A 49,658-nucleotide genomic window follows, 5' to 3' on the forward strand; every position below is an offset into this window, starting at 1 on the left:
AATCTCTCAGGCCCCGTACCGCGCGGGCGAGGCAGATCTGAAAAGTGGGGCGTCTTTGTGACGTGACGCCCCCACCCAAGGTGCAAGCCCCTCGGGGCGAACCTCTCAGGTTCCGATGACAGATGGGGAGGACGTCTCGTACGCGATACGGGACTCCGCCATCGCCGTCATGCCCGGGAGCACCCTGATGACCCGTACGACATCTCTCGACGCCCTGCATCGTTCGCTCGGCGCCACGATGACCGACTTCGCCGGCTGGGACATGCCGCTGCGCTACGGCAGCGAGCGTGACGAGCACAACGCCGTGCGCACGCGGGCCGGTCTCTTCGACCTCTCCCACATGGGCGAGATCACGGTGTCCGGGCCCCAGGCCGTGGACCTGCTCAACCACGCCCTCGTCGGCAACATCGGCTCCGTCGGCCTCGGCCGCGCCCGCTACACCATGATCTGCCGCGCGGACGGCGGGATCCTCGACGACCTGATCGTGTACCGGCTCGGCGAGACCGAATACATGGTGGTCGCCAACGCGGGCAACGCGCAGGTCGTGCTCGACGCCCTCACCGAGCGCGCCGCCGGCTTCGACGCCGAGGTCCGCGACGACCACGACGCGTACGCGCTGCTCGCGGTGCAGGGTCCGGCCTCCGCGGCGATCGTGAAGTCCGTCACTGACGCGGACCTGGACGGCCTGAAGTACTACGCGGGGCTGCCCGGCACCGTCGCCGGTGTGCAGGCGCTCATCGCGCGCACCGGATACACCGGCGAGGACGGCTTCGAGCTGTTCGTCTCCCCCGCCGACGCCGAGAAGCTGTGGCAGGCACTGACCAAGGCGGGCGCCGAGTACGGCCTCATCCCCTGCGGCCTGTCCTGCCGTGACACGCTGCGCCTTGAGGCGGGCATGCCGCTGTACGGGCACGAGCTGACCACCGACCTCACCCCCTTCGACGCCGGTCTCGGCCGCGTCGTGAAGTTCGAAAAGACCTCCCACGGGGGCGACTTCGTGGGCCACGACGCGCTGGTCGCCGCCGCCGAGCGCGCCGAGGCCAACCCGCCCCGCAAGCTCGTCGGCCTCATCGCCGAGGGCCGCCGCGTCCCGCGCGCCGGGATGTCCGTCGTCGTGGACGGACAGGTCATCGGCGAGGTCACCTCCGGCGCCCCGTCCCCGACGCTGGGCAAGCCGATCGCGATGGCGTACGTGGACCCCGCGCACGCGGAGCCGGGTACGGCGGGTGTCGGCGTCGACATCCGCGGCAAGCACGAGCCGTACGAGGTCGTGGCCCTGCCGTTCTACAAGCGCCAGAAGTAGGCGCCCCAGCACCCCCTTGTAGCCCCGCCGTCACCAGCACCTTCCCGCGTACAGGAGAATTCGCATCATGAGCAACCCCCAGCAGCTGCGTTACAGCAAGGAGCACGAGTGGCTCTCGGCCGTCGAGGACGGCGTCGCCACGATCGGCATCACGGAGCACGCCGCGAACGCGCTCGGTGACATCGTGTTCGTCCAGCTCCCCGAGGTCGGTGACACCGTGACCGCGGGCGAGACCTGCGGCGAGCTCGAGTCGACCAAGTCCGTCTCCGACCTGTACTCCCCCGTGGGCGGCGAGGTCACCGAGATCAACCAGGACGTCGTCGACGACCCGGCCCTCGTGAACTCGGCCCCGTTCGAGGGCGGCTGGCTGTTCAAGGTCCGCCTTGCCGAGGAGCCGAAGGACCTGCTCACCGCCGACGAGTACACCGCATTCTCCGGGAGCTGACTCCACCGATGTCCGTACTGAACGAATCCCTGCACGAGCTCGACCCCGAGGTCGCCGTCGCGGTCGACGCCGAGCTGAAGCGCCAGCAGTCGACCCTCGAAATGATCGCGTCGGAGAACTTCGCCCCGGCCGCCGTCATGGAGGCCCAGGGCTCGGTCCTCACCAACAAGTACGCGGAGGGCTACCCCGGCCGCCGCTACTACGGCGGCTGCGAGCACGTCGACGTCACCGAGCAGATCGCCATCGACCGTGTGAAGGCGCTCTTCGGCGCCGAGTACGCGAACGTGCAGCCGCACTCGGGCGCCTCCGCGAACCAGGCCGCCCTCTTCGCCATCGCCAAGCCGGGCGACACGATCCTCGGCCTGGACCTGGCGCACGGCGGCCACCTCACGCACGGCATGCGCCTGAACTTCTCCGGCAAGCAGTTCAACGTGGTCCCGTACCACGTGGACGACGCGGGCCTGGTCGACATGGCCGAGGTCGAGCGGCTCGCCAAGGAGCACCGCCCCAAGGTGATCATCGCCGGCTGGTCCGCGTACCCGCGCCAGCTGGACTTCGCCGAGTTCCGTCGCATCGCCGACGAGGTCGAGGCGCTGCTCTGGGTCGACATGGCGCACTTCGCGGGCCTCGTGGCCGCGGGCCTGCACCCCAACCCGGTCCCGCACGCCGACGTCGTCACGTCCACGACGCACAAGACGCTCGGCGGCCCGCGCGGCGGCATCATCCTCGCCCGCAACAAGGACTTCGCGAAGAAGCTGAACTCGGCGGTCTTCCCGGGCTTCCAGGGCGGCCCCCTTGAGCACGTGATCGCGGCCAAGGCGGTCTCCTTCAAGGTCGCGGCCTCCGAGGACTTCAAGGAGCGCCAGGCCCGCACGATCGAGGGCGCCCAGATCCTCGCCGAGCGCCTGACGACCCCGGAGTCGCGCGCGGCGGGCGTCAACGTCCTCTCCGGCGGCACGGACGTGCACCTGGTCCTCGTCGACCTGCGCGAGTCCGAGCTCGACGGCCAGCAGGCCGAGGACCGGCTCCACGAGGTCGGCATCACGGTCAACCGCAACGCGGTCCCGAACGACCCGCGCCCGCCGATGGTCACCTCCGGCCTGCGGATCGGCACGCCGGCCCTCGCCACCCGCGGCTTCACCGCCGAGGACTTCCGCGAGGTCGCCGACGTGATCGCGCTCGCGCTTCAGCCGTCGTACGACGCCGAGGCGCTCAAGGCCCGGGTGACCGCTCTGGCCGATAAGCACCCGCTGTACCCCGGCCTGAAGTAATTCGGCCCGGATTACGTACCCTTTCGTAGGTACGTCCCGTCGGGGCACCGCGCACACTGGAATCAGCAGATGTCAGTGAGCACGGTGCCCCGGCCGCTTCCACCGCACTCTCGCTTGTCCGGCAGACAACGGCGTCTACCACCACCTTTGGAGTCCCACCGTGGCCATCTCGGTCTTCGACCTGTTCTCGATCGGCATCGGCCCGTCCAGCTCGCACACGGTCGGCCCGATGCGCGCGGCCCGCATGTTCGCGCGGCGCCTGAAGAACGAGGGCCTGCTGGCCCACACCTCCTCGGTCCGCGCCGAGCTGTACGGCTCCCTGGGCGCGACCGGGCACGGACACGGCACCCCGAAGGCGGTGCTGCTCGGCCTGGAGGGCGACTCCCCGCGCACCGTCGACGTGGAGAAGGCCGACGAGCACGTCGAGACGATCAAGGAAAAGGGCCGCCTCAACCTGCTCGGCGCCCACGAGATCGCGTTCTCGTACGACGACGATCTCGTCCTGCACCGCCGCAAGGCCCTCCCGTACCACGCGAACGGCATGACGCTGTGGGCGTACGACGCCGACGGCGGCGAGCTGCTCACCAAGACGTACTACTCGGTGGGCGGCGGCTTCGTCGTCGACGAGGACGCCGTGGCGGGCGAGAACCCGATCGTCCCCGACGACACCTCCCTCAAGTACCCCTTCCGCACCGGCGACGAGCTGCTCCGCCTCGCGCAGGAGACCGGCCTGTCGATCCCGGCCATGATGCTGGAGAACGAGAAGGCCTGGCGCACGGAGGACGAGATCCGCTCCGGCCTCCTCGACATCTGGCGCGTCATGCAGGCGTGCGTCTCCCGCGGCATGTCCCACGAGGGCATCCTGCCCGGCGGCCTCAAGGTCCGCCGCCGCGCGGCGAGTTCGGCCCGCAAGCTGCGCGCCGAGGGTGATCCGCTGGCCCACGCCATGGAGTGGATCACGCTGTACGCGATGGCCGTGAACGAGGAGAACGCGGCGGGCGGACGAGTCGTCACCGCCCCCACGAACGGCGCCGCGGGCATCATCCCCGCCGTCCTGCACTACTACGTGAACTTCGTGCCCGGAGCCGACGAGGACGGCGTGATCCGCCTCCTTCTCACCGCCGGCGCGATCGGCATGCTCTTCAAGGAGAACGCCTCCATCTCCGGCGCCGAGGTCGGCTGCCAGGGCGAGGTCGGCTCCGCCTGCTCGATGGCGGCGGGCGCCCTCGCCGAGGCGCTCGGCGGCTCCCCGGAGCAGGTGGAGAACGCGGCCGAGATCGGCATGGAACACAACCTCGGCCTGACCTGCGACCCGGTCGGCGGCCTCGTCCAGATCCCGTGCATCGAGCGCAACGGCATGGCGGCGGTCAAGGCCGTCACGGCCGCCAAGATGGCCCTGCGCGGCGACGGCTCGCACAAGGTGTCCCTCGACAAGGTCATCAAGACGATGCGGGACACCGGCGCGGACATGAGCGTGAAGTACAAGGAGACGGCGCGGGGCGGGCTCGCGGTGAACATCATCGAGTGCTGACGGCGTAGGCCCTGACCAGCGCGTTCGTACCTTTCAGCGCTGTCGGGGCCTTCCCTGCTCACACGGCGGAAAGTCCCGGGGAATCCCCGGGAAATCCCATGGTGTATCGAATCGATCCCCTGAAGTCGCTCAAGGGGTACCATTCGATACATGAGTGCTGCGGAAAACTCGCGCCTGGCGAAGCGGATGGCCGGCCTCTCCCCCACTTTCACGACGGCGCAGGCACGTCAGTCCCTGCTCTCCCCCCGCGATCTGGCGTACTTGGTCACGGAAGGCGAGATAGACGAGCTTTCCCGTGGGGTCTATCGGCGAGCAGACGCACCGGAGACCGCGCACGTGGATCTACTGGCTGTGTGCGCACGGGCTCCTCGCGCCGTCGTGTGCGGCGAGTCCGCCCTGGCCCTGCATGAGCTGATCGACGACATCCCCACAGCGGTGCACATCGCCGTGCCGCGCGGTACACGGCGCCCCACGATTCCCTACCCGCCGACCGTGGTGGCGCAGTACGCCTCGAAGACCTTCGCCCTCGGCGTCGAACGGTTCGAAGCAGCCCCGGGAGAGACCGTTCCCGTGTACAACGCAGCCCGCAGCGTCGTCGACGCGATGCGCCACCGAAGCCGCATCGGCGAGACCCTCGCCCTGTCCGCACTCGGCCGCTACCTTCGCCGAGACGGACGCAACGGGGTCAGTGAACTCCAGGACATAGCACGCCAGTTGGGCGCCCTCTCCGTCATCCGCCCTGCCGTAGAAGCGGTGCTCGCCTGATGACCAACCCCACACGCGACACCACCGCCGGCCGCGTCTACAACGACCTGCGCAACCTGGCCCGCCGCACCAGCCGGTCCACCGACGAGATCATGGTCGAGTACGTCCTCGAACGGTTCCTCTATCGCCTGGCCGGCGGAACGGCTGGACCCGCTCCCGGTGGGCTGAGCGGCCGGCTCACAGCGTCGCGGCGGTGCCCTCCCCCGACCCGCTCCCCGCGAGCCAGTCGTCCCAGCTCAGATTGAAGGCCGCGTATCCGTTGTCGGCCGGGGCCTTGGCGCGCGGCGAGCCGGTGATGGTGACCGGGTCGCCCTGCTTGACCTGGCCGTAGAACCACTTGGCGTCGGACATCGACAGGTGCACGCAGCCGTGCGAGCCGCGGGCGCTGCCGCTGCCCGGGTTCGGGTCGCCGGTCGAGTAGTGGACGTACGTGCCGGACTGGGTGAGGTGGACGTCCCAGGGCAGCGTCAGGTCGTAATAGTTGGGGCTGCCCTTGTCGCAGCTGATGCCGACGCTGCAGGAGGTCATGTGGACCTTCTTCTGCTTGTCGATGACGGCCATCGTGCCGTTCCAGGTCGGGTACTCCGCGCTGCCCGCGTTGATCGACAGCGTGCGCAGGGCCTTGCCGTTCTTCGTCACCTTCAGTGTGTGGCCGCTGACGGAGACATCGGCGCGCACATCGTCGCCGACCGTGAACGTGTGGGTGTAGCCGTGCACGCCGTAGCGCCCGTTGCCGTTGCTGACGCCCTTCATGTCGGCGTCGACCTTCACCTTCGTACCGGAGGGCCAGTACGTCTTGGGGCGCCAGTCGGCGCGCTTGTCGCCGAACCAGTGCCAGGCGCCCTTCACCGGCTGCGAGGCGCTCACCTTCATGTGCTTCTCGACGGAGGCCCGCGCCTTCGCCGCCACGGGGTTGGTGAAGACCACTGAGACCGGCATGGCGACGCCGACCTTGGTGCCGGACTGCGGAGTGATCGTGTCCAGGAGCATCGGCGGCCCCTTGGGCTTCGTCGGCGACGGCGAGGCGCTCGCGGTCGCCTTCTTCGACGCCCCACCGCCGGCCTTGTCCGCGCCGCCACCGCCACAGGCGCTCGCGCCCACCAGCACCGCGGCCGTCACCAGCGCGATTCCTATGCCACTGCTCCTGCGCCGTCCCACGACCTGCCCCACTCTCCGAGTCCGCCCTGCGCGCCCCGAAACGGGGCTCAGCTCCCTGTCAGACAGGCACAGGGGCTCCGTCAGTTGCGTCTGCGCGCGTAAAGCGCGTTCCAAGACTTCGGTGACCGAAACATCGGACACTCACTCAATAGTCGCATTAACGGCCAAAGCGAATCTGGTTACTCCATGCGAGTTCCGCCCGTGCCCCCGATCAGGAAGGATGAAGGTTCGACCTAGTCGCCCCACCGGCCGGGAGGACCCGCATGCTGCGCGGAATCGATGTGAGCTCGCACCAGTCCACGTTCGACACGGACGGCCTGTCGTTCGTCTTCATCAAGGCGACGGAGGGGCGCTCGTACGTCAATCCGCGCCTGACCGCCCAGACGAAGCGGGCCCGCGACGCAGGCTGTGTGGTCGGCTTCTACCACTTCCTGTGGCCGGGGAACATCACGGCGCAGGCCGAGTACTTCGTCAGCAAGGCCCCCGAGAAGGTCGGGGACCTGCTGGCGGCGGACTGGGAGACGACCGGCGAGGGCACGCACGCGAGCAACGCGGAGAAGGACAAGTTCATCCGCGAGGTGAAGCGGCTGCGGCCGAACCACAGGGTCCTGTTGTACGCCAACAAAAACTATTGGCAGAACGTCGATACGACGTCCTACGCCGGCGACGGCCTCTGGATCGCCGACTACGTCAGCGCCGGCAAGCCCCGCATCCAGGCGGACTGGACGATCCACCAGTACACCGACAGCCCGCTCGACAAGAACGTCGCCGACTTCGAGAGCAAAGCCGCCATGAAGGAGTGGGCGGGCGACGTGTGACGGGCGTCGGCGGTCAGGCGCGCCACTCCGGCGTGCGCTGGGGGGACGCCGAGTCCAGCGCCTTGCGGACGGTGGCCGCGTCGGCGGCCATGCCGTAGACGGGGGTGCCGGGCTGCTGGCGCCACGAGTCGTCCTGGCCGCCGGTGTCCACGGTGTCGAAGCCGATCTCGTCGAGGAGCGCCGCGACGGCCTGCTTGGCGGCCGCGTCGTCGCCCGCGATCGGGAGGGCGACGCGGGCCGGGTCGCCGGACGGGCGGGGCTTGTCGAGGATGTCGTGGGCGTAGGTGCCGTTGAAGGCCTTGACCACCTGGTGGCCGATCTGGCGTTCCGTCCAGCGGCTCTCCGTCAGCCCCTCGTCCTCGATCCCGGCGATCTTCCCGTCGCGCTGCTGCGGGTAGTAGTTGCCGGTGTCGATGACGGCGACGTCGGGAGCCGCCGCGTCGAGAAAGCCCTTCGGCAGGTTCGGGACGGCCTTGAGCGGGATCGTGACGACCACGACCCGCGCTTCACGCACCGCGTCCTCGATCGTGGCGGGGGTGGCGCCGGTCTCCTCGGCCAGTGCGGTCAGGGTGTGGGGACCGCGGGAGTTCGCGACGTGGACGTCGTGTCCGACGGCGGTGAGGCGCCGGGTGAGGTTGCCACCGATGTTGCCCGCGCCGATGATGCCGATCTTCATGTCGTGCCCTTGCCCTTCGGGGTCAGCGGATTCACGCACGTACGTACGTGGACTGCGAACCGGGAGGCCCCACGGGCTATTCCCGCGGGGCCAACCTCCCCTGCATCGGCGCGAACAGGTCGCCTACTGGCTCACTTGTTCAGGTTGGCCCAGAACTCGTCGAACGACAGCAGCTTGTCCCCGTTGGCGTCCTGTCGGGCGATGAGCGCCTCGGCCACGGAGTCCGTGACGTTGAAGTCGCCCATCTGCGCCATGGCGCTCTTGTACTCGGCCGCCGTGATGAAGCCGTCGCCGTCCGCGTCGAACCGCTCGAACGCCTTGCGTGCTTCCTCTATGTCCGCCACCGGAAACCCCTCGATTTTTCGCACTGCCGTGTTGACGGGGGTCAGATTACTTGGCGACCCGCGCGCGCAGTGCGGCGAGTACCCACGCGAACTCCTCACGGTGCGGGTGATCGGGGGTGCCGCCCTTGAGGACGCCGAGCAACTCCCGGTAGCGGGCCACCTTGTCGTTCATGGTGGCGAGCAGCCGGTCGAGGACGGCGGACCGGTCGGCGTCGCCGAGCAGCTCCCGCAGCACCGGCTCGGCGGCGGGCGACTCCGGGTCGGTCCCGTCGCGCACCGCGTCGCCGGCGAGCGCGACCAGCTTGCGCAGGAACAGCATGGACGAGCCGGCCGTGTCCTCGGGGGTGCGGTCCGCCGCGTTGTACTCGGTGGCCTGTCGCATGCGCGCCTTGAACGCCGGGTCCTGGAGCAGTTCGGCCAGCTCCACCCAGGCGTCGACCTGCTCGGGCGTCGGGTCGTCCGGCAGACCCGCGCTCATGCCCCGCATCCGCTCCTGGACCGCGGGGTCGACGGTGTCCAGGCCGTGCAGCATCTCCTCGGCGAAGTCGTCCATGATCCGCTTGCGCTCGGCGGCGGACTGTCGTGCCAGCTTGTTCATCAGGGCCATCTCCTCGGCGCTCGAATTGCGTTTCGCGACGGTCGACAGCACGGCCCGGTTGAGCCGCAGCACCTGGATCTGCGCGTCGAGCGCCGCCACGTGTGCGGCGGCGACGGACGCGATGTCCCGCTCCCCGGAGAGGATCTTCCGTACGTCGTCCAGGCCGAGGCCCAGCTCGCGCAGGGTGCGGATCAGCTCCAGGCGGGCCACGGATTCGGCGTCGTAGAGCCGGTAGCCGCCCTCGCTGCGGGTCACGGGATGCAGGACGCCCTCGTCGGACCAGAACCGGATGGTGCGCACCGTGAGTCCGGTGCGGCGGGCCAGCTGTCCGATCGTGAGCAGCTGTGGGCCGTCGTCGATCATGTCGAGGAGTCTGGGCCTTCCAGTGGGTGGAGACTCAAGAAGCCCAGCGTACGTAGGTGAGCGCGCGGCGGCTCAGCGGTCGGCGACGCGCATTTCGAACCAGGTCGTCTTGCCGCGCGGCAGCAGGTCGACGCCCCAGCGGTCGGAGAGCTTGTCGACGAGGAAGAGGCCGCGTCCGGAGATGTCGTACTCGTGCACCGGCATCAGGCAGGGCAGTCCGCGGGACGGGTCGCGCACCTCGATGCGGATCCAGCCGCGGCGGCGCAGCATGCGCAGGCCGAAGTGGCGGGCCCCGGTGTGCCGCACCGCGTTGCCGACGAGCTCGGAGACGAGCAGGACGCTGTCCTCGGTCATTTTCGGGGAGAGGCCCCAGTGGCGCAGGACGACGACCTGCGCGAGTCGCCGCGCGGTCGCGGCCGACTCGGGGCGCGACGGCAGCGACACCTCCGCCTCGGCCGGGTTCCCGAACAACTCCATTGCCCTCAGGGCGTGTTCGTCCTCGACCGCGGGCGACCAGCGCGCCGCAGTCGCACTTGCGTGCCGCCGCGGTTGTTCCACACCCTCAAGCCCCGCCATGCCCCCCATGATGGGGCCACGGGGCGCCTCGTGGGGTCGTTCCGACGGAATAGGCCCCCCGGAACGCTTCATTCCGGAGGGCCGTTTGGGCATATGCCATGGGCAGTACAGGGGTGTTCAAACCCGGACTGACCTGGGGCAACTCCCCGCGCACACCTCGCCGTTGATCGTTTTCGGCCGGACGCGCTTAAGGTTTGCTTAAGGTTCGGATAATGCTCCCCGAACGAGCGAACTGATCAACTCGGCTTGTCCGCAGGGCAATTGACGGGTCGTTCGAGGAGTGACCGGGACGTCCGGAGCACCCGTCAGGCGAACTTCGCCTTCCCCGGCCCTTCCTCCACGAAGCTGCGCATCCCGGTCTCCCGGTCCTGCGTGGCGAACAGGCCTGCGAACCAGTTGCGTTCGATCGCCAGGCCCGTGTCGAGGTCCGTCTCCAGGCCCGTGTCGATCGACTCCTTCGCCGCCCGCAGCGCGATCGCGGGCCCCTTGGCGAGCTGCCCGGCCCAGGCGTTCGCGGCGTCGAAGACCTCGGCCGCGGGGACCACCCGGTCGACGAGCCCGAGGCTGAGCGCCTCCTCGGCCCGCACCTGGCGGCCCGTGAAGATCAGGTCCTTGGCCTTGGACGGGCCGACCAGCCGGGACAGGCGCTGGGTGCCGCCCGCGCCGGGGATCAGGCCGAGCAGGATCTCCGGCTGCCCGAGCTTGGCGTTGTCGGCGGCGATCCGGAAGTCGGCGCAGAGCGCCAGCTCGCAGCCGCCGCCCAGCGCGTAGCCGGTGACGGCGGCGACGACCGGCTTCGGGATGCGGGCGACGGCGGTGAACGAGTCCTGGAGCCCGCGGGAGCGCGCGACCATCGCCGCGTGGTCCATCTCCCGCATCTCCTTGATGTCCGCGCCGGCCGCGAACACCTTCTCGCTGCCGCGGACGACCACGGCCCGTACGTCGTCGCGGGCCGTGGCCTCCTCGGCGAGTTCCTTGATGCGGTCCTGGACGGCGACGTCCAGGGCGTTCATCGGGGGGCGGTCCAGGCGGATGGTCCCGACGCCGTCGGCTACTTCAAGGTGAACGGTCATGCCCGCAGGTTAGCGGGCGTTCACCGAACCGGACGCGGTGCGCTTCGTCACTTCTTCCAGTCCGCCCAGGACATGTTCCAGCCGCTCAGGCCGTTGCCCGCGTCCACCGTCTTGTCGTGGGTGTTCTTGACCACGACCACGTCGCCGGTCATCGAGTGGTCGAAGAACCAGGCCGCCGGGACCTTCTTGTCGTAGCCGCCGCGGACGTCGCGCAGGCCGATGCAGCCGTGGCTGGAGTTGACGTTGCCGAAGGTGCCGCCGCCCCAGTAGTTGCCGTGGATGAACGTGCCGGAGTCGGTCAGGCGCTGGGCGTGCGGGACGTCCTTGATGTCGTACTCGCCGCCGTAGCCGACCGTCTCGCCGTTCATGCGGGTCACGCGCAGCCGCTCGCTGATCACCATCGTGCCGTTCCACGTCTCGTAGCCCGGCTTGCCCGTGGTGATCGGGATCTTCTTGACGGTCTTGCCGTCCCGCTTGACCGTCATCATGTGGGTCTTGGCGTCGACGGTCGAGACCTGGCTGCGGCCGACGGTGAACTTCACCGTCTTGACCTGCTTGCCGTAGACGCCGGGCCGGCCCTCGACACCGTCGAGGTCCATCTTGACCGTGATCTTGGTGCCGGTCGCCCAGTACTTCTCCGGGCGGAAGTCGATGCGGTCGTTGCCGAACCAGTGGCCCTCGACCGGGACGGAGGGCTCGGCCTTGACCGAGATCGCCTTCTCGACGTCCTCGGGGTGCGTGATGCCGCGCGAGAAGCGGATCGAGAACGGCATGCCGACGCCGACCTTCGAGCCGTCCTCCGGGGTGAACGTGCCGATGAAGGTGTTCTTCGGGGTGAGCGTGGTGAACGTGGAGTCCTTGGCGGACTCGCGGCCCTCCTTGTCCTTGGCGACCGCGTGCACCTTGTACTCGGTCGACGCGGCGAGGTGCCGCGCCGGGGTCCAGCTCCTGCCGCCGGTGATCGCGCCCTGCACCTCGTTGCCCTTGGTGTCGGCGACCTTCACCTCGGTCAGCTTCCCCTTGTCCGCGGTGACCTTCAGGGCCCCGCTGGTCGCGACCCCGTCCGCGCCGTCCTTGGGAGCCACCGCCACCACGGCCTGCGACTCCTTGTTCGCTTCGGCCGCCTGGCCGGAATTCCCCTTGTCGTCGCCGGAGCCTCCTCCGCCACCGCATGCGGTGACAAGGAAGAGTGCCGCCCCCAGCAGAACCGTGGATATCGGTCGTCGCCCGTTCAAGATCTTTCTCCCCTCGCACGGCCTTGCCCCAAGGCCCGCACTACCGCGCCTCCACGCGCGCACTTGCGAAAGATAACCACACGACCTGGGGAAACGGATCCCCAGGGATGTCACCGTTTAGTCCCAACAGCGGGCAGGATGCCCGACTTTCGGCTAGGACGTAACCGCTCCCCCGGCCTTCCAGCGCGCCCAGTGCATGTTCCAGCCACCCATCCCGTTGTCGGCCGCGACCTTCTTGTCCGCGCTGTTCCTGACCTCCACCACGTCGCCGATCAGGCTGCGGTCGAAGAACCGGCCCGCGGGCGTGCCCGAGCCGCCGCCCTTCACGTCGCGCAGTCCTACGCAGCCGTGACTGACGTTGCTGCGGCCGAAGACGCCGCCCGACCAGTAGTTGCCGTGCAGGAACGTGCCGGAGTCGGTGAGCCGGATGGCGTGCGGCACGTCCGGGATGTCGTACTCGCCGCCGAAGCCGACGGTGCGGCTGTCCATGCGGGTGACGTCGAGCTTCTCGCTGACGACCATCTTCCCGTTGTACGTCGTCGAGCCCGGCGCCCCCGCCGTGATGGGCACGGTCACCACCGGCTTGCCGCCCCTGTGCACCCGCATGGTGTGCGCCGCCGCGTCCACCACGCTGACCTGGCTGCGGCCCACCGTGAACGTGAACGCCTTGTCCTGGAGGCCGTAGACGCCGGGCGCCGCCTGTACGTCGCGCAGGCCCAGGTCGACGGTGACCTTCGTGCCGGGCTTCCAGTAGTTCTTCGGCCGGAAGTCGAGGCGGCTCCCGCCGAACCAGTGCGGGGCGATCCGTACGCCGGGCTCGGCGGTGACCCTGATCGCGCGCTGCACGGCGGCGCGGTTCTCGATCTCCCGGTTGAACGCGACCTTCACGATCATGCCGGTGCCGACCCGGGCCCGGTGCTCGGGCGTGACGTAGCCGATGAAGCGCTTGTCGGGGACGTACGTCCTGAACGTGGTGTGCCGGGCCACGCGGCGCCCGTGCCCGTCCATGGCGACCGCGTCGACCTTGTACTGCGCGGCGAGCGCGAGGCGGTCCGCGCCGGGGCCCGTGGGGCGCCAGCGCATCGAGTCCCGCTCCAGGCGGCCCGGCACCGGCCGCTCCTGCGCGTCCTGGACCCTGACGACCTCGACCGACTCCAACCGGCCCTCGGGAACGGTGACTTGAAGCCCTCCGTCCGTCCGTACGTCCCGCGCCCCGTTCTCGGGCGTGACCCGGATCAGCTCCTTCGCGGACCGCGGCTTGCCGAACACCGTGTCGCCCTCGCATCCGGCGAGCGCGCCCATCAGTCCCGCCCAGGTCAGTACGGCGCCCAATGTCGCCCCTGCGTGCCGCGCACGCCTCACAGCTGTTCTCACGCCAAGGGCAACGACGTGCCCCCCGCTGGGGAAACGTGAGTGCGAGCGAAGCTCTGGGCAGAACAGTGGGAGGAAGCAGGGGGAGCGCGGCCGGGACGCCGCACGCCCCGCTGCCCAGGAGTCGTGGAGCCGCGGGAGGCCGTCAGGTGTCGAGCGCACCCGAGCAGGAGGCAGTTCAGAGCGCGCCGCGCGCGGGCAACGGCAGAGCGCTGCCGGCCCCGTTCACCGGTCGCGGCCGCGAGCGGGGGCCGGTGTCCCCGCTGGAGCCGGTGTGGCCGGGCACGCCCGTGCCGCTCGGCGCCCGCTTCCGGGTCGGCCCCGACGGGGACGCGGGCACCAACTTCGCCCTGTGGGCGGGCGGCGCCGAGTCCGTCGAGCTGTGCCTGTTCGACGAGGAGGGCCACGAACGCCGGGCGCCACTCACCGAGTTGACGCACGAGATCTGGCACGGGTTCGTGCCGGGCGTGCTTCCGGGGCAGCGCTACGGGTTCCGGGTGCACGGCCGCTGGGACCCGTGGACGGGCGCCCGCTGGAACCCGGCGAAGCTGCTGCTCGACCCGTACGCACGGGCGGTGGACGGCGAGTTCGGCCTGCCGCCCGAGGTCTACGGGCACGTACGGGACTGGCCCGAGCAACATGTGGCCGACACGGTGCGCGACGACCGGGACTCGGCGCCGTACGTCCCGAAGGGTGTCGTCGTGCACGACGACGCGTCGGGCGACGAGTGGGTGGACGACCGGCGGCCGAAGACACCGTGGGCGGACTCGGTGATCTACGAGCTGCACGTGCGCGGCTTCACCCGCCAACACCCGGGGATTCCCGAGGAGTTGAGGGGTACGTACGCGGGGCTCGCGCACCCCGCCGCGATCGAGCACCTGGTGAAGCTGGGCGTGACGGCGGTGGAGCTGCTGCCGGTGCACCAGTTCGCGCACGAGGACCATCTGCTGCGCCGGGGCCTGCGCAACTACTGGGGCTACAACTCCATCGGCTACTTCGCCCCGCACGCGGGATACGCGGCGTCCGGCACGGCAGGGCAGCAGGTCGGCGAGTTCAAGCGGATGGTGCGGGCGCTGCACGACGCGGGGATCGAGGTCATCCTCGACGTGGTCTACAACCACACGGCGGAGGCCGGCGAGCTGGGCCCGATGCTGTCCCTGAAGGGCATCGACAACCGCGGCTACTACCGCCTCCAGGACGACGCGCGCCGCTACGCCGACTACACGGGCTGCGGCAACACGCTGCACGTGGTGCAGCCGCACGTGCTGCGGCTGATCACGGACTCGCTGCGGTACTGGGTCACGGAGATGGGGGTCGACGGGTTCAGGTTCGATCTCGCCGCGGCGCTCGCCCGCTCCATGCACGACGTCGACATGCTCTCCCCGTTCCTCGCGGTCATCGCGCAGGACCCGGTGCTGCGCCGGGTGAAGCTGATCGCCGAGCCGTGGGACGTGGGCTCGGGCGGCTACCAGGTCGGCTCCTTCCCGCCCCTGTGGACCGAGTGGAACGACCGCTACCGCGACGCCGTGCGCGACTTCTGGCGCGGCGCGCTGCCCGACGTACGGGACCTCGGGTACCGCCTCTCCGGTTCGAGCGACCTCTACGCGTGGGGCGGGCGCCGCCCGTACGCCTCGGTCAACTTCATCACCGCCCACGACGGCTTCACCCTGCGCGACCTCGTGTCGTACGAGCGCAAGCACAACGAGGCCAACGGGGAGGGCAACCGGGACGGCACGCACGACAACCGGGCCTGGAACTGCGGCGTCGAGGGCGAGACCGACGACGAGGGCGTACGGGCCCTGCGCAGACGGCAGTTGCGGAATCTCCTGACGACGCTGCTGCTGTCGACCGGGGTGCCGATGCTGGTGGCGGGCGACGAGTTCGGGCGCACGCAGCGCGGCAACAACAACGCGTACTGCCAGGACAACGAGATCAGCTGGGTGGACTGGGGCCTCCTCGACGACCCCGGTTGCCGGGAGCTGCTCGCGCTCGCCGCACGGCTCGTGGCGCTGCGGCACGCGCATCCCGTGCTGCGGCGCCGCGCGTTCTTCTCCGGCCGCGCGCACTCGGCGGACGGGCTGCGGGACCTGGCGTGGTTCACCTCGCACGGCGAGGAGATGACGGAGGGCGACTGGTACGCGCCCGCCGCCACGGTCGGCATGTATCTGTCCGGGCGCGACATCCCGGGGCGCGACGCGCGCGGCGAGCCGGTGCGGGACGACAGCTTCCTCGCCGTGCTGCACGCGGGCGACCGGGCCGAGTCCTTCGTGCTGCCGGGCGAGCCCTGGGCCCGGTCGTACGAGGTGGTGGTGGACACCGGCGAGGAGGAACAGGGCGCGGCGCCGGCCGTGCTGCACGAGGCCGGCGCCACGGTCACGGTGGGGGCGAGGACCGTACTGCTCCTGAAGGTCAGGACGTAGCGCCCTGGGGGCGCGGCTCGCCCGCGTACGTGCCGAAGGACCACATGTTGCCCTCCGGGTCGGTGATCGCGAACTCGCGGCTGCCGTACGGCTGGTCCTCGATCTCGCGGAGGATCTTGACGCCCGCGGCGACGAGCCGCTCGTACAGCTCGTCGACCCGGGCGGTCACGACGTAGCCGCCGAAGGTGCCCGGCTTGACGCACCAGGTGCCCGGCTCGGCGTCCGGCTTGTGGGAGCCGAGCATGATCCCGCCGCCTTCGGGCCAGTCGAGCTGGGCGTGGGCGACGCGGTCGCCGTCCTCGTAGACGGCCGTGCGCAGAAAGCCGACGGTGTCGACGAGGAAGTCGATGAGCGCGGGCGCGTCGTTCGCCTGGAGAGTGGGCCAGACAGCGGGCTCGCGCGGGGTCTGCGGGGTGCTCTGCTGGGTGCTCTGTGTGGTGTTCATGGCTCCGAGTCTTCGCCGTTCCGGTGTCCCCCGGCTTGGATGTTTCGGCACTCCTCGGCGAGCCAGCCGGTCGGGCTCAGGCCCGTGTACTGCCGGAAGTCGCGGACCAGGTGCGAGTGGTCGCAGTAACCGTGCTCGGCGGCGACGCGGGACAGGTCCGGCGGGGCGCCCGCGGCCACGGCGCGGACGACGGCGGCCTTCGCGTACTGGAAGCGCATCAGGCGGGCGGCCTGCTTGGGGCTCAGGCCCGTCTCGGCGCGGAACAGCGTGGTGAGGCGGCGCTCGCTGAGGGCGACGTGCGCGGCGAGTCCCCTCAGGGTGCCCGCGCCGCGGTGCCGGGCGAGCCACGTCCACGCCTCGGCGACCTCCGGGCGCACGCCGGTCAGCGGGTCGTCGGCCGTCCGTCGTGTCACGTAGTCGGAGACGAGGTCGAAGCGGGCCCGCCAGTCGTCGAGCTCGACCAGCTGCTCCCGTACGAGGGCCGCCGTCCGGCCGAGCACGTCCGTGCCCTCGACGGCGACAGGACCGGCCAGCTCGGCCGCCGGCACCCCGAGCAGCGCGCGGGCCGCCAGCGGGTGCACCGCGAGCTGGACGCCGCCCTCGGACCCGGACTGCGAGATGAACTCCGGGCTCTGGTGCAGCCCGCCCACGACGATGTCCGTGCGGACCGCGTCGGGGCCCCGGGCCTCCTCGGGGGTGTGGCCGCCGACGACCGGCTCGTCGAGGGTGAAGATCACTGTGAGGTACGGGGAGGGCAGGCCGCGGTGGAGCGCGGGAGGCAGGCCGCGCGTGCGGTAGCCGACCGCCGAGACGATCGGACCGCCGGGCCGTGGCGTCGCGCGCACGAACTCCTGGGAGCCGTTGCTCATGACTCCAGTATGCGAAGGGTTCGGCACAGAGGCCTACCCGCGCCGGGTGGTCGCATGCTGGTCACGCACGGTGAGTTCGATCATGGCGTGGGGCCCCGGTTCTCCCTATTCTGACCCTCTGTGACCATCGCCAAGAGACACTTCCTGCCCAAGAAGCCCGTTCTGTTCGGCGCGGCGGGCGCCGCCGTCGCCGCCGCGCTCGCCGCCGGAGTCGCCCTGTGGCCCCAGACCGAGGCGACCGCGGCCACCGGCGGTGACGTACGCGCCGTGGCCGCGGAGCTGAAGCACTGGCCGCGGCCGCAGGCCACCCGCCTCGCCCGGGTGATCACGGCGAACCAGGACCGGGGCCAGTACGCGACCTTCGACGCGGACAACACCACGTACCGAAACGACCTGGAGGAGTCGCTGCTGCCGTTTCTGGAGCAGAAGGGCGTGCTGACGCGGGACACGATGGACCCGTCGCTGAAGGTGATCCCCTTCAAGGACACGGCGGACCACAAGGAGACCCTCACCGAGTACTACAACCGGCTGTGCGAGGTCGACGACCAGGTCTGCTACCCGTGGGCCGCACAGATCTTCTCCGGCTTCACGCTGAAGCAGCTCAAGGGCTACGTCGACGAGTTGCTGGCCTACGACAAGCCGCTGCCGGGCGGCGCGAAGCCGCCGGAGTTCTCCGAGGGGATGCGCGAGCTGTACCACGCGCTGCGCTCGCACGGCATCGAGGTGTACGTGGTGAGCGCCGCGAGCGAGGACCTCGTGCGGATGGTGCTGGCCGATCCGAAGTACGGCTACGACGTGAAGCCGGAGAACGTGCTGGGCGTCGCCGCCCTGCTGAAGGACCGCAAGACCGGTGACGTGACGAGCTCCCGCAAGGAGATCGCCGCCGGGACGTTCGACCAGAAGGCGCTTCAGGACCGGGAGTTGACGCCGACGCTGTGGGCGCCGGCGACCTGGTACGAGGGCAAGCCCGCCGCGATCAGCACGTACATCGACGCGTGGAAGAAGCCGATCCTGGCCGCGGGGGACACGCCCAAGAGCGACGGGCCGATGCTGTTCCGGTCGGTGGACGTGGCGCACGGGGGCGTCCGCGTGTGGGTCAACCGCAAGGACAGCTACATGAAGGAGCTGGACGGCATGAAGGCGGCGGGCGCGCAGCGACAGAAGGAGCTCGGGCAGAAGGTGACCGCCGACCGGCGGTGGGTGACGGTGACTCCCGACGAGATCCGCTGATCCTCGGTCCTCGGTCCTCGGTCCTCGGTCCTCGGTCCTCGGTCCTCAGCCGAGGATCTTGCGGTCGTACGCGACCGCGACCGCCGCCGCCCGGTCCTTCACGCCCAACTTGCCGTAGATGTGGGTGAGATGGGTCTTCACCGTGGCCTCGCTGATGAACAGCTCGCGCGCGATCTCCTTGTTCGACGTGCCGCGCGCGACCAGCACGAGCACCTCGCGCTCGCGGCCCGAAAGCGTCTCGTCGGCGGCCGCCGCGGGCGTGCGCACGGCGGTGACCAGGCGGGACGCCACCGCGGGTGACAGGACGGTGCGGCCCTCGGCGGCGGCCCGCACCGCCGTGAAGAGTTCCTCGCGCGGGGCGTCCTTGAGGAGGTAGCCGGTGGCGCCCGCCTCGATCGCGGGCAGCGTGTCGGAGTCCGTGTCGTACGTGGTGAGGACCAGGACGCGGGCGCGCACGCCGCGCCTGGCCAGCTCCCTGATCGCGTCGACGCCGCCGCCGCCAGGCATCCGCAGGTCCATGAGGACGACGTCCGGGTCGAGCGAGGCGGCGCGGGCGACGGCCTCCACCCCGTTCGCCGCCTCGCCGAGGACCGTGAAACCGGTGGTGGACTCGAACATGCCGCGCAGACCGTCCCGTACGACGGGGTGGTCGTCGACGATCAGCAGGCTGATGGCGGGCGGGGCGGGGTCACTGGTCATGGCGCACCAAAGGTACGTGAGCGGAGATCGCCGTGCCGCAGCCTTCCTCCGACTCGACGGTGACGCCGCCCGCGAGGCGCTCGGCGCGGGCCCGCATCCCGTCGAGGCCGAAGCCGCCGCTGCCGGAGCGGGCCGGGACGGCGAGCGGGTCGAAGCCGCGGCCGTCGTCGCGCACGTCGAGGGTGACCTCGCCCGCCATGAAGGACAGGGTGACGCCGACGCGGGTGGCGGCCGCGTGCCGGGCCGCGTTGGACAGCGCCTCCTCGGCGATCCGCAGCAGGCTCGCCTCGATCTCCTCGTGCAGCGGCTCGTCCGTGCCGGTGAGGGTGAAGTCGGCGCGGACGCCGGTGCGGGCGGACCAGTCCTCGACGGTCTTCTTCAGGGCCTCGGCGAGCGTCGCGTCGTCCAGGGCGGCGGGCGCCAGGTTGTGCACGGAGCGGCGGGCCTCGCCGAGGCTGTGCCGGGCGAGGTCCGCGGCCCGGTCGAGGTGCTCGCGGGCCTGGCCCTGGTCCGGGGTGTTCGCGACGACCTGGAGCTGGGCGATGATCCCGGTCAGGCCCTGGGCGATGGTGTCGTGGATCTCGGCGGCGAGCCGGCGCCGCTCGTCGGAGACGCCCGCCTCCCGTGCCTGGACGAGGAGTTGGGAGTGAAGCGCGGCGTTCTCGTCGAGCGCGTCCTGGAGCGCCTTGTTGGTGCGCTCCAGTTCGGCGATGGTGGCGACCTGGGCGAGGGAGCGCTCGCCCTCCTTCGTGTCGAGGTGGACCATGGCCGCCACCAGGCCGAGGTTGACCGCGAGGAGCGCGCCGAAGAGGGCCCACTGCGCCGTGTTCTGCGGTGGGAGGCCACCCGCCTGCGACCCGGCGAGGATCACCGCGGACGCGGCCAGGCCCGGTTTGACCAGCCGGGGCAGCAGGAACCGGCCGGCGCCGAAGTAGCCGATGGCGGCGTAGAACGCGTACAGCGGGTTGAGCCACGCGAGGCAGAAGGCGAGCGCCCAGCGCAGCCAGTAGTAGACGCTCCCCGCCACCGAAGGGCCCCTGCGTGCGAGGCCGATACGGAGGGCGACGCCCTCCAGGACGACGGCGGCCATCACGAGCGCCGCCATCGTCCACCAGCCCGCACGGCCCACGCCGAACGCGCCGTTCGTCGGCACCGCCATCACGGTGCCGACGGCGAGCAGGGTGTACGGCGACCACCGGTGGAAGGCGCGCCAGCGCTGCTCGACCTCGGCGCTGCCGGGGTCGAGCCGTGCGAGCTCGTCGCTGGGCACGGGGCCCGACCCGTACCACCCGACGGGCCGCCCGCTGCGGCCGCCGGTCCGCCCGTCACCGCCGTGCTCGGCGCCCGGCCTGCCCTGGTCCCGCTCGTCCATGTCCTCAGTCTGCGCGACCACGCCCGCCTCCAAGGTCATTCCCCACGGAACGGTCATTCCCAGCGGAACCAGCGCGCGGCCATGCCGGTCAGGCCCACGGCCCAGACGGCGAGCACCAGCAGGTGCGACCAGGCGGGCCAGTCGCCCGCGGCGGCCTGGTTGAGGGCCTGCGCGGCGGCGCCGAACGACGTCAGCTCGACGATGTGGGCCAGGGTGTCAGGCATCGTCTGCACCGGCAGCCAGACGCCCGCGCAGAACATCGCGGGGAAGAAGACGACCGAGCCGATCGCGTTGGAGATCTTCGTCGTACGGGCCCGGGAGGCGATCAGCGCGCCGAGGGCGAGGGAGACGACGACGGACAGGACGAGCGCGAGCAGATAGCCCGCGATCTGCCGCGGCAGCGCCACGTCGAAGGCGATCCGGCCGACGGTGAGACAGACCGCGACCGAGACGAGGACGGCCACGCCGTGGATGCCCATCTGCGCGCCGAGGACGGCCGTCGGCCGCACCGGCGTGGTCGACATGCGGCGCAGGATGCCGCGCTCGCGGTACCCGGTGATGATCGGCGGCATCGACTGGATGCCGCCCGCGATCATGCCGAGCAGCACGGTGACGGGGACGTACGCGTCGACGAGCCGGATGCCGCCGAGCCCCGCGTCGGCCTCCCGGAAGGACGGGATGGAGCCGAGGATCACGAGCAGGGCGACGGGGAACAGCAGGATCCCGATGAGGCTGCCGGCCTCGCGGCGGAAGAGCGTGAACTCGGCCTTGAGGACGGCCCGGTCGACGGATGCCCGGTCGGCCGGGGCGGCGGCGGCGGTGGTGGGCGCGGTGACGGTACTCATGACTGGCCGGCTCCCGTGAGGTCGAGGAACGCGTCGTCCAACGTGGCGTCGGAGACCCGGAGTTGGTGGGCGGTGACGTGCTGGCGGGCGAGCAGCGTGAGGAGGGCGGTGACCGTGTCGTCGGTGCCGGTGAGGGTCGTCCGGCCGTCCTTGTGGTCCACGGACGTGACCGCGGGCAGCCCGGCCAGCGCGCGCTCGTCCAGCGGCGCGGACGGTGTGAACGAGATGACGGTCGACCCGGCGGCCCGGCTGATCAGGCCCGCCGGGGTGTCGAGGGCGGCGACCCGCCCCTGGTCGATCACGGCGATCCGGTCGCAGAGCCGCTGCGCCTCCTCCATGAAGTGCGTGACGAGGAGGACGGTGACGCCGGTGTCGCGCACCTCCTCGATGAGCTCCCAGGTGTCGCGGCGCGAGCGCGGGTCGAGCCCGGTGGTGAGCTCGTCGAGGACGACGACGCGGGGGTTGCCGACGAGGGCGAGCGCGATGAACAGGCGCTGCTTCTGGCCGCCACTGAGCTTCGCGAAGCGGGTGCCGAGCTTGTCGGTGAGGCGCAGCCGGTCGGCGAGCGGACGCCAGTCGAGGGGCGCGGGATAGAAGGCGGAGTACAGCTCCAGCGCCTCCTTCACGGTCAGCTTCGGCTGGATCTCGCTCTCCTGGAGCTGCGCGCCGAGGATCCCGGTGACCTGTGCGTGATCGCGTACGGGATCGAGCCCCGCGACCCGGATGCGTCCCTCGTCGGCCGCGCGCAGTCCCTCGACGCATTCGACGGTGGTGGTCTTGCCCGCGCCGTTCGGCCCGAGGATCCCGAAGATCTCGCCCTCGCCGACGGTGAAGGACACCCCGTCGACGACGGCCCGCCCGGCGTACGTCTTGCGCAGCCCGGTGACCTCGATGAGCGGTGCTGTGGTGGTGGTCATGGCATCAAGCGTCGCCGCGCGGGCCCTGCCGGGGCATCGGCCATCGCGCTCGAGCACGCATCAACCGATCGGTTGATGGGCGGTACGACTCCGGGGCGGCGGCCGCTGCCGTCCGCGCCCGAAACTCACTGGGCGTTGTCAGTGGCAAACCGTAGGCTCGCCCCTGATGCCGACGACTACACGTGCCACCACAGAGACGACCGGTCAACTCTCCGCCGCGCGGACGCTGTTGCGGCTGTGGCCGTATGTGCGTCCGGTGCGGGCGCGGTGGGCGGGCGCGGCGTTCGTGGCGGTGCTCGCGTCGTGCATGACGCTGGCCTTCCCGCTGGTCCTGAAGTGGATCGTGGACGGCCCGGTGACCGAGCGCGATCCGGGCGGGGTGTGGCTGGGCGCCGGGTTGCTGCTCGCGCTCGGCATCGCGGAGGCGCTCCTGTTCGGGCTGCGCAGATGGCTGGTGGCGCGCCCGCTCGCGGGGGTGGAGGCGGCGCTGCGGGCCGATCTGTACCGGCATCTCCAGCGGCTCCCGGTCTCCTTCCACGACCGGTGGGCCTCGGGCCAGTTGCTCTCGCGCGGCACGACGGACCTGATGGTGGTGCGGATGTTCCTCGCCTTCCCGCTGACGTTCCTGATCGTCAACGGGGTGACGATCCTGGCCGGTCTCACCGTGCTCATCGTCCAGGACTGGGGTCTCGGCCTCGTCCTGCTCGCCCCCGCCGTCCCGCTGATCGCGTACTGCTACCGCTTCGAGGGCGGGTACGCGGGTGCCTCGCGCCGCGCCCAGGACCAGGTCGGCGATCTGACGACGGTCGTCGAGGAGTCGGTCCTCGGCATCCGCGTCATCAAGGGCTTCGGGCGGCACCGCAGCCAGGCCCGCGCCTTCCGGGACCTGGCGGGCACGGTGCGCGGCACGGAACTGCTCAAGGCGCGGCTGCTCGCCGGGATCCTCATGATGATCACGCTGCTGCCCGAGGTGGCGCTCGGCGCGGCCCTGGTGATCGGCACGGTCCAGGTCTCCGACGGCTCACTGTCCGCGGGCACGCTCGTCGCGTTCCTGTCCACGGCGCTCGCGCTGCGCTGGCCCATCGAGTCCATCGGCTTCCTGCTCGCGATGAGCCAGGAGGCGGCGACGGCGACGCGCCGGTACTTCGAGGTGATGGACGCGGATCCCGAGGCGAATCAAGCCCCGCCGTCGGACGAGAGCCAGCGGGGTCCGGGGCAGAGCCCCGCGGCCGCAACCCCGCTGCCCTCCCCGGCCCCACAGGGCGAGGCCGCCGAAGACCGACGCACAGGCGACGACGGCCTACGGTTTGAAGGCGTCTCCTTCCGCTACCCCGACGCCGCCGAGGAAGCCACCCCCACCCTCGCCCGCATCGACCTGCACATCCGCTCGGGCGAGACCATGGCGCTCGTCGGCTCGACCGGCAGCGGCAAGACCACGCTCACCGCGCTCGTGCCCCGGCTCTACGACGTGACGGAGGGCCGCATCACGCTCGACGGCCGCGACATCACCGCGATGCCGCGCGCCGAGCTGCGCGAGCTGGTGTCCGTGGCGTTCGAGGAGCCCACCCTGTTCTCCGCCTCGGTCGCCGACAACGTCCTGATGGGCGCGCCCGAGGCCCTGGGGCCCGAGCAGTTGGAGCAGGCGCTCGGCGTCGCGCAGGCCGAGTTCGCGCACCGCCTTCCCGACGGCGTCGACACGGAGGTGGGTGAGCAGGGCCTGAGCCTGTCCGGCGGCCAGCGCCAGCGCCTCGCCCTGGCCCGCTCCGTCGTGGGCACGCCCCGCTTCCTGATCCTCGACGACCCGCTGTCCGCGCTCGACGTGCACACGGAGGCCGCGGTGGAGGCGGCGCTGCGCCGGGTGCTCTCGGGCAGCACGGCGCTCGTGGTCGCGCACCGGCCGTCCACGGTGCTGCTCGCCGACCGGGTGGCGCTGCTGTCCGAGGGCCGGATCACGGCGGTGGGCACCCACCACGAACTGCTGCGCGCGAACGCCGAGTACAGACATCTGATGGCGGGAGAGAACACCGGGGACACCGGGGAGACGGACTCCCGGACGGAGACGGAGCGCGTATGACGACCACCGCGAAGCCGAACGCCGCCAACGGCACGGCGGGCACACAGGGCGAGGACGACGTCCGGGTCCCCTCCCCCGGCGACCCCTTCGACCGGGACGACCTGCCGACACCCGAGGGTGCGACGGGCGGGCTGCTGCGCTCGCTGCTCGCGCCGCACCGCCGCATGGTGGCCCTCACCGTCCTCGCCCTGCTCCTGCAACAGGCCGCCGTTCAGTCGGGCCCGCTGATCGTCGCGTACGCCATCGACAGCGCGGTCCCCGCGTTCCGGGCGGACGACTACGGGCCGCTGGTCACGGTCGGCGCCGGTTTCCTGCTCTGCGCGGTCGGCTCGGCCGCCTTCGTGTACGCGTACATCCGGCTCTCGGCCCGCGTCAGCCAGAACGTGCTGCTCGATCTGCGCGGCCGCATCTTCCGGCACGCGCAGGCGCTGAGCGTGGACTTCCACGACCGGTACACGTCGGGCCGGGTCATCTCGCGGGCCACCACGGACGTCGAGGCGCTGCGCGAACTGCTGAGCGAGGGCCTCCAGGAACTGGTCAACGTCATCGTGGGGTCGATCTACATCACGGCGATGCTGCTCTGGCTCGACCTCGGCATCGGCTCCGTCGCCGCCCTGTCCTTCGCGCCGCTGTACGTCATGATCCGGCTGTACCGGCAGCGGGCGGCGCGAGCGTACGCGGAGCGCTCCTCGGCGATCGCCGCGGTCATCGTGAAGTTCGTCGAGACCATGAACGGGATCCGTCCCGTGCGCGCCTTCCGTCGTGAGCGGGCCAACGACGAGCACTTCGCGAAGCTCAACCACCGGCACGAGCTGTCCAACGGCACGGCGATGCTGGAGATGGCGCGCTACGTGGTCGGCTCCCGGCTCCTCGCGAACGCCGCGGTGGCGGGCATGGTGCTGTGGGGCGCGTACCGGGTGGCGGGCGGCACGCTCGAACTCGGCGTCCTCGCGGCCGCGGTGCTCTACATCCGCCGCCTGTACGACCCGATCGACCGCCTGGCGATGTTCCTCAACGCGTATGAAAGCGCGGCCGCGTCCCTCAAGAAGATCGCGGGTCTGCTGGTGCAGGCCCCCTCGGTGCCGGAATCGGCCACCCCGCGCCCGCTGCCCATGCGGGAGAGCGAACACCCGGGCCGCGAGGTCGAGTTCCGGTCGGTCTCCTTCGGCTACCGCACGGGCGGCGAGGTCCTCCCCCGCTTCGACCTGACGCTGCCGGCCGGCCAGACGGTGGCGGTGGTCGGCTCCACCGGAGCGGGAAAGTCCACCCTGGCCAAGCTCCTGGCCCGCTTCTACGACGCCTCGCACGGAGCGGTCCTCCTCGACGGCGTCGACCTGCGCGAACTGTCCAACGCGGAGCTGCGGCGCGGCGTGGTGATGGTGACGCAGGAGGCGTTCCTGTTCTCCGGGACGGTCGCGGAGAACATCGCGATCGGCCGCCCCGAGGCGAGCCGCGAGGAGATCGAACAGGCCGCGAAGGCCATCGGCGCCCACGACTTCATCGCGGCGCTCCCCGACGGCTACGACACGGACGTGCGCAAGCGGGGCGGGCGGATCTCGGCCGGGCAGCGGCAGTTGGTGGCGTTCGCCCGGGCGCTGCTCGCGGACCCGGGGGTGCTGATCCTCGACGAGGCGACCAGTTCGCTCGACATCCCCGGGGAGCGTGCGGTGCAGCGGGCCATGCGGACGGTGCTGCGCGGACGCACGGCGGTCGTCATCGCCCACCGCCTGTCGACGGTGGAGATCGCCGACCGGGTCCTGGTGATGGAGGGCGGCCGGATCGTGGAGGACGGTCCACCGGCGGAACTCATCGGCGGGAGCGGGACGTTCGCGGGTCTGCACCGGGCGTGGCGGGAGAGTGTGGTGGGGTGAGGGCCGCATGCCGGGCCGGAGCGGCGATGGAATACGGCCACACCCGCGTAGGGGCGCCCGGCCACCGGGCGCCCCCGGCGTGCGCACCCCGCCCCCGGAGACCCGGCGGACCACCCGGTTCCGGACAGCGCCGGAAGCCCGCACTCCGTCGCGTAGCGCGAGGTGAGGGCCGGGGACGGGAGCGCGCCCGGGCCGTTGCACCGGCCGCCCCTCCCGAACCGCATAACGAACACGGTCCCCCGCACACCGAACCAAATCCGGCCAACCTGCTGAAGTGCTCCTGACAGACGGCGCTGTCTGCTGCCACTCTTCCCAACGGCCGCCGCACAGCCGCCGCACAGCGGTGAGGCGCCCGGCCGTCGCACTGCCCCACGCACCACCTCGCATCACCACGCACCACCTGTACTACCTGCACTGCCTGCACTGCGCTCTGCCCGGACGGCCATCCGCCGCCCGTTCCCGGCTGGCCGCCCAACCCACGCGGCCACGCAGAAGGAGTCAGCGTTGAGAAGCAGCAGCCCCACCTCCCACAGACCCACACCCCGCAGACGCCGCGCCGCCACCGCCGCGGCCGCCGGAGCCGTCGCCGCCCTGCTCGCGGTCGCCTTCCAGTCGGGCCCGGCCACCGCCGCCGACGCCCCCTCCGCGAGCCCCGCGGCGCAGACCACCGCGAACGCGGCCCGCGGCGCCGACCCCGGCTCCCTGCCCGTGAAGCTCTCCCCCGCCAAGCGCGCCGAGCTGCTGCGCGAGGCGAACGCCGGCAAGGCCGACACCGCGAAGGACCTTGGCCTCGGCAAGCAGGAGAAGCTCGTCGTCCGGGACGTCCTCCAGGACAGGGACGGCACCACCCACACCCGCTACGAGCGCACCTACGCCGGGCTCCCGGTCCTGGGCGGCGACCTGATCGTCGAGGCCGCGAAGTCCGGCGCCGAGAAGAGCGTCACCAAGGCGGCCAAGGCGGAACTGAAGAACGTTGACACGGCCCCCGACGTGAAGCCCGCCACCGCCGAGACCCAGGCCCTGAAGCTCGCGAAGGCCGACGGGTCGAAGAAGACCGAGGCCGACAAGGCGCCCCGCAAGGTCGTCTGGCTCGGCCAGGGCTCGACGAAGGGGCAGCCCACCCTCGCGTACGAGACCGTGGTCGGCGGCCTCCAGCACGACGGCACCCCGAACCAGCTGCACGTCATCACCGACGCCACCACCGGCAAGAAGCTCCACGAGTGGCAGGCCGTCGAGAACGGCACCGGCAACACCCAGTACAGCGGCACCGTCACCCTCGGCACCGCGCAGTCCGGTTCCTCGTACACCCTCAACGACACCACGCGCGGCGGCCACAAGACGTACAACCTGAACCGCGGGACGTCGGGGACGGGCACGCTCTACTCCGGCTCCGACGACGTGTGGGGCAACGGCTCGGCCTCCAACACCGAGACGGCCGCGGCCGACGCGCACTACGGCGCCGCACAGACCTGGGACTACTACAAGAACGTGCAGGGCCGCACGGGCATCCGCGGCGACGGCGTGGGCGCGTACAGCCGCGTGCACTACGGCAACGCGTACGTCAACGCCTTCTGGGACGACAGCTGCTTCTGCATGACGTACGGCGACGGCACGAGCAACACGCACCCGCTGACGTCGCTCGACGTGGCCGCGCACGAGATGACGCACGGCGTCACCTCGAACACCGCGGGGCTCAACTACTCGGGAGAATCGGGCGGGTTGAACGAGGCGACGTCCGACATCTTCGCGGCGGCCGTCGAGTTCTACGCCAACAACCCGTCCGACGTGGGCGACTACCTCGTCGGCGAGAAGATCAACATCAACGGCGACGGCACCCCGCTGCGCTACATGGACAAGCCGAGCAAGGACGGCGCGTCCAAGGACGCCTGGTACTCCGGCCTCGGCGGCATCGACGTGCACTACTCGTCGGGTCCGGCGAACCACTTCTTCTACCTGCTCAGCGAGGGCAGCGGCACGAAGACGATCAACGGGGTCACCTACAACTCGCCGACCAGCGACGGCCTTCCGGTCACTGGTATCGGCCGCGACAAGGCGGCGCTGATCTGGTTCAAGGCGCTGACGACGAAGTTCACGTCGACGACCAACTACGCGGGGGCGCGCACCGGTGCGCTCGCGGCGGCCGGTGAGCTGTACGGGACGACGTCCACCGAGTACAAGGCGGTCCAGGACGCGTTCGCCGCGATCAACGTGGGCGCCCGCTCCGGCGGCGGCGACCCGGGCACCGGCAAGACGTTCACCAACGACACCAACGTGAACATCCCCGACTCCCCGGGTGCGGCGGTCACCTCGTCCGTGACCGTCTCCGGCGTCAGCGGCAACGCGCCGACGACGCTCAAGGTCGGCGTCGACATCGTGCACACGTGGAGCGGTGACCTCCAGGTGGATCTGGTCGGCCCGAGCGGGAAGACGTACCGGCTGCACAGCTCGACGTACGACCCGACGCCCAACATCCAGACCACGTACACGGTCAACGCCTCCACCGAGACGGCGAACGGCACCTGGAAGCTCAAGGTCCAGGACCTCGGACCGCAGGACACGGGCTACATCAACAGCTTCAAACTGACGTTCCCGTAGACCCCCCACCCACGACTGGGCGCGCCGCACCGGAGGTTCAACTCCCCGGTGCGGCGCGCCTGTTCATGTGTTGTTCGCAATGCGACCGTCAGCTTTCGCTCAACGAACGAATTCCGGCCAACCTGCGATCGCGTACATGACATTCCCGGTCATCAACTGTCACTGTTTTCCCGCACGACCCGCACGACCCGCACGGCAAAGCTCACCCCCCCCACATCACACAAGGAGCTTTCTTCGTGACTCCCCACATATCCCGGAGCCTGTCCCGACGCACGACTCTGTCCATCGCCACGGCTGTCGCCGCCGGCGCCCTGCTGGCCGGCACGCTCTCCACGACCGGCGCCGCCGCCAAGACCTCCGTGCCCTCGGCCGCCCCACAGGCCCTGAGCGCCTCGTCCCGCGCGGACCTGATCAAGGACGCGAGCGCCAAGTCGGCCGCAACGGCACAGGAGTTGAAGCTCGACTCCAAGGAGAAGCTCGTCGTCCGCGACGTGGTCAAGGACCGCGACGGCTCGACCCACACGCGCTACGAGCGCACGTACGACGGCCTCCCGGTGCTCGGCGGCGACCTGGTCGTCCACGAGACGAAGGCGGGCAAGCGCGAGGGCGTCACCCGCGCGACGTCCAAATCGATCGCCGTACGGACCAGCGGCGTCTCCCTCAAGGCCGCCCCGTCCGGCGCCCGCAAGGTCGTCTGGGCGGCCACCGGCACACCGAGACTCGCGTACGAGAAGGTCGTCACGTCCACGAAGAAGGACGGCACGCCGAGCAAGCTGCACGTCATCACGGACGCCACGAGCGGCAAGAAGATCTACGAGTACGACGCGATCCGCACCGGCACCGGCGAATCCCAGTACAGCGGCGGCGTCGAGATCGGCACGAGCGGCTCCGGCTCCTCGTTCTCGCTCACGGACGCGGCGCGCGGCGGCCACTCCACGTACGACCTCAAGCACGGCACGTCCGGCAAGGGCACCCTGTTCACCGACGCCGACGACAAGTGGGGCGACGGCACGAACAACGACGCGGCCACCGCCGGTGTCGACGCCGCCTACGGCGCCCAGGTCACCTGGGACTACTACAAGTCGGTGCACGGCCGCAGCGGCATCAACGGTGACGGCAAGGGCGCGTACTCGCGGGTCCACTACGGCAACGACTACGTCAACGCCTTCTGGGACGACAGCTGCTTCTGCATGACGTACGGCGACGGCGAGGGCAACGCCAAGCCGCTCACGTCAATCGACGTCGCCGCCCACGAGATGAGCCACGGCGTCACGTCGGCGACCGCCAACCTCGTCTACAGCGGCGAGTCCGGCGGCCTGAACGAGGCGACCTCCGACATCTTCGGTACCTCGGTCGAGTTCTACGCCAAGAACACCAAGGACGTCGGCGACTACCTCATCGGCGAGCAGATCGACATCAACGGCGACGGCTCACCGCTGCGCTACATGGACAAGCCCAGCAAGGACGGCAACTCCCTCGACGCGTGGAAGACGGGCGCGGGGAACGTCGACGTCCACTACTCGTCCGGCATCGCCAACCACTTCTTCTACCTGCTCAGCGAGGGCAGCGGAAAGAAGACCATCAACGGCGTCGACTACGACTCCCCGACGTCCGACGGCTCCACGGTCACCGGGATCGGCCGCGACAAGGCCGAACAGATCTGGTTCAAGGCGCTGACGACGTACTTCACGTCGAACACCGACTACGCGGCGGCGCGCACCGGCACGCTGAGCGCCGCCAAGGACCTGTACGGGGCGGACTCGGCGGAGTACAAGGGCGTGGCGGCGGCCTGGGCCGGCGTGAACGTCTCGTAGCACTCACCGCATCAACACCCCGCCGCCCTCACCCAGCTCCTCCGAAGGCACCGTCACGAGCCCCGTCTCCGCCACCGAAGCGAGCAGCGGATGCGCGGGCAGCACGCGGACGGTATAGCCGTAGGGACCGCTGCGGTCGAGGGCGAGCGGGCCCTCGTACGCCCAGCGGCCCTCGGCGTCCGGACCACCGACCGGCTTCAGCGGCACCGTCGTCGGCTCGGTGATCCGGTCCTCGGTGTCGACGCGCCCCGCCACGGCCTGCACCTCGATGTCCTCCGGCCCCAACTCGCCGAGGGCGACCCGGACATGGAGGCCGAGGGTGGCGCCCAGTTCGGCGCCGCCCGCCGAGGCCTCCACATGGTCGACGGTGACGCGCGGCCAGGCGGCCCGGACCCGCGCCTTCCACACCGCGAGGTCCCGGGCCGCGTCCGGGGTCAGGGCGCGCGCGGAACCGGCGGCGGGGGCGTACAGCTCGTCCACGTACGCGCGGACCATGCGCCCCGCGAGGAGCTTCGGGCCGAGGTGGGTGAGGGTCCGGCGGACCATCTCGATCCAGCGGTCGGGCAGCCCCTCGGGGCCACGCTCATAGAAGCGCGGCGTCACCCGGCGCTCCAGGAGGTCGTACAGCGCGGCGGCCTCCAGGTCGTCGCGCCGGTGCTCGTCCGTGGCCGTGCCGTCGGCCGTCGGGATGGCCCAGCCGAAGTCGGGCTCGAACCATTCGTCCCACCAGCCGTCCAGGACCGACAGGTTGAGGCAGCCGTTGAGCGCCGCCTTCATGCCGCTCGTACCGCAGGCCTCCAGCGGGCGCAGCGGGTTGTTCAGCCAGACGTCGCAGCCGGGATAGAGCTTCTGCGCCATGGCCATGCCGTAGTCGGGCAGGAAGACGATGCGGTGCCGCACCCGCGGGTCGTCGGTGAACCGCACCAGCTCCTGCACGAGCCGCTTGCCGCCGTCGTCGGCCGGGTGCGCCTTGCCGGCGATCACGATCTGCACCGGACGTTCCTCGTCGAGCAGCAGCCGCATCAGCCGGTCCGGATCGCGCAGCATCAGCGTGAGCCGCTTGTACGAGGGGACGCGGCGCGCGAAGCCGATGGTGAGCACATTCGGGTCCAACACGCCGTCGATCCAGCCGAGTTCGGCGGCGCCCGCGCCACGCTGCCGCCACGACGCGGCGAGCCGCTCGCGCACTTCGTCGACGAGCTGGCGGCGCAGTTCGCCGCGCAGCTCCCAGATGTCCCGGTCGGGGATCTGGCCGACGGCGTCCCAGCGGCCCGAGCCGCCGACCGACAGGGCGTCCTCGGTGCGCCGCTCCCCGATCTGCCGCGCGCCGAGCCGGTACACCTCGGGGGCGACCCACGTAGGGGCGTGCACGCCGTTGGTCACGGAGGCGATCGGCACCTCCTCGACGTCGAATCCCGGCCAAAGACCGGCGAACATGTCCCGGCTGACGGACCCGTGCAATGTGGAGACGCCGTTGGCGCGCTGCGCGAGCCGCAGCCCCATCACCGCCATGTTGAAGACGTTCGGGTCGCCGCCCGCGTACGTCTCCATGCCGAGGTCGAGTATGCGCTGCACGTCGAGCCCCGGCAGCTCGGCCGCGGCGCCGAAGTGGCGGGCGACGAGCTCCCGGTCGAAGCGGTCGATGCCGGCGGGGACGGGAGTGTGTGTCGTGAAGACGGCGCCGGCCCGCACCGCTTCGAGCGCGGAGTCGAAGTCCGTTCCCCGCTCGGCGAGTTCGGCGATCCGCTCCACTCCGAGGAAGCCCGCGTGCCCCTCGTTGGTGTGGAAGACCTCGGGCGCCGGATGCCCGGTGAGCCGGCAGTACGCGCGGACGGCGCGCACCCCGCCGATCCCCAGCAGCATCTCCTGCAACAGCCGGTGCTCGCTGCCGCCGCCGTAGAGCCGGTCGGTCACATCCCGTTCGTGGACGTCGTTCTCCTCGACGTCCGAGTCGAGGAGGAGCAGCGGCACCCGCCCCACCTGCGCCTGCCACACATGCGCGAGCAGCCGCCGCCCGCCGGGCAGCGCGAGCGCGAGATGCACCGGACTGCCGTCCGGCTCCCGCAGCAGGACGAGCGGCAGCTCGTTCGGGTCGGTGACCGGATACGTCTCCTGCTGCCAGCCGTCCCGCGAGAGCGACTGCCGGAAGTAGCCGTGCCGGTAAAGCAGCCCTACGCCGATCAGCGGCGCCCCGAGGTCGCTCGCCGCCTTGAGGTGGTCGCCGGCGAGAATCCCGAGGCCGCCCGAGTACTGCGGCAGCGCGGCCGTGATGCCGAACTCCGGCGAGAAGTAGGCGATGCCGGCGGGGAGCCCCGACTGCCGCGCCCGCTCCTGGTACCAGCGGTCGTCGTGCAGATAGCCGCGCAGATCGTCGGCGACCTCGCTCAGCCTCGCGAGGAAGTCCTCGTCGCCCGCGAGCCGGGCGAGCCGCTCGGGCGGCACGCTGCCGAGCAGCCGCAGCGGATCACCGCCGGATCCGGCCCAGCGGCCGGGGTCCACAGCGGCGAACAGATCACGGGTCCCGGTATGCCACGACCAGCGCAGATTGCGCGCCAAGTCGTGCAGCGGGGCGAGGGGTTCGGGCAGGACCGGGCGGACGGTGAATCGACGGATGGCCTTCACGTGCGTGCTCACCTCTGCGGTTGCGCGTCGTATGCCGGTGTCGTCTCCCCGACGGTAGCCGTGGCCCGCGGCGCGGGACAGAGCGCCGAAACGCGTACGGCGGTCCGGGCACGCGCCGTGCGCGCCCGGACCGCCGTACGCGGCTGCCCCTGAGGGCCGGTGTCAGGCGATTGCCGCCCCGGTGCCGCGCGCCCCGCCGATGTAGTCGGTGAGCCCCGCGTCGTCGAACACCTCGATGTCGAGGGGCGTGCCCTTGGCCAGGTGGAAGTCCTTCACGAGGAAGTCCACGGGGGCCTCGCTGCCGGGCGCGGAGTACGTGCCCAGGTTGTGCGTGACACCGTTCGTCGTGGAGGAGACGTGCACGTAGAACGTGTCGCCGTCGTTGCGCGTGTCATACACCCGCAGTTGCTGCGTCTCCGGCTGGAACTCCACCTCACCGAGGCGCGAACCGCCCTGTGTCAGCGCGACGTCGGCGCCGACGCTGCCGCCCGCGGCCTGCCGGTAGGTGACCGCGGCGTCGGGGTTGGGGTCGTAGGCCGCGGCCGGTGCGGCCGCCGCGCCGAGCAGTGCGCCCACCGCGAGGGCCGCTCCCGTGAAGATGCGTGCAAGCCGTCGCGGACGTCGGGTCGCTGTCATGCGTGTTGCCCCCCAGATCAAAAAACCACATCCAAACCATTCGGACGTCGGTGCAGGAAGTCGTCGCCGTAGGTCGTCGGCGACCTTCCCACGATGCCAGATTTCATGATCACCCAGAGGCACGCAACGCCCAGAGGTCCTCAGCCGCCCCGGACCACCACGAAAACCCCACGGACCCGTCGCTCGTCCTCCGCGCGCCACTCGGCGGACACCTCACCGACGGCGCCGTCGGGCGCCTTCGACCCCGCCTCCAGTACGCGCACGATCTCGGGCCGCACGTCGCCGGCGGTGACACGGGCGTGCACGGTCGGGTCGAGAGCCCCGTCGATGCTCTGCGCGTGCGCAGGCGCCTCGCCCTTCAGCAGGGCGGTCAACTCCCGTACGACAAGCGGGTCCTTGGCCCCGTCGTACACCCATCGCCTGCCGAGCACACCGTGCTCGACGGTGCCGATGAGCGCGTCGCCCGCGGCGTCCTCCAGCGGGACCCCGCGGTAGGCCATCGGCACGTGGTACGTCACCGGCTCGGGTCCCGAGGTGTCCGTCGCGGCCATGAACTCGATGCCGACCTCCCCGGCCGGATCGTCGAGCCGGAACCCGCCGGCCTTGATCAGCTCCGGGGTACCGGAGCCCCGGTACCAGGGCTGCTTCGGCAGCCAGTCCGCGAGGAGTTCGAGCTTGGTGGGCTTGAGTGTGGTGCGGTGAATGATCGACACGGCCTCATCATCGGACGTCGCCGTGCGCCGCGCCAGGGAATTGCGCGCCCCGCACGGAAGGCCGAAAGCCTCACGCGGAAGTCCGGAAAACGCCGCAACTCAACCGCACAACCCCCACGACCGATATGGCCGATTCCGCCACCTCGTACCTCCTTGTGGTGCTTCACACCACACGAGAGGCTGCCAACTGGCGTGAGAGCGCGCCGAGTTGAGGAGGGGAACTCATCCATGGCAGGGACCGTGCGAGTGACGCGGAAGCGACGGACGCGCTGGGCCGGCGGGCTCACCGCGGTCGCCACGGTCGCGGTGCTTTCGGCCATGACGCTGCCCGCGGACGCCGCCCCCGCACAGGGACGGATATTCGGCGCCGGGGAGCCCGGCTCCATAGCGGGCAGCTACATAGTGACATTGAAGGGGGACACGAAGGCCCCGTCCGCCGCGGGCAAGGACCTCGCGGAGAAGTACGGGGCGAAAATACGCCACACCTACAGCAAGGCGCTCAACGGCTACGCGGTGACACTCGGAGAGGGACAGGCCAAGCGGCTCGCCGCCAACGGCAACGTCGCGTCGGTCGTCCAGGACTCCCAGGTCACCATGGACCACACCCAGAAGAACCCACCGTCGTGGGGCCTGGACCGCATCGACCAGAACGATCTGCCGCTCGACAACTCGTACACCTGGCCCGAGTCCGCGGGCGCCGGCGTGCACGTCTACGTCATCGACACCGGCATCCGCGCCACCCACCGCGACTTCGGCGGGCGGGCCACGAGCGGCTGGGACTTCGTCGACAACGACTCGACCGCGCAGGACGGCAACGGACACGGCACCCATGTCGCCGGAACCGTCGCGGGCGAGCAGTACGGCGTCGCCAAACAGGCCGACGTGGTCGGCGTGCGCGTGCTCGACAACGCGGGCTCCGGCACGACGGCGCAGGTGCTCGCGGGCATCGACTGGGTGACCAAGCACGCCCAGCAGCCGGCCGTGGCGAACCTGAGCCTCGGCGGCTACGCGAACGCCCAACTCGACGCCGCCGTACGGAACTCCATCGCCTCCGGTGTCACGTACACGGTGGCGGCGGGCAACGACGGCTTGCCCGCGGAGCTGTACTCGCCGGCCCGCGTGAAGGAAGCGATCACGGTCGGCGCGAGCGACAAGAAGGACGCGCGTGCGAGCTTCTCCAATTGGGGTACCCGCCTCGATCTGTTCGCACCCGGCGTGGACATCACGTCCGCCTCGTACAAGAGCGACTCGGGGAAGGCCACGTTCTCCGGCACGTCCATGGCATCACCGCACGTCGCGGGGGCGGCCGCGCTGTACCTCGCCGACCACGCGACGGCGTCGCCCGCCGAGGTGAGCAAGGCGCTTACCGAGCGGGCCGCGGCGGGCAAGGTGACGGGCGCGGGCCTCGGCTCGCCGAACAAGCTGCTTCAGGTGAACAACCCTTAGAGGAAAGGTGAGTTAATGTGCCGGTCCCGTCGTTTTCGGCGGGACCGGTCTTATGTGTTCCCTTACGCGCCAGTAGTGACGAGTAGTTGGTACGACACGGATTGCCCGTCGATGGAGCGTGGAAGGCTCCATCGGTACGCCCGCACGGCTTCACCCGCACGGCCCTCTCCCCGAATCTCGTTTCCGCACCCCCGATTCCCCGCGGACAGGAGCGGTCATGCCCACAAAGCGCTCTACCCCCTCGACACCGCGCGCCATGACGGGCCGCATCCCCATACGCGACGTCCGCCCCGTCGTCGAGCGCGGCCGCCACCCCGCCAAGGCCGTGGTCGGCGAGACCTTCCTGGTCACGGCCACCGTCTTCCGCGAGGGGCACGACGCCGTCGCCGCGAACGTCGTGCTGCGCGGCCCCGACGGCGAGCCGGGCCCGTGGACGCCCATGCGCGAGCTGGCCCCCGGCACCGACCGCTGGGGCGCCGAGGTCGCCCCGGACGCGACAGGCCGCTGGACGTACCGGGTCGAGGCATGGGGCGACCCCGTGGCGACCTGGCGGCACACGGCGAAGATCAAGATTCCGGCGGGCATCGACACCGAACTCGTCCTGGAGGAAGGCGCGTTGCTGCACGAACGCGCCGCGAAGGTCGCCCCCGTCCCGCTTCGCGAAACGATCGCACGGGCCGCCGCCGCGCTCCGCGACACCACACGCCCGGCCCCCGCCCGGTTCGCCGCCGCGCTCGCCCCCGACGTCCAGCGGGTGCTGGCCCGCCACCCGCTGCGCGAACTGGTCACCCGCAGCGGCAAGTTGCCCCTTCTCGTGGAGCGGGAACGGGCCCTTTTCGGGTCCTGGTACGAGTTCTTCCCGCGCTCCGAGGGCGCCGTCGTCAAGCCCGGAAAGCCACCGGTGAGCGGCACCTTCCGCACGGCCGCCCGTCGACTTCCGGCCATCGCCGCGATGGGCTTCGACGTCGTGTACCTGCCGCCCGTCCACCCCATCGGCACCACCTTCCGCAAGGGCCCGAACAACTCGCTCTCACCGGGCCCGCACGACGTGGGCGTCCCCTGGGCGATCGGCTCGCACGAGGGCGGCCACGAGGCGATCCACCCGGACCTCGGCACCTTCGAGGACTTCGACGCGTTCGTCGGCCGGGCCCGCGACCTCGGCATGGAGGTCGCGCTCGACTTCGCGCTGCAGTGCTCGCCCGACCACCCGTGGGTGCAGAAGCACCCCGACTGGTTCCAGCACCGCGCGGACGGCACCATCGCGTACGCCGAGAACCCGCCGAAGAAGTACCAGGACATCTACCCTCTCGCCTTCGACAAGGACATGCCGGGCCTGATAGCCGAGACGAGCCGGATCCTGCGCCTGTGGATGGACCACGGCGTCCGCATCTTCCGCGTCGACAACCCGCACACCAAGCCCGTCGTCTTCTGGGAGAAGGTGATCGCGGACATCAACGGCACGGACCCGGACGTGATCTTCCTGGCGGAGGCCTTCACCCGGCCCGCGATGATGCACACCCTCGCCGCGATCGGCTTCCAGCAGTCGTACACGTACTTCACCTGGCGCAATTCGAAGCAGGAACTCACCGAGTACGCCCAGGAGTTGAGCGGGGAGGCGGCCTCCTACATGCGGCCGAACTTCTTCGTGAACACCCCCGACATCCTGCACGAGTTCCTTCAGGACGGCGGCCGCCCCGCCTTCGAACTGCGCGCGATCCTCGCCGCGACCCTCTCGCCCACCTGGGGCGTCTACAGCGGCTACGAACTCTGCGAGAACACCCCGCTGCGCGCCGGAAGCGAGGAGTATCTCCACTCAGAGAAGTACCAACTCAGGCCCCGTGACTGGGAGTCGGCCGAACGAGAGGGCCGAACGATCGCCCCGCTGATCACCACGCTCAACGCGACACGACGCCGCAACCCGGCCCTGCGCACCCTGCGCGACGTGCACTTCCACCGGGCCGACAAGGACGCGGTGCTCGCGTACTCGAAGACCGCCACGTCCGCACAGGGCTCGAACACGGTCCTGGTCGTCGTGAACCTCGACCCGCACCACACCCAGGAGGCGACGGTTTCGTTGGACATGCCGCACCTGGGGCTCGACTGGCACGCCTCCGTGCCGGTGCACGACGAACTCACCGGCGAGACGTACCACTGGGGCAGAACGAACTATGTGCGCCTAGAGCCGGGCCGCACGCCCGCGCACATCCTCGTCCTCCCGCCGCCGGCCACGCCGCGATGAACTCTCAGGAGCAGACGGGACATGGGATTCGGAGGGTCACCACACCATGATGATGAATGAGCCCGTCCCGGACACCTTCGAGGACACCCCTGCGAAGGACCGGGACCCGGATTGGTTCAAGCGCGCGGTCTTCTACGAAGTCCTGGTCCGCTCCTTCCAGGACAGCAACGGCGACGGCGTAGGAGACCTCAAGGGCATCACGGCGAAGCTGGACTACCTCCAGTGGCTGGGGGTCGACTGCCTCTGGCTGCCGCCGTTCTTCAAGTCGCCGCTCAGGGACGGCGGTTACGACGTCTCGGACTACACCTCGGTGCTCCCCGAGTTCGGTGACCTGGCCGACTTCGTCGAGTTCGTGGACGCGGCACACCACCGCGGCATGCGCGTGATCATCGACTTCGTCATGAACCACACGAGCGACCAGCACGAGTGGTTCAAGGAGTCCCGCTCCGACCCCGAGGGCCCGTACGGCGACTACTACGTCTGGGCCGACGACGACAAGCAGTACGCGGACGCCCGGATCATCTTCGTGGACACGGAGGCGTCGAACTGGACCTTCGACCCGGTCCGCAAGCAGTACTTCTGGCACCGCTTCTTCTCCCACCAGCCGGACCTCAACTACGAGAATCCGGCCGTCCAGGAGGAGATCCTCGCCGCCCTGCGCTTCTGGCTCGACCTCGGCATCGACGGCTTCCGCCTCGACGCGGTCCCGTACCTGTACGCCGAGGAGGGCACCAACTGCGAGAACCTCCCGGCGTCGCACGAGTTCCTCAAGCGGGTCCGCAAGGAGATCGACGCCCAGTACCCGGACGTGGTGCTGCTCGCGGAGGCCAACCAGTGGCCGGAGGACGTCGTCGACTACTTCGGCGCGCCGGACACCGGCGGCGACGAGTGCCACATGGCGTTCCACTTCCCGGTGATGCCGCGGATCTTCATGGCGGTGCGCCGCGAATCGCGCTACCCGGTCTCCGAGATCCTCGCCAAGACCCCGCCGATCCCGTCCGGCTGCCAGTGGGGCATCTTCCTGCGCAACCACGACGAGCTGACCCTCGAAATGGTCACGGACGAAGAGCGCGACTACATGTACGCGGAGTACGCCAAGGATCCGCGGATGCGCGCCAACATCGGCATCCGCCGCCGGCTCGCCCCGCTCCTCGACAACGACCGCAACCAGATCGAGCTGTTCACCGCGCTCCTGCTCTCGCTCCCCGGCACGCCGATCCTCTACTACGGCGACGAGATCGGCATGGGCGACAACATCTGGCTCGGCGACCGCGACGCGGTGCGCACGCCGATGCAGTGGACGCCCGACCGCAACGCGGGCTTCTCCTCCTCGGACCCCGGCCGCCTCTTCCTCCCCACGATCATGGACCCGGTCTACGGCTACCAGGTCACGAACGTGGAGGCTTCGATGTCCTCCCCGTCGTCCCTGCTGCACTGGACCCGCCGGATGATCGAGATCCGCAAGCAGAACCCGGCGTTCGGCCTCGGCTCCTACACCGAACTCCCCTCCTCGAACCCCGCGGTGCTCGCCTTCCTCCGGGAGGCCCCCGCGAGTGCGGACGGAGGCGACGACCTGGTGCTGTGCGTGCACAACTTCTCCCGCTTCGCACAGCCCACCGAGCTGGACCTGCAGTCGTTCAACGGGCGGCATCCGGTGGAGCTGATCGGCGGGGTGCGCTTCCCGGCGATCGGCGAACTGCCGTATCTGCTGACGCTGGCGGGGCACGGGTTCTACTGGTTCCGGCTCCGCAAGGACTGACGACGACACACCTGGGAACTCTCCACGAACACATCGGGGAAAGGACGCGACGCCATGTCGGAAGCCGCAGCTCGGCCCGCCGCCCCGACGGCCGGAGAATCCGGACTACTCATGTCGCTCGACCCCTTGCTGCGCGAATGGCTGCCGCGCCAGCGCTGGTTCGCCGGCAAGGGCCGCCCGATCACCGGCTTCACCCTGGACGCCGTCACCGAACTGCTGCCGGACGCCGCCCTGTTGCACCTCCTCGTCCGCGCCCACCAGCCACCGGCCGACGAGGAGGGGCCCGGCGACCGCTACCAGCTGCTCATCGGTACCGCCGAGGCCGCGGCCCCACACCTCGCACCCGCGGTGATCGGGCACATCACGCACGGCCCGCTCGCGGGGCGCACCGCGTACGAGGCGCTCCAGGACCCGCGGCACTCCGCGGTCCTCCTCGAACGGCTCCGAATACCCGGCGCGCTCGGCGCCCTCCGCTTCCACCGCGGGCCGCACGGCGAGGTGCCGCGCGATCTCGCGCCCCGCCCGCTGACGGCCGAGCAGTCCAACTCCTCGGTCGTGTACGGCGACACGCTCATAGCCAAGCTGTTCCGCCGGGTCGTCCCCGGCCTCAACCCCGACCTCGAACTCCCGCTGGCCCTGGCCCGCGAGGGCTGCGACCGGGTGCCCGAGCCCGTCGCCTGGTTCGAGACGGCCGGCACCCACCACACGGAACCCGCCACCCTCGGCCTCCTCCAGCCCTTCCTCAGGGACGCTGCGGACGGCTGGGACCTCGCCCTCAAGCACGTCACCAACCAGCAGGACTTCACGGCACAGGCCCGCGACCTCGGCCGCGCCACCGCCGAGGTGCACACGGCCCTGGCCCGCGCGCTGCCCACGGTCACGTACACGCGCGCCCGCATCGAGCAGCTCGCCGAGTCGATGACGCGCCGCCTGGAGACGACGGCCCAGCAGGTCCCGCCCCTGCTCCCCTACGTGGACGGCCTACGCTCCGCCTTCGAAGCGCTCGCCCGACTCGGCGCCGAGGGCCGCACCTGGCAGGCCCAGCGGGTCCACGGCGATCTGCACCTGGGCCAGTTCCTGCGCGAGCCGTCCGGCACCTGGAAGCTGATCGACTTCGAGGGCGAACCGTCCCGCCCCCTCGCGGAACGCCGCCTGCCGCACCCCGTCCACCGCGACATCGCCGGCATGCTCCGCTCCTTCGACTACGCCTCGCCGCAGAGCGATTGGTCGCTCTCCTGCCGCGCCGCGTACTGCTCAGGCTACGCGGAGGTGTCGGGCACCGACCCCCGCACGGCCCCCGTCCTCCTGCGCGCCTACGAAACGGACAAGGCCGTCTACGAGTCCCTGTACGAGGCCCGCCACAGGCCGGACTGGCTCCAGGTCCCCCTGACAGCACTGAAACGCCTGGCCACCCACTAGGTCGCACCGCACGCGACCCGCCACGCACACACGAAGGCGCCCAAGGAGGCCCCCACCGTGACCCGCCGCCCGACCACCACTCCGGCCCCCGTCCCCCCGGACGACCGCACCCGACTCCTCGCCGCGACCCACCACACCCCCCACGGAGTGCTCGGCGCACACCCCACCCACGGCGGAGTCGCCTTCCGCGCCTGGCGCCCCTACGCCCAGCACGTGGCCGTCACCACCCCGGAGGGCCTGCACGCCGAACTCCACGACGACGGCGACGGATTCTTCACCGCCCTGCTCCAACTCCGCGAGGTCCCACCCGCGTACGAGCTGGAGGTCACGTACGCCGACACGACCCAGCGGATCGCGGACGCCTACGCCCTGCTCCCCTCCCTCGGCGACCTCGACCTGCACCTGATCGCCGAGGGCCGCCACGAACAGCTCTGGAAGGCGCTCGGCGCGCACCCCATGGAGCACCAGGGCATCCGAGGCACCCGTTTCACGGTGTGGGCGCCCAACGCCCAGGGCGTCCGCGTCGTCGGCACGTTCAACTACTGGGACGGCGCGGCCCACAGCATGCGTTCGCTCGGTTCATCGGGCATCTGGGAACTCTTCGTCCCCGACATCGGCGAGGGCGAACTCTACAAATTCGAGATAACCCGCCCCGACGGCAGCAAGACGATGCGCGCCGACCCGCTGGCCACCCGCACCGAGGAGCCCCCTGCCAACTCCTCGGTGGTGCACGCCTCCCACTACACGTGGGACGACGACTCCTGGCTGGAGCGGCGCGCCGCCCGCCCCGTCCACGAGTCCCCGTTCTCGGTGTACGAGGTGCACCTGCCGTCCTGGCGCCCCGGACTCACCTACCGCCAGCTCGCCGACCAACTCCCGGCCTACATAACCGACTTGGGTTTCACACACGTCGAGCTCCTGCCCGTGGCCGAGCACCCCTTCGGCGGCTCGTGGGGCTACCAGGTCACCGGCTTCTACGCGCCGACGGCCCGCCTCGGCAGCCCCGACGACTTCAAGTACCTGATCGACAAGCTCCACCAGGCGGGCATCGGCGTCCTCATGGACTGGGTCCCGGCGCACTTCCCGCGCGACGACTGGGCGCTGGCGGAGTTCGACGGGCGCCCGCTGTACGAGCACGAGGACCCGCTGCGCGCCGCACACCCCGACTGGGGCACCCTCGAGTTCGACTACGGCCGCAAGGAGGTCCGCAACTTCCTTGTGGCGAACGCCCTTTACTGGTGCCAGGAGTTCCACATCGACGGCCTGCGGGTCGACGCGGTCGCCTCGATGCTCTACCTCGACTACTCGCGCGAGGACGGCGAGTGGACCCCGAACCAGTTCGGCGGCCGCGAGAACCTCGACGCCGTCGCCTTCCTCCAGGAGATGAACGCCACCCTGTACCGGGAGGTGCCGGGCGTGGTCACGATCGCCGAGGAGTCGACGGCCTGGGACGGCGTCACCCGCGCCACCCACCACATCGGACCGGGCGGCTTCGGTGGGCTCGGCTTCGGCCTGAAGTGGAACATGGGCTGGATGCACGACTCGCTCGACTACATGAGCCACGAGCCGGTGCACCGCAAGTTCCACCACAACGAGATGACGTTCTCGATGGTGTACGCGTACAGCGAGAACTACGTGCTGCCGATCTCCCACGACGAGGTCGTGCACGGCAAGCGCTCGCTCGTCTCCAAGATGCCCGGCGACTGGTGGCAGCAACGCGCCAACCACCGCGCCTACCTGGGGTTCATGTGGGCCCACCCCGGCAAGCAACTCCTGTTCATGGGCCAGGAGTTCGCGCAGGGCGCCGAGTGGTCGGAGGCGCACGGCCCCGACTGGTGGCTGCTCGACCCCGCGTACGGCGCCGAGCCCGACCACCGGGGCGTGCGCGAACTCGTACGGGAGCTGAACACGCGGTACCGCGCCGCGCCCGCCCTGTGGGAGCGGGACACCGACCCGGCGGGCTTCTCCTGGGTGACCGGCGACGCGGCGGAGGACAACGTCTTCGCGTTCCTCCGCCACGCCGCGGACGGCGCTCCGCTGCTGTCCGTGTCGAACTTCTCGCCGGTGGTCCGGCACGCGTACCGCCTGGGCGTGCCGGACGACATCCCCGCATGGCACGAGATCCTCAACACCGACGCCGCGCGCTACGGCGGCGGCGACATCACGAACCGCGACCCGATCAAACCAGAAGCCGACCCCACCCACGGCCACCCAACAACCATCACCCTCACGCTGCCCCCCTTGGCGACGGTGTGGCTACGGCCGTAGCCCTGACCCTTCAGCCCTCCGTCGATCGCATTTCCAGCCCCGCCGCCGCTTGCCTTTCAAGCCCCGCCGGCGACTGCATTTCAAGCCCCGCCGGCGATTGAGGCGCGGGGTCCGGGGCGGAGCCCCGCGACGTCAAGAACACGCCCCCGCAAGCCCCGACGCCAACGCCCGCGGCAGCGAACCCGCATGCACAACACCCAAATCCTGCGTGGCCCGCGTAAGCGCCACATACAAATCACTCACCCCGAACTCCCCCGGCTCAACCACGATCACCCGGTCGAACTCAAGCCCCTTGGCCTGCCGCGGATCGAGCAACACCAGATGCCGGGTGAGGTCGGGCTCACCCCCGGCCTCAACCCCCGGCAACCGCGCGGCCAGCGCCTCGCACAGGCGCCGAGGCGCGATCACCGCGAGCCGACCCTCCTCCGGAACCCGCTCGACCGCGGCCTTCGCGGCGGCCTCCACGACATCGTCCGCACGCAGCACCCACGGCCGCTCCCCGGTCGACCGCACGGACGACGGCGGCTCGTACCCCGGATACACGCCCCGCAGCACCGCCGCCGCGACGTCCATGATCTCGGACGGCGTGCGGTAGTTGACGCCGAGCCGGGTGTGCTCGAAGCGGTCCTCGACGTACGGCGCGAGGATGTCCGCCCACGCGCCGACGCCGCCCTCCTCCGAGGTCTGCGCGGGGTCGCCGACCAGCGTCATCGACCGCGTCGGCGACCTCCGCATGAGCAGCCGCCACGCCATCGGGCTCAGCTCCTGCGCCTCGTCGACGATGATGTGCCCGAACGCCCAGGTCCGGTCGGCGGCGGCCCGCTCCGCGGCGCTGCGGTGGTCCTCCTCCTCGTACCAGCCGGCGACCCGGTCCGCGTCCACGATGTCGTGCGCGGCGAGCACCTCCGACTCGTCCTCGTCCTCGAACTCGTACGTCTCCGAGCCCCTGGACAGGTCGAGCACGCCCTGCGCGTACGCGATCCGCTCCTGCCGCGCCGCCTCCGCGGCGGCCCGCTCGGCGCTGTCGTCGTAGCCGAGCAGCTCGGCCGCCTCGTCGAGCAGCGGCACGTCCCCGACCGTCCACTCACCCATGGCAGGACGCTCACTGCGGATCGCGTCCGCGTCCTCGGCCGACAGGTGGGTGGGCTCGGCCAAGTAGTCGGCGACAAAGCCCTGCGGGGTCAACTCCGGCCACAGCTCCCCGATGGCCGCGTGCACATCGGCGCTCGACGCGACGCCCTTACTGAGCTGGGCGATGTCGTCGGGGCCGAGGAAGTTCGGGCCGCCGTAGGGGTCGGCGCCGATCCGCTCGGTGAGCTGTTCGGTGAGCGCGTCGAGCACCCGGAAGGCGAAGTGCGGGCGCGCGAGGTTGTGCGGCAGCTTGGTGTCGCGGGCCGCCTGCCGGGCCTCGTAGGCGATCTCCCAGTCGAGGATCAGGTCGCCGTCGTCGTGCGGAATGATCAGCGGGGCGCCGGGCTCGGGCAGCCGCTGCCGGTCCTCGATGGCCATCGCGAGGCTCTCGGCCATCGCCTCCGAGCCCTTCACGACGGCCGCGCCCGGTGTGTCCTTGAGCGTGGCGTACACGCCGGGGAACAGCTCGCCGACCGTGGAGAGCAGCACCCCGGTCTCGCCGAGGCCGGGCAGCACCTCGCTGATGTACCTCAGGAAGGCCGGGTTCGGGCCGACGATCAGCACGGCCCGCTTGGCGAGCAGCTCCCGCTGCTCGTACAGCAGGAACGCGGCGCGGTGCAGCGCGACGGCCGTCTTGCCGGTGCCGGGCCCGCCCTCGACGACGAGCACACCCGGGTGCGGGTGGCGGATGATGCGGTCCTGCTCGGCCTGGATCGTCTGCACGATGTCGCCCATGCGGCCGGTACGCGCCGAGTTCAGCGCGGCGAGCAGCACGGCATCGCCGGTCGGGTCCTCGTACCCCGTGCGCTCCGAGTCGTCGAGGTCGAGGATCTCGTCGTGCAGCTCGGTGACCGTGCGCCCGTCGAACGTGAGGTGGCGGCGTCGACGCAGACCCATCGGCGTATGACCGGTGGCGAGATAGAAAGGCCGGGCGACGGGCGCCCGCCAGTCGATCAGCATCGGCGTGCGCTCGGAGTCGTCGGCGCGAATTCCGATACGGCCGATGTGGTGCGCCACACCGAGTTCTTGATCACCGTCTTGGTCTTCGTCGCCCTTGAGGTCAATTCGACCGAAGCAGAGCGAACCCTCGACCGCATTCAACGCGGCGAGCAGCCCCGATCGCTCGACGACCAACAGGTCCCGCTCAAGGAGGGCCTGCTGGCCGGTCCCCACCGGGGTGATCGCATCCCGGACGGAGTCCGCGGTGACGCCACGCAGCTCATCGACGCGCCTGTAGAGCGCGTCGATGTATTCCTGCTCTTTCTGCAATTCCAGGCTGTCCCGGCTTGACAAAACAACTCCCTGCCCGGTACCGTGGTTTTTATCGGCCCCCACTGTGGGGCCTTTTCTGTGGGCACACAGAAACACCGAATATACCCCGGGCGGGGCCGAATTCCAATTGCGGGAGTTCGAGGGTTACGGAAGCTCGGCCAGCTCCTCCAGCAGCTTCCGCTTGGACCGCGCCCCGACGCGCGACCACACCGGCTCACCGTCCTTGAAGACCATGAGCGTGGGCGTCCCGAGCACCCCGTACTTCACGGACACGTCAGGACTGACATCGACATCGAGCGCCACGACGTCGAACCGGACCCGCTCCTCCTCCGCGATCGACTCCAGCACGGGACCCAACTGCCGGCAGGGCCCGCACCACCGCGCGGTGAACTCCACCAACACGGGCCGCTCCGCCCGCAACACCTGCTCCTCGAAGTCCGCATCGGTCACTCCACGCAACGTCATCCCGTCTCCTCCAGCTCGCCCAGTTCGCCCAGTTCACAGCGCGGCTCCGTCTCCTGCGACGCGCCCAGCGCCTCCATGGCCCGCTCGGCGCGCACCAACTGCGCGCCGACCGTCTCGCGTACGGCGGTCAACTCACCGATCAGCGCATCGAGTTCGGCGACCTTGCTCCGGTACACGGCCACCGACGCCGGGCACGAGTCGCCCTCCGGGTGACCGGCCCGCAGGCACTCCACGAACGGCCGGGTCTCCTCCAGCTCGAAGCCGAAGTCCTGCAACGTACGAATCTGCCGCAGGGCCCGCAGGTCGTCCTCGTCGTACGTCCGGTAGCCGTTGCCACCGCGCCGCGCGGGCAGCAGCCCACGCGACTCGTAGTACCTGAGCGCCCGCGTCGTCGTACCGGCGCGGGCGGCGAGCTCTCCGATGCGCATGTCGAAGACGTTAGACCTTGCCTCTGACGTCAAGGCCAGTCGACGAGGACGAGGTACAGCGCGAACGTCGCCACGACGGCGAACGGCGCCGCCACCGAGAACCCCCGCCTGCGCGCCACGAACCGCTCCTCCCACGGCAGCAGCCAGGCCGTGGCGAGCGTGAGGAGCGCGACGGTCAGCCCCCAGCCGAAGACGGTGAACGCCCGCTCCGCACCCGACCCGAAGCGCGCCGCCTCCGCGGCGAACCTGTGAGCGAAGAAGGCCGCGGGCAACGTGATCAGGCTGGATATCAGCGGGGCGACCCACGACCGGAGACGCGGCGCGGGCGGTGCGGCGGAGTCGGCCATGAGTTCGGAGATCATGTCCCCATCCAAGACGGACGGCCGCCCCGGTACCTGAGTGCACATACTCAGCTGACGTACTCAGGTGACACCGGAGGAACCGCACCGACTTGATCGGGCACAGGATGTCGGGTCGCCCGGAGTGCACCGCGCCTAGCGTTCACGACGTCAACAGCAGGAACCGGAAGGAGGGGTCAGGTTGCTGGACCGGCTCAACCAGGTCATGGACCACATCGAGCGGCGCCTCGACGAGCCCCTGGACATCGCGGAACTGGCGCGCATCGCCACCACGTCCGAGTACCACCTGCGCCGGATGTTCTCGGCGCTCGCGGGCATGCCGCTGTCGGAGTACGTCCGGCGGCGCCGGCTCACCGTGGCGGGCGCCGAGGTCCTCGCGGGCCGGGAGTCGCTCCTGACCATCGCCGTGCGCTACGGGTACGGATCGGGCGAGGCCTTCGCCCGGGCGTTCCGCGCCCTGCACGGTGTCGGCCCCGGCGAGGCCCGCCGGACGAAACCGGCCCTGGTCTCCCAGCCCCGCCTCTCCTTCCGGCTCACCGTCGAAGGGAACAGCAGCATGCGCTACCGAGTAGTGGACCGCCCCGACTTCAGCGTCGTCGGACCGAAGGCCCGGGTCCCCCTGGTGTACCTGGGTCCGAACCAGGCGATCATCGACTTCGTCCGGTCCGTCCCGCCGGAAACCGTCTCGGCCCTGGAGCGGCTCTCGAAGGGTTCCGGCGAGGAACCCGAGGGCATGGTCGCGGTCTGCGACGACCTGGACCCCGGCCGCGCCGAGGGCAGCGAACTCGACTACTACCACGGGGTGGTGGCCGGCCCGGACGCCCCGGCCCCGGCGGGCACCACCGTGCTCCCCGTGCCCGCCGGCACCTGGGCGGTCTTCACCACCTCGGGCCCGGCCCCGGAGGCCCTCCAGGCGCTCTGGGCAACGGTGTACGCGGAGTGGTTCCCCGCCAACCCGTACCGCACCCGCCCCGGCCCTGAGATCCTGCGGACGCGGATGTCACCGGACGGCACGGCGGCGGACGCGGAACTGTGGCTGCCGGTGGAGCGGGACCCCTCCTGACCCGACCGGTTGTCAGTGCCTGCCGCTACGTTGCGTCCATGAGCCACGATGCAGGCACACCCCTGCCCTTCGCCCGGTATCTCGACTGCCTGGCCGCCGACTTCGAGCGACTCGGGGCCGCCGCCGCACCCGCCCCGAAGGCACAGGTGCCGAGCTGCCCCGGCTGGACCGTCACCGACCTCGTGCACCACGTCGGGCAGGTCTACGCGCACAAGACGCAGGCCATTCTGGCGGCCGCTCCGGGCACCGAACCGGAGTGGCCTCCGAAGGGCACGGCCGACGAGGAACCGTTCGCCCTCCTGGACCGCGCCTACGCCGAACTGCGGGCGGCCATCGACGCACATGCGCCGGAGGACCCATCTGGTACGTGGTACGCCCCGGACCAGACCGTCGGCTTCTGGATCCGCCGCATGGCGCAGGAGACGGTCATCCACCGCATCGACGCCGAACTCGCGGCGGGCGGGCCGGTGTCCCCTGTCCCGGACGACCTCGCCATCGACGGGATCGACGAACTCCTGAACGTGTTCACGGCTTACGCGGTCACCGAGTGGTCCGACTACTTCCGGGAGCCGCTGGCCGCGTCGCCGGGCAGAACGTACGAGGTACGCGCGGAGGCCGAGAAGGGCGCGACGTGGCGGATCCGTACAGGGGCCGACCCCGTCTTCACGGTCGAGGCCGGCCCGGCCGCAGGCTCTGCGGACGTCGTCCTGAGCGGCACACCGGCGGCGCTGCTGCGCGACCTGTGGAACCGCGTGGGCACGGACGAGACCTCACAGGTGCGGGTCACCGGGGCTCAGGAGGCGGTCGAGGAATTGCGGGCCTGCCTCAGGATTTCCACCCAGTAGAAAACGCAGAAAAGCCCGGACCGTATCCCGGCCCGGGCTTTTCCATAAAATTAGTTCGGCGGCGTCCTACTCTCCCACAGGGTCCCCCCTGCAGTACCATCGGCGCTATGAGGCTTAGCTTCCGGGTTCGGAATGTAACCGGGCGTTTCCCTCATGCTATGACCACCGAAACACTATGAAACTGTCAACCGCACCGCAGTCGTGGCCCGACATACGGGGTTGTTCGTGGTTTCAGAACCAACACAGTGGACGCGAGCAACTGAGGACAAGCCCTCGGCCTATTAGTACCAGTCACCTCCACACCTTGCGGTGCTT

At 70.6% G+C, this 49,658-nt stretch carries 40 protein-coding genes, 1 rRNA gene and 2 riboswitches (1 of these 43 only partly in view); of the genes, 19 read left to right on the forward strand and 22 right to left on the reverse strand.

The genetic code is table 11. The features are described 5' to 3' along the window. Positions 1–31: riboswitch (glycine riboswitch) on the forward strand; it begins 68 nt to the left of the window's first position. Further along, positions 32–132, forward strand: a riboswitch (glycine riboswitch). A gap of 55 nt (positions 133–187) precedes the next feature. The 5 genes from gcvT (at position 188) to OKJ99_RS17435 (ending at position 5,315) form a co-directional block, all read left to right on the forward strand. Next, entirely contained in the window at positions 188–1,303 is a 1,116-nt protein-coding gene (gene gcvT / locus OKJ99_RS17415; RefSeq protein WP_326017359.1) for a glycine cleavage system aminomethyltransferase GcvT, read from the forward strand. A gap of 67 nt (positions 1,304–1,370) precedes the next feature. Beyond that, entirely contained in the window at positions 1,371–1,748 is a 378-nt protein-coding gene (gene gcvH / locus OKJ99_RS17420; protein ID WP_326017276.1) for a glycine cleavage system protein GcvH, read from the forward strand. 8 nt (positions 1,749–1,756) lie between these two features. Continuing rightward, positions 1,757–3,019, forward strand: coding sequence for a serine hydroxymethyltransferase (gene glyA, locus OKJ99_RS17425; RefSeq protein WP_326017278.1), 1,263 nt, complete (start codon positions 1,757–1,759; stop codon positions 3,017–3,019). Between the two features lie 160 nt (positions 3,020–3,179). Continuing rightward, positions 3,180–4,550, forward strand: coding sequence for an L-serine ammonia-lyase (locus tag OKJ99_RS17430; protein WP_326017280.1), 1,371 nt, complete (start codon positions 3,180–3,182; stop codon positions 4,548–4,550). Between the two features lie 150 nt (positions 4,551–4,700). After that, positions 4,701–5,315: a type IV toxin-antitoxin system AbiEi family antitoxin domain-containing protein gene (locus OKJ99_RS17435; RefSeq protein WP_326017282.1), complete on the forward strand. Its 615-nt coding sequence runs from the start codon at positions 4,701–4,703 to the stop codon at positions 5,313–5,315. 177 nt (positions 5,316–5,492) lie between these two features. On the opposite strand, the gene OKJ99_RS17440 is transcribed toward OKJ99_RS17435, so the two are convergent. After that, complete coding sequence (locus OKJ99_RS17440) at positions 5,493–6,473, reverse strand: L,D-transpeptidase (protein WP_326017283.1); 981 nt, start codon at positions 6,471–6,473, stop codon at positions 5,493–5,495. Between the two features lie 263 nt (positions 6,474–6,736). Between OKJ99_RS17440 and OKJ99_RS17445 the strand changes: the two genes are divergently transcribed. Then, on the forward strand, positions 6,737–7,291 hold the full coding sequence (locus tag OKJ99_RS17445) for a glycoside hydrolase family 25 protein (RefSeq protein ID WP_326017285.1): 555 nt from the start codon (positions 6,737–6,739) through the stop codon (positions 7,289–7,291). Positions 7,292–7,304: 13 nt separating this feature from the next. Here OKJ99_RS17445 and OKJ99_RS17450 read toward each other — a convergent pair whose 3' ends face one another. From OKJ99_RS17450 to OKJ99_RS17480, 7 genes are all read right to left on the reverse strand, one after another. After that, a complete protein-coding gene (locus tag OKJ99_RS17450; protein ID WP_326017287.1) occupies positions 7,305–8,006 on the reverse strand; it encodes an NADPH-dependent F420 reductase in 702 nt (233 codons plus the stop codon). Between the two features lie 92 nt (positions 8,007–8,098). After that, a complete protein-coding gene (locus OKJ99_RS17455) occupies positions 8,099–8,311 on the reverse strand; it encodes an EF-hand domain-containing protein (RefSeq protein WP_326017289.1) in 213 nt (70 codons plus the stop codon). Between the two features lie 46 nt (positions 8,312–8,357). After that, positions 8,358–9,272, reverse strand: a complete 915-nt coding sequence (locus OKJ99_RS17460; RefSeq protein ID WP_326017291.1) for a helix-turn-helix domain-containing protein — start codon at positions 9,270–9,272, stop codon at positions 8,358–8,360. Positions 9,273–9,344: 72 nt separating this feature from the next. Continuing rightward, positions 9,345–9,848 carry an ATP-binding protein gene (locus OKJ99_RS17465; protein ID WP_326017293.1) on the reverse strand — a complete coding sequence of 168 codons (504 nt, stop codon included), beginning with the start codon at positions 9,846–9,848 and terminating at the stop codon, positions 9,345–9,347. Between the two features lie 305 nt (positions 9,849–10,153). Beyond that, entirely contained in the window at positions 10,154–10,921 is a 768-nt protein-coding gene (locus OKJ99_RS17470) for an enoyl-CoA hydratase/isomerase family protein (protein WP_326017295.1), read from the reverse strand. Between the two features lie 47 nt (positions 10,922–10,968). Then, positions 10,969–12,156 carry a L,D-transpeptidase gene (locus tag OKJ99_RS17475; protein ID WP_326017297.1) on the reverse strand — a complete coding sequence of 396 codons (1,188 nt, stop codon included), beginning with the start codon at positions 12,154–12,156 and terminating at the stop codon, positions 10,969–10,971. A 153-nt stretch (positions 12,157–12,309) separates the two neighbouring features. Beyond that, positions 12,310–13,530 (reverse strand): L,D-transpeptidase, encoded by a 1,221-nt coding sequence (locus tag OKJ99_RS17480; RefSeq protein WP_326017299.1) that lies wholly within the window; start codon positions 13,528–13,530, stop codon positions 12,310–12,312. 146 nt (positions 13,531–13,676) lie between these two features. On the opposite strand from OKJ99_RS17480, the gene glgX reads away from it, so the two are divergent. Next, entirely contained in the window at positions 13,677–15,947 is a 2,271-nt protein-coding gene (gene glgX, locus OKJ99_RS17485) for a glycogen debranching protein GlgX (RefSeq protein ID WP_326017301.1), read from the forward strand. On the opposite strand, the gene OKJ99_RS17490 is transcribed toward glgX, so the two are convergent. Together OKJ99_RS17490 and OKJ99_RS17495 are read right to left on the reverse strand one after the other, a co-directional pair. Further along, complete coding sequence (locus tag OKJ99_RS17490; RefSeq protein WP_326017303.1) at positions 15,937–16,392, reverse strand: VOC family protein; 456 nt, start codon at positions 16,390–16,392, stop codon at positions 15,937–15,939. The genes glgX and OKJ99_RS17490 overlap by 11 nt on opposite strands. Further along, positions 16,389–17,261 (reverse strand): AraC family transcriptional regulator, encoded by an 873-nt coding sequence (locus OKJ99_RS17495; RefSeq protein WP_326017305.1) that lies wholly within the window; start codon positions 17,259–17,261, stop codon positions 16,389–16,391. The genes OKJ99_RS17490 and OKJ99_RS17495 overlap by 4 nt, the downstream gene beginning before the upstream one ends. Before the next feature lie 120 nt (positions 17,262–17,381). Between OKJ99_RS17495 and OKJ99_RS17500 the strand changes: the two genes are divergently transcribed. Further along, the gene (locus OKJ99_RS17500; RefSeq protein WP_326017307.1) at positions 17,382–18,491 is read left to right on the forward strand and encodes an HAD family hydrolase; all 1,110 of its coding nucleotides are present in this window, start codon (positions 17,382–17,384) and stop codon (positions 18,489–18,491) included. Positions 18,492–18,536: 45 nt separating this feature from the next. Here OKJ99_RS17500 and OKJ99_RS17505 read toward each other — a convergent pair whose 3' ends face one another. The 4 genes from OKJ99_RS17505 to OKJ99_RS17520 are packed head-to-tail and all read right to left on the reverse strand — an operon-like array spanning position 18,537 to position 22,324. Further along, positions 18,537–19,190 carry a response regulator transcription factor gene (locus OKJ99_RS17505; protein ID WP_326017310.1) on the reverse strand — a complete coding sequence of 218 codons (654 nt, stop codon included), beginning with the start codon at positions 19,188–19,190 and terminating at the stop codon, positions 18,537–18,539. Beyond that, positions 19,180–20,583: a sensor histidine kinase gene (locus OKJ99_RS17510; RefSeq protein ID WP_326017312.1), complete on the reverse strand. Its 1,404-nt coding sequence runs from the start codon at positions 20,581–20,583 to the stop codon at positions 19,180–19,182. The genes OKJ99_RS17505 and OKJ99_RS17510 overlap by 11 nt, the downstream gene beginning before the upstream one ends. Before the next feature lie 32 nt (positions 20,584–20,615). Continuing rightward, entirely contained in the window at positions 20,616–21,407 is a 792-nt protein-coding gene (locus OKJ99_RS17515) for an ABC transporter permease (RefSeq protein ID WP_326017314.1), read from the reverse strand. Continuing rightward, the gene (locus OKJ99_RS17520; protein WP_326017316.1) at positions 21,404–22,324 is read right to left on the reverse strand and encodes an ABC transporter ATP-binding protein; all 921 of its coding nucleotides are present in this window, start codon (positions 22,322–22,324) and stop codon (positions 21,404–21,406) included. The genes OKJ99_RS17515 and OKJ99_RS17520 overlap by 4 nt, the downstream gene beginning before the upstream one ends. Before the next feature lie 166 nt (positions 22,325–22,490). On the opposite strand from OKJ99_RS17520, the gene OKJ99_RS17525 reads away from it, so the two are divergent. From OKJ99_RS17525 to OKJ99_RS17540, 4 genes are all read left to right on the forward strand, one after another. After that, on the forward strand, positions 22,491–24,398 hold the full coding sequence (locus OKJ99_RS17525) for an ABC transporter ATP-binding protein (RefSeq protein ID WP_326017318.1): 1,908 nt from the start codon (positions 22,491–22,493) through the stop codon (positions 24,396–24,398). Next, positions 24,395–26,269: an ABC transporter ATP-binding protein gene (locus OKJ99_RS17530; RefSeq protein WP_326017320.1), complete on the forward strand. Its 1,875-nt coding sequence runs from the start codon at positions 24,395–24,397 to the stop codon at positions 26,267–26,269. Before OKJ99_RS17525 ends, OKJ99_RS17530 begins: the two co-directional genes overlap by 4 nt. A 504-nt stretch (positions 26,270–26,773) precedes the next feature. Then, positions 26,774–28,864: a M4 family metallopeptidase gene (locus OKJ99_RS17535; RefSeq protein ID WP_326017321.1), complete on the forward strand. Its 2,091-nt coding sequence runs from the start codon at positions 26,774–26,776 to the stop codon at positions 28,862–28,864. 236 nt (positions 28,865–29,100) lie between these two features. Further along, positions 29,101–30,678, forward strand: a complete 1,578-nt coding sequence (locus OKJ99_RS17540; protein WP_326017322.1) for a M4 family metallopeptidase — start codon at positions 29,101–29,103, stop codon at positions 30,676–30,678. A gap of 3 nt (positions 30,679–30,681) precedes the next feature. On the opposite strand, the gene glgP is transcribed toward OKJ99_RS17540, so the two are convergent. From glgP to OKJ99_RS17555, 3 genes are all read right to left on the reverse strand, one after another. Then, positions 30,682–33,300: an alpha-glucan family phosphorylase gene (gene glgP / locus OKJ99_RS17545; protein ID WP_326017323.1), complete on the reverse strand. Its 2,619-nt coding sequence runs from the start codon at positions 33,298–33,300 to the stop codon at positions 30,682–30,684. A 162-nt stretch (positions 33,301–33,462) separates the two neighbouring features. Further along, the gene (locus OKJ99_RS17550; RefSeq protein ID WP_326017324.1) at positions 33,463–33,936 is read right to left on the reverse strand and encodes a hypothetical protein; all 474 of its coding nucleotides are present in this window, start codon (positions 33,934–33,936) and stop codon (positions 33,463–33,465) included. Positions 33,937–34,076: 140 nt separating this feature from the next. Then, a complete protein-coding gene (locus OKJ99_RS17555; RefSeq protein WP_326017326.1) occupies positions 34,077–34,649 on the reverse strand; it encodes a maltokinase N-terminal cap-like domain-containing protein in 573 nt (190 codons plus the stop codon). Between the two features lie 228 nt (positions 34,650–34,877). Here OKJ99_RS17555 and OKJ99_RS17560 point away from each other — a divergent pair, with 228 nt between their 5' ends. From OKJ99_RS17560 to glgB, 5 genes are all read left to right on the forward strand, one after another. Further along, positions 34,878–36,095 carry a S8 family peptidase gene (locus OKJ99_RS17560; RefSeq protein WP_326017327.1) on the forward strand — a complete coding sequence of 406 codons (1,218 nt, stop codon included), beginning with the start codon at positions 34,878–34,880 and terminating at the stop codon, positions 36,093–36,095. Positions 36,096–36,312: 217 nt separating this feature from the next. Continuing rightward, a complete protein-coding gene (locus OKJ99_RS17565) occupies positions 36,313–38,334 on the forward strand; it encodes an alpha-1,4-glucan--maltose-1-phosphate maltosyltransferase (RefSeq protein WP_326017329.1) in 2,022 nt (673 codons plus the stop codon). 46 nt (positions 38,335–38,380) lie between these two features. Then, the gene (gene treS, locus OKJ99_RS17570) at positions 38,381–40,093 is read left to right on the forward strand and encodes a maltose alpha-D-glucosyltransferase (protein ID WP_326017331.1); all 1,713 of its coding nucleotides are present in this window, start codon (positions 38,381–38,383) and stop codon (positions 40,091–40,093) included. 54 nt (positions 40,094–40,147) lie between these two features. After that, entirely contained in the window at positions 40,148–41,512 is a 1,365-nt protein-coding gene (locus tag OKJ99_RS17575) for a maltokinase N-terminal cap-like domain-containing protein (protein ID WP_326017333.1), read from the forward strand. A gap of 57 nt (positions 41,513–41,569) precedes the next feature. Beyond that, positions 41,570–43,780, forward strand: a complete 2,211-nt coding sequence (gene glgB, locus OKJ99_RS17580) for a 1,4-alpha-glucan branching enzyme (RefSeq protein WP_326017335.1) — start codon at positions 41,570–41,572, stop codon at positions 43,778–43,780. A gap of 132 nt (positions 43,781–43,912) precedes the next feature. Here glgB and OKJ99_RS17585 read toward each other — a convergent pair whose 3' ends face one another. From OKJ99_RS17585 to OKJ99_RS17600, 4 genes are all read right to left on the reverse strand, one after another. Beyond that, the gene (locus OKJ99_RS17585) at positions 43,913–46,180 is read right to left on the reverse strand and encodes a HelD family protein (RefSeq protein WP_326017361.1); all 2,268 of its coding nucleotides are present in this window, start codon (positions 46,178–46,180) and stop codon (positions 43,913–43,915) included. Between the two features lie 147 nt (positions 46,181–46,327). After that, the gene (locus tag OKJ99_RS17590; RefSeq protein WP_326017337.1) at positions 46,328–46,648 is read right to left on the reverse strand and encodes a thioredoxin family protein; all 321 of its coding nucleotides are present in this window, start codon (positions 46,646–46,648) and stop codon (positions 46,328–46,330) included. After that, entirely contained in the window at positions 46,645–47,076 is a 432-nt protein-coding gene (locus tag OKJ99_RS17595; protein WP_326017339.1) for a MerR family transcriptional regulator, read from the reverse strand. Before OKJ99_RS17595 ends, OKJ99_RS17590 begins: the two co-directional genes overlap by 4 nt. A 29-nt stretch (positions 47,077–47,105) precedes the next feature. Next, on the reverse strand, positions 47,106–47,438 hold the full coding sequence (locus tag OKJ99_RS17600) for a hypothetical protein (protein WP_326017341.1): 333 nt from the start codon (positions 47,436–47,438) through the stop codon (positions 47,106–47,108). Positions 47,439–47,616: 178 nt separating this feature from the next. Here OKJ99_RS17600 and OKJ99_RS17605 point away from each other — a divergent pair, with 178 nt between their 5' ends. After that, entirely contained in the window at positions 47,617–48,498 is an 882-nt protein-coding gene (locus OKJ99_RS17605) for an AraC family transcriptional regulator (protein WP_326017343.1), read from the forward strand. A gap of 38 nt (positions 48,499–48,536) precedes the next feature. Continuing rightward, complete coding sequence (locus OKJ99_RS17610) at positions 48,537–49,343, forward strand: maleylpyruvate isomerase family mycothiol-dependent enzyme (protein WP_326017345.1); 807 nt, start codon at positions 48,537–48,539, stop codon at positions 49,341–49,343. Between the two features lie 53 nt (positions 49,344–49,396). On the opposite strand, the gene rrf is transcribed toward OKJ99_RS17610, so the two are convergent. Continuing rightward, positions 49,397–49,513 (reverse strand): 5S ribosomal RNA (gene rrf / locus OKJ99_RS17615). Between the last annotated feature and the right edge of the window lie 145 nt (positions 49,514–49,658).

Source organism: Streptomyces endophyticus (assembly GCF_035798155.1).
Lineage (GTDB): Bacteria > Actinomycetota > Actinomycetes > Streptomycetales > Streptomycetaceae > Streptomyces > Streptomyces endophyticus.

Coding starts and splice junctions, on each gene's coding strand:
- OKJ99_RS17525 (WP_326017318.1), top strand. CDS start 22,491: ATGCCGACGACTACACGTGCCACCACAGAGACGACCGGTCAACTCTCC.
- OKJ99_RS17435 (WP_326017282.1), top strand. CDS start 4,701: ATGAGTGCTGCGGAAAACTCGCGCCTGGCGAAGCGGATGGCCGGCCTC.
- OKJ99_RS17595 (WP_326017339.1), bottom strand. CDS start 47,076: ATGCGCATCGGAGAGCTCGCCGCCCGCGCCGGTACGACGACGCGGGCG.
- OKJ99_RS17505 (WP_326017310.1), bottom strand. CDS start 19,190: ATGACCAGTGACCCCGCCCCGCCCGCCATCAGCCTGCTGATCGTCGAC.
- gcvH (WP_326017276.1), top strand. CDS start 1,371: ATGAGCAACCCCCAGCAGCTGCGTTACAGCAAGGAGCACGAGTGGCTC.
- OKJ99_RS17470 (WP_326017295.1), bottom strand. CDS start 10,921: ATGACCGTTCACCTTGAAGTAGCCGACGGCGTCGGGACCATCCGCCTG.
- OKJ99_RS17465 (WP_326017293.1), bottom strand. CDS start 9,848: ATGGCGGGGCTTGAGGGTGTGGAACAACCGCGGCGGCACGCAAGTGCG.
- OKJ99_RS17560 (WP_326017327.1), top strand. CDS start 34,878: ATGGCAGGGACCGTGCGAGTGACGCGGAAGCGACGGACGCGCTGGGCC.
- OKJ99_RS17530 (WP_326017320.1), top strand. CDS start 24,395: ATGACGACCACCGCGAAGCCGAACGCCGCCAACGGCACGGCGGGCACA.
- OKJ99_RS17490 (WP_326017303.1), bottom strand. CDS start 16,392: ATGAACACCACACAGAGCACCCAGCAGAGCACCCCGCAGACCCCGCGC.
- OKJ99_RS17610 (WP_326017345.1), top strand. CDS start 48,537: ATGAGCCACGATGCAGGCACACCCCTGCCCTTCGCCCGGTATCTCGAC.
- OKJ99_RS17550 (WP_326017324.1), bottom strand. CDS start 33,936: ATGACAGCGACCCGACGTCCGCGACGGCTTGCACGCATCTTCACGGGA.
- OKJ99_RS17600 (WP_326017341.1), bottom strand. CDS start 47,438: ATGATCTCCGAACTCATGGCCGACTCCGCCGCACCGCCCGCGCCGCGT.
- OKJ99_RS17575 (WP_326017333.1), top strand. CDS start 40,148: ATGTCGGAAGCCGCAGCTCGGCCCGCCGCCCCGACGGCCGGAGAATCC.
- OKJ99_RS17590 (WP_326017337.1), bottom strand. CDS start 46,648: ATGACGTTGCGTGGAGTGACCGATGCGGACTTCGAGGAGCAGGTGTTG.
- treS (WP_326017331.1), top strand. CDS start 38,381: ATGATGATGAATGAGCCCGTCCCGGACACCTTCGAGGACACCCCTGCG.
- OKJ99_RS17445 (WP_326017285.1), top strand. CDS start 6,737: ATGCTGCGCGGAATCGATGTGAGCTCGCACCAGTCCACGTTCGACACG.
- OKJ99_RS17495 (WP_326017305.1), bottom strand. CDS start 17,261: ATGAGCAACGGCTCCCAGGAGTTCGTGCGCGCGACGCCACGGCCCGGC.
- OKJ99_RS17460 (WP_326017291.1), bottom strand. CDS start 9,272: ATGATCGACGACGGCCCACAGCTGCTCACGATCGGACAGCTGGCCCGC.
- glyA (WP_326017278.1), top strand. CDS start 1,757: ATGTCCGTACTGAACGAATCCCTGCACGAGCTCGACCCCGAGGTCGCC.
- OKJ99_RS17515 (WP_326017314.1), bottom strand. CDS start 21,407: ATGAGTACCGTCACCGCGCCCACCACCGCCGCCGCCGCCCCGGCCGAC.
- gcvT (WP_326017359.1), top strand. CDS start 188: ATGACCCGTACGACATCTCTCGACGCCCTGCATCGTTCGCTCGGCGCC.
- OKJ99_RS17520 (WP_326017316.1), bottom strand. CDS start 22,324: ATGACCACCACCACAGCACCGCTCATCGAGGTCACCGGGCTGCGCAAG.
- OKJ99_RS17565 (WP_326017329.1), top strand. CDS start 36,313: ATGCCCACAAAGCGCTCTACCCCCTCGACACCGCGCGCCATGACGGGC.